Origin of the sequence: Bacteroides luti, assembly GCF_900128905.1 — a bacterium.
GTDB lineage: Bacteria > Bacteroidota > Bacteroidia > Bacteroidales > Bacteroidaceae > Bacteroides > Bacteroides luti.
In genome coordinates this window covers 1-57,671 of record NZ_FQTV01000021.1, presented here as the reverse complement: position 1 = coordinate 57,671, position 57,671 = coordinate 1, and the positions used below count along the sequence as shown (strand labels likewise).

The following is a 57,671-nucleotide window of genomic DNA, read 5'->3' as shown; positions in this document are numbered from 1 at the left end:
TATCTGAACGCGATTTTTTTTAAAAGGATCGACAAATAATATTAAAATCAAAACTATTTATACCTTTTGTTTGTATATATGTTGCGCAAAACATAATTTCGTATAACGATAATAAGTTCAAAAAGCAGTTATGAAAAAAGTAACATTTCTCTTATCACTCTTGTTTTATATCTTTTTCGTGCAATTTAGTATTGCACAGAGTAATAACGCTAAAAAGAATAAGGTTATGGAAAAAGTAATTTTTGATTTTACAGCAAAAAGTAATAAAGGTCAAGATATCGATTTTGCTAAGTATAAAGGTAAAGTATTATTAATTGTAAACACAGCAAGTAAGTGTGGATTCACACCTCAGTATAAAGAACTTGAAGAACTAAACAAAAAGTATGCAGATAAAGGATTAGTAGTTATAGGATTCCCTTGTGATCAGTTTGGACATCAAGAGCCTGGAACCGATAGCGAGATTGAAAATTTCTGCCAGGTAAACTTTGGGGTTACATTCCAGCTTATGTCTAAAATTAACGTGAATGGAGATGATGCTCATCCTATTTATAAATTCCTTAAAAAGAAAGCATCGGGATTTATAGTTTCTGCTATAAAGTGGAATTTTACCAAATTCCTTGTTGCTAAAGACGGATATACAATAAAACGATATGCACCCACAACCACTCCTAAATCGTTAGAAAAGGATATTGAAGAATTTTTAAAAAAGAATTAAAACAATTATACTCTAAGAGAAAATTATTCAGTAAAAACAAAAAGTTACTGCCATCTGCCACTAAAATGCCTAAAAGTGCCTACCAATAAGCTTTGTGGTGGTGGCAGATAAAATATTTACACATTTTCATCTACTACTAATTACCATCATCTGCCACTAAAAATACAAATTTAAGACACTATCTCAACGTAAAAACAGCTACTGCAAGATTACATTATATAGTTGCTTACTACAAATTTCAAATCATAGCAAGGCTACTATATATATTTATTATCATTTTTAAAAGACATACATTATCTAATTCATTTAAAACAATAAGTAAGTTCGCAACTGAAGACTTATGGGTTCACGATAAAAGACCCATGGGTTCTCGGCCAAAGACTTACGGGTTCACGGCCGTGAACTTACCAAGTATAAAAAATAAAATCGGGTAAACAATTAATATTCAAATCTTTATACACAATGAAGAAAATCTTAGCATTATAAGAATAATGCTTTCTAAAAAAGTAGAGCATGCAAAGGTGAAGAAAAAAGAAATATATTGAGGAAAGTGAAGCGCTTTAAGAATGGAAATAAAGTTTGTAGCAGATGAATGAATTTAGTGGCAGATAAATTGTAAAACAAAAATATCAACCACCAAACTATACAATTATATATCAGTTAATTACGTTTGTTTTAGTAGCAGGTGGCAGATCAATCTGCATTTTTTAATAACCATGCAAGATTAAAACGATAATGCAGCCTGCTGCTCACCAGATGAATCACATTATCCGGTGTTTGTGTAGCTGCCAGATAACCACGCGGCTCAGCATGAGTTGCATCCATCTCAAAGAACTGAGTCCAGGCACCACCATTCAGGAACCGAGATTTTCCATCAGTGAGTAATTTCTTCACCGGCCAGGTTTTTCCTTCATCAAAAGACAAAGCAGCATACATTCCGTAACCTTTGAACTCTTTACCATTTTTATCTTTAAAAATCATTCCACGTTCCGATGGATTTGTACGCAAAGGATGATCTGTAAACGAAATGAGTAAAATAGGTCCTTCATTGAGTCGTCTTAAAACCAGTCGCTGATGACCTTCAAGAGGAGGAAATTCGGAAGCTGAATAAGTCCACGTTTTACCCATATCACTTGAAATGCTCATCGGCATACGCATTTTGCCAGATGAGTCGGCAATATTATTACTCCGTCCAAAAGCCATCAGTCTTCCATCCTTAAGTTGCACTACACCCGCATGAATTCCGGCAATAGTACCTCCAGTATCAGCCCATGTTTGTCCGCCATCCTTACTGATATGTACAGCCGTACTATCCTTTCCGCCTGGTCCGGCATCGCAAAGCTGAATAAACCAACCCTCTTTTGTCTTTATAGTTCCGGCAATAACCTGATGGCGTTTTGCATGTTCCGGTTCAATTATTCGCGGAGAACTCCATGTTTTACCATTATCGTAACTTGTTCTCTGCACCATCATTAAATTCTGCCAATCGCCCGCAGCCTCTACACCATTGATATGATAAAGCGTTCCTTTCCCATCGTTCATCAAAGCCGAACCGGTCATATTTCTGTCGGGCACCTTAAAGAAAAGTGATGCCGGATCCCATTTCTGAGCACCTGCACGCAATCGGGAAGCAAGCACTGTCATCTCACGTCCGTTCTCATGATCGGCAGAGAACCAGATAGCCAGTAAGTCACCATTGTCACACCAGGTTATAGCCGGTTGGTGATTATGCTGGTAAAAAGGAGTTTTAGAAGAACAATCCGGTTTTATAACAAAAGGAATTGGAGCCATAAACAAAGGAACTTTATCTTGTTTCTTCCATACAGCTTTAACCTGAGATACATGTTCACTATTTAAATTCGTTTCAAAAGTAGTTATTGGTTTGCTTGCTGGGTATTCTGCTTGTACAATACGGAAACCGGTTAATGCATGCTTATCATCGGGCAACATTGCCATGCGGTTCGAACTACGCAGAAAAGTTTCGGGTGTACTATGGCTGCCACCTCTCGTTACCCTGAACTCTCCCCTGCTCTGTCCTACAGGATTAGTTTGTGTATCTGAAAGATAAGGGCCATACCAATCCATACACCACTCTTCTACATTTCCATGCATATCGTAAATACCGAATGTATTAGGTGGCGTTTGTCCCACTTTTAGTGAAACAGACTGATAATCTCTCACAATTCTCTGATCTTTCTGAAAAACAGAAGGTAGTCCATCCCCCATGCTGAATGGATAATAGCTTCCTGCACGGCAGGCATACTCCCACTCCGCTTCGGTTGGCAACCTGTAAGTTTTACCTTCTTTCTTACTCAGCCATTTGCAGAAAGCCACAGCATCGTTGTAGCTTACAAATATCACAGCCTCGTCGTCGCCTTTAGAGAGACCTCTTTTTCCTCGTAAAACTTTATGTTCTGGACAAAACTCTTCATACTGTGCATTAGTAATTTCTGTTTTTCCAATCCGAAAGGGATTAGAAATAATAACTTTGTGTATCGGCGCTTCGTCGAAGTTTTCTCCAAGAGCAGATCCTCCCATATAAAAACTTCCTGCAGGAATGTTTGCCATCGGGATAAACTCTTTTTCCTGTGCATTTACAGAAGTTGATAGTAGAGAAAGTCCTATTCCCAGAAAAATTATCTTTTGTAAGTTTTTCATTGATTATTTTTTTGTACTTACAAAGATAGTCAATGCTTAAAAAATATACAATCTAAAAAGGTTATAAGAACAAAGATAGCGATTCAAGACAATTAAGTATAGCAGACAAAGGACCTTCATATAAATACCTAAAAAGATAAATTATTTACCAAATTCACTAGTTCAATGGTATATTTTTCCCTCTTTAAAGGCTCAATTTCTTTATTAGTCTCTCTATATATCTTTATAATATCCAGCTCTTTTAAAGGTGAGCAAGTGGGCATAGATAGTTCTAAATCAGTTGTTTTACATGGCCAAGCTACTAGATGATATTTAGCATCTTCAAAATTGTTTATGTTTGTTTTGTCAAAAGAAAAAAAGCCTTTACGAGCAAACTTTATGAATGAATAGCAATATATCCGCTTTATATAAGTATCAATAGGATTGTTCTCATAGGATATATTACATGAGTCTAAAATAAAGGATAATTCTTTTTGCTGTTCTTCTAAATGTAATATTTGACGTAAAAATGGGTTAATTCCTATTTCCTCTTCCTTAAAAAGAAAAGGTAAACGTTTGATCGTCTGAGTTAATAACTTGTTTTTTTTATCATTCTCATAAATAACTGTAGGAACCATTCCACCAGCCGAAGCTGCATGAATATAATATGGGCTGATTTTGACAAACCAATCCATATCCTTATTTAATAATTCATTTTCTGAATATGCCATTAATTACTAATATTAAATGTATCTAAACAATTTTGGCAATAATTTATTTTTTGTAATGTTCGTGGACGATACGCATTAGAAAAAGTTAATTGATTTATTGCTATTGTATCGTTTTGTTTCAATACTTTATTGGCAGCATGGACTTCACCACAATTCCCAAGATAATTTTTATATCTTTTCTCTGCTAAATTGCCTAATATTTCCAATTTACCTTTTAAGCGAGTAGTAAGCAGCTTTTCTAACTCTTTTTTAGTCATTCGACTTTTATTACAACTCCACCCTCTATATTGCTGATATTCAGCACCAACAAAAACTTCAGGGTCTTTTTGTAAACGTCTAAAAATATAGGCCTTTTTAATCACTAAACATTCTAAAGATATAGAGCAATTCATAATACTTGTCTTTTTTATACAAAAATAGACAATAATTCTGAAATATAAGTGTCTAAAAATTAATATTCTTATATTAAAAAAAAAATCTACATTAACTTTATCTCGTATAATAATACATAAAAAGCCCTTGCCTAACTCTCTTCGAGTAAACAAACTTATTTAAATCAAAATAAAAGATAGACAAAAAAATAGTTTAATCAATTTTGTAATTTATAGTAAGAAATAAATAATATAAAAAAGAGAAGCCCAAAAACTAAGTTTTCAGAGCTTCTCTTGCGGTGCGTACGAGAGATAAACCTTAGTTCTAATCTTCACATAAACAATAATTTAAGAAGGAGAACCACGTATTACGAATATAAAACAGAATCAGTCGAAACAATGTTACAAATAATATTTGTCAAATCATGCTTAAAAAACCTTTTTAAATAAATTCAAAACAGTTTCTTAGACAAACTCTCTAAAGATGAACGAAATATATCAATGCTCAACTGTTTTCCTTGCAAGCTGTACTTCATAAAATCACCTTTTAACACTCAAGGATAAACATTTTTAGCTAAATGAGGAATATATGCACTTATATTTTAATGAAAATCAATGGATTGTTATTGTTCAGGGGGCTCTATTTAGGCGATAACTTCCAATTCTAAAAAATCAAGAACTATTTTATATCATTAGTGTCCCATTAAAAATGGGACGTTATTAAAAATCAAATAAACTTGGCTCATTAAGCCTAAAACGTTCTTTGTCATATTGAAATTTAGTTTTGTTGAAGAGGTATCAGAGATGAGTTTTGTCGGTCAATGATATACTTAAGATCTGCAAGACTTCGTATGTGTTTCTATTCAGTTTCATGTCTTTTTGAACGAGAACGACCAAGCATCAGCGCAAGTAGTTGATTCCAACAAGTGAAATGCTTAACATACTTATTGCCTTCGTATTTGCGAACAATATAGTAGAACCAGTTTCTATCTAAGAACGATACGAGTTGAGCGAAAACGAATTTGTCTCTATTCATTTACAATCCTATTTAAGACTGTAAAGATGAAAATTCAAATCCGTTTAATCGAAAATCCTTTACAACTAACTAATTTTCAAATATTTCAAAGAGTCATTTTAGATTTTAATGGGACAGCAATGATTTTATATCTTAAAATATTTCTTCTGCAATGGCAATCTTTCTTACAGTCTATTTGCATGTGTAGATTATTTTTACGAATATTGCATATAAATTATAAAGGCAATGATTGAATATTATAAACTTGAGTATCCTTAATATATCAAGAAGAAGTAATACATACAACCTTTAGATATTAGTCTTTTAATTCTACCAACAGATTATATATAAAACATGAATGAATATAATGATGTCTCAATTGTCAAAGAAGCAAGGCAAGAAAACATTCTGAAACTTTGGGCGTTACCTGAGCTTTGCAACAAGAACTTCTTTATCCCTGATTATCAACGTGGATACCGTTGGGGAACACGTCAAGTAGAGCAATTGCTTGATGATCTTTGTGCATTTTTTGATAAGGGTAAAGGACAGTTTTATTGTCTTCAGCCCATAGTAATCAAGGAAATAACTAAGGATGAAGATAAGAACAAATACGGTCTAAACTCAAAAAACAACAACAATAAATGGTATGAGGTTATCGATGGTCAACAGCGTTTAACAACCATTCGTGTCATTTTTGCCTTGGCTCACTTGATGGATCGCGATAACAAAGAGCGATTTACATTGAGGTACAAAACACGTCCTGAACTGGGCAACTTTTTTGAAAAACTTCGGCGTAATAACGAAGATGACTATCGCATTGATGCAGAGAATCAAGAAGATTTGGATATTGACTCCTGGCATATTCTTGAAGCAGCCAACTGCATGATGCGCTGGTTTAAGAAAGGAGAAGCAAGGGGTAATGGATTACGGTACTTCAAAGGTTCTTTTTACGAGAACTTCACTCACCCCAAAGACATTGAAGATAAAAAGTCAGTACAGGTTATATGGTATGAACTATGCGACGGTAGTGATCCTAATGAAACCTTCAAGCGTCTGAATGACAAAAAGGTTTCACTCAATAATGCTGAGCTTATTCGTGCCATGTTTCTATCCGATTCAGCTGTTTACGAATATGAAGAGGCATTGATAAACGGTTATCCTGAAGAAGTTCAGAATATCGTTATCGAACGCGAGCAAGCCCGTAAACAAGCTCATATCATTGAGCAGTGGGATATCATTGAAAAGCAACTGCGTCAACCCAAATTTTGGGCTTTTGTAAAGAAAGACGCTTCTGATAAAGGCTACAGTAGCCGTATTGAGTATCTCTTTGACTTAATCTCAAAGAAGAAGCCTAACGATAAAGACGAGCTTACTACTTTCCTGCGTTTCGAAGAGATGATGCGAGAAAAAAATGATGTAGAAGGTCTGTGGCATTTATGGCTGAAAGTAGAGAATTACTTTGCTACACTTTTCTCTTGGTATACAGATCGTAACTATTACCATAAGATTGGCTACTTAATTGCCGAAACAGATAATAATGCGTTGGTAGATTTACTCGACAAATCAGCTAAGATGACAAAAACAAAGTTCAGCAAGAGCCTTGATTGGCTCATCAAGCTTCATTTAACCAACAATAATACGGATGCCGATGTGTATAGCTACAGCTATGATGAAAACCGAACCGAACTCAACCGTTTGCTCTTCTTCTTCAATGTGGAGTCTACACGTATAGCCACCACACAGGATAAGTTTCCATTTGAACTCTATAAAGCTACAAATTGGACTCTGGAGCATATCCATGCCCAGAACTCAGAGCGCATTGACCGAACCGACAAGCAAAAGTGGATAGAGTGGATAGATGAAAATATTAAGGCTCTGAAGCACTTGCAGAAACGCTTCAAGGATAATGAATCATTCGAGCCAACAAAATTGATTGAGATGTTGGAAGAAAAGAGAAATATTGTAAAAGTCAATACCTTCGTATTCAATGATTTTACCAAATGCTTTGATAGCGTAAATGCATACTTCGATAATATGGCTAAAGCTGAAGGTGGATCGCCAGAAGTTCATAATATTTCCAATATGGCTTTACTCAGTGGTAGTGTGAATACATCAATTGGGAACTCTGTATTTGAGGTTAAACGGCAGCTAATTATGAAAAAGGATGCAGAAGGTGAATACATTCCATACTGTACCCGGCTTGTTTTCTTGAAGTACTACAACAAAAACAAGGAAGATTTCAGCGTACAACAATCATTTTATTGGAGCGAAGAGGACAGAAAGAATTATCTCAATGCAATAAAGAACATACTGGAGAAAGTCCTTAATACTACTAACCCTGATAAGGAAGAAACAACAGAAAATATAGAATCAAAGGAAGAAAATAAGTATGAATAATATAGGTAAACTTACAACTTTTCATCAACTGTTAATTGATGAAAATACCATTATCATCCCCAAAGTTCAGCGCGACTACGCTTATGGAAGACAAGAAGACAAAGTAGCTGAAGTGCTGAATGATATTCTTGAAGGAATCTTGCAGGCTGTCAAAAGCAAGAACACTAACATCCTTGACTTTATATACGGCGGATCATACGTTCGTAAAAATAAAATTATCGGCGGCTTGATTCCACTTGATGGCCAACAACGTTTGACCACGCTATTCCTCCTCCATTTCTATGCATCCCTACTTAGAGACGAACAAGGAAATATAGTCTCTCAAGAGGAAGTAGACATCTTGACTAAGTTCAGATATGAGACTCGCCAATCTGCAACCGAGTTCTGCCTACATTTAGTGAAGGAAATCCGTAAAAATTTACTCAAGAGCTATAAACCTGGGATTAATAATATCAAGGAGCTTATCGAAGATGATGCCCTCTACCTGAGCACATATAACAGTGATCCAACTATCTTATCCATGCTTAATGTTCTTCATAAAATCGAGAGTAAGTGTGCAGAAATAGATGTAAACAATCTTACTCCTTGCCTCTGGAAACGTCTAATAGATGGCGATTACATCAAATTTTATACACTCTCGCTGGAAGATTTCGGTTTGACTGATGATCTCTTCATTAAAATGAATGCACGTGGAAAGAAGCTCACACAGTTTGAAATATTCAAGTCGAACATGATGGCAGACATTGATATGGTTGACAAAGACTTAAAAGATGTCTTCTCAAAAAAAATGGATACAGAGTGGATAGACATTGTATGGGACTATACCAATAAGACACTTGACAACAAACGTGTTTCCCTCGATATAACTCAGGAAGCGGACAAAAAGTATTCTACACTTTTCAATAATATATTCCGTCTAGAATTCTATCGTAGAAACCTTCCGTCCTTAGATCAGAAAGAACCGACTATTAGGAATATTTTCTCTGATAAAGGAGGCATTGAGGATGTAATTGATATATTCAACACACTATACAAAATTCATAAGAATGAAGGGTTCGATAAATTGTGGTTTAAATATTTCTACTTTTCTGATTCGATAGTTGGTCGAGATGACAGTATCCGTCTGTTCTGGAGCCGTAAACGTAATTCTGTATTTGAGTTAGCGATGCTTGGCGATCTGACAGTTCCAGAAATTATTTATTTCTATGCTTTATATCTGCTTTATAAAAGGGAAGCAAGTGAAAAAGTAAGCAAGAAGTGTTTGAGAATAATACACAACCTAATGACATCCAACGTCCGCGTTGTAGATGCACGTACCGATAAGCTCCCCAGCTTCTTGACTGAAGTTAAATATATTATAGACCACGAAGGAATTGACGTTTACTATGATAAAGATGAAGCTATAACCATTGATGGTAAAATTCATAAACTAGCATTTACACAGAATGCATGGAATGAAGAGTACAAGAAACAGAGGTATCTGGATACTATGGACTATGAACTTCTTATAAAGTATGAGAATCACAATATACTCCAATGTTCATTGTCTCTCTTCATGGATTTCTGCCTTGATGAAACAACTGTAGAGGATTACAAAGTTACAGAGCCTCTTGATGCAGCAAAACTACTAAGACTTCTTGTTAAGTTTGAAACTGTATTTTCGGATGAGTATTCTGAATATTTTGAGAGAATCCGTATTGCTCAACTCGATTCTGAGATTGAATACATGCAGTATGATCCTTATATGCAAAAAGATGGAGGAAGTAGTGTACGCCGCTACTTTCTTACTACACAATGGAATCTCAGTAACTTCTATATCAGGTATGGTCAGCGCAGAAATCAAGAAAGCATCTTACAAATACTTGACAAGATGCCAGTACCAGCCGAACTGAAGTCACCTGAAAAAAAGTGCATGGAGTTCTCCATCCGTGATTGGAAATACTATTTAGCCAAGTATCCATCCGAATCAAACAGGGATTATACCCGGTATGGCATGGGTGTATGGGATAATCGTGACGAAAATCCTCTTGACTTAATTATTCTTAATAGTTCGCAACATAGTGAAAACAATCTTGAGTGGATGATGATGACCAATATTCTTTGGAATCGTTTAGGTAACAGCCAAATCTACCAACTTGACGATCATGGATGCAGCCCAATTCTGATTACAAGTTGTGGAGCTGCTATTAGTTTTAAAAATGGAGTCTGGTTTATAGAGTCACTCGTAGATATAGTTTCAACAATCACATATAAGCATCCTGAACTTATAGTTAAAGCTCAGGAAGAAAGAAATGTGACAATAGATCTTCCAAAGAATGAAAACACAATGGACTATATTGATTTAGGTATACTACTAGTTAGACTTATTGAAAATAAAGACTAATACATAACCTGAAATCATTGCTGTTCCATTAAAAATAAAAATAGTTCTTTGAAAGAATTGAAAAACAGTTAGTTGCAAGGGTTATTCAAGTAAACTGACTTGAATTTGTGGCTTTAATCAGAATAATCTGATAACATACATTTAAGACAAACTCCATCTTCTATGGCTCTGTAGCTAACTCTATTTCAAAACACAAAGAACAGTTTGGAGCAAATGGGCCAAATTTAATCACGTCCAAATTTTAATTTATACTTAAGCTTTAAATCCCTCAGGATCCCCAATTTATTGACTGATCCCTGATTTCCAAGTTATACACCATGCACGGCGCACAAAAAAAAGCCTCAAAAACTTAGTTTTTGAGGCTTCTCTTGCGGTGCGTACGAGACTCGAACTCGTGACCCCATGCGTGACAGGCATGTATTCTAACCAACTGAACTAACGCACCAATATTTCAATAAAAAACACTATCATTTATGATTGCAAATACAAATTTAACTTTGGCGGTGCGTACGAGACTCGAACTCGTGACCCCATGCGTGACAGGCATGTATTCTAACCAACTGAACTAACGCACCAATATTTTGTATTGCTATCATTTCTGATTGCGGATGCAAAGGTAGACATTTTTTTCATTCCTGCAAGTACTAAAAGAAAAAAAACTCATTTTTTATTCATTTTAGTCTCATAAAAGCATGTTTTATTCAGTTCGAAGTGACAAACAATAACATTTAATACAAACTTCTTGCTTTAATAATTCATTCTTTGGCAATAATTCGCTATTTTTGCGAACTCATAATGATAACTAATGATAAATAAGATGCAAGCAAACAAAAATACCGCAAAGTTGTTACTTCACTGTCCCGATAAACCAGGGATTATATCCGCGGTAACAGATTTTATTACGATTAATAAAGGAAATATTGTTTATCTTGATCAGTACGTTGATCATATTGAAAACATTTTCTTTATGAGAATTGAGTGGGAACTAAGCGACTTTCTTATCCCAAGAGAAAAAATAGAAGATTACTTTGATACTTTGTACGCTCAGAAGTATGAGATGAACTTCCGTCTATATTTCTCGGATGTTAAACCACGCATGGCGATATTTGTTTCTAAAATGTCTCACTGCTTGTTTGACATGCTTGCACGTTATGCTAACGGTGAATGGAATGTGGAAATTCCTCTTATTATAAGTAATCACCCTAACTTGCAGCATGTAGCAGATAAATTTGGTATTCCGTTCTACCTTTTCCCTATAACTAAGGAAACAAAAGCCGAACAGGAAGCTAAAGAAATGGAGCTTCTTGCTAAACATAAAGTGAACTTTATTGTTTTAGCCAGATATATGCAGGTTATATCAGAGAACATGATCAATTCTTATCCTAACAGAATTATCAATATACACCACTCTTTCCTTCCGGCATTCGTAGGTGCTAAGCCTTATCATGCAGCTTTTGAAAGAGGTGTAAAAATTATTGGTGCAACCAGTCACTATGTTACTACTGAGCTTGATGCCGGTCCTATTCTTGAACAGGATGTGGTTCGTATCACTCACAAGGATACTGTGGAAGATTTGGTTAATAAAGGAAAGGATCTTGAAAAGATTGTTCTTTCACGTGCAGTACAAAAACATATTGAACGTAAAGTTCTGGCTTACAAGAATAAAACTGTAATCTTTAGTTAAAGATAAATGAATATAGCTATTGTAAAATATAATGCAGGAAACATCTATTCGGTAGATCATGCTTTACGTCGTTTGGGTATAAATGCAGTAGTAACTGCCGATAAGGAGATTCTGGCTAAAGCTGATAAAGTAATTTTTCCGGGAGTTGGTGAAGCTGCTACAACTATGCAACATTTAAAAACCAACGGTCTGGATAAACTGATTGTTGATTTAAAGCAACCGGTTTTAGGTATTTGTCTGGGTATGCAGCTTATGTGTAGCCATTCAGAAGAGGGCAATGCTGATTGCCTGAATATCTTCCCAACTGAAGTAAAGCTTTTCCATCCTGAAAAACATGAAGATAAAGTTCCCCACATGGGATGGAACACTATCTGTGATGTAAAGGGAGATCTTTATAACGGATTTACCAAAGAGGAATTTGTTTACTTTGTGCATAGCTTTTATGTTCCTTTCAACGAATTTACTATAGCTACAACAGATTACATACATCCGTTTAGCGCGTCATTACAAAAAGATAACTTTTATGCTACACAGTTCCACCCGGAAAAAAGCGGAAAAGTAGGAGAACGCATATTAGAAAACTTCATCAACTTACCATTATAAATTATAGAATATGATTGAAATCATTCCTGCTATTGATATTATTGAAGGAAAATGCGTCCGCCTTTCCAAAGGTGATTATGATAGCAAAAAAGTATATAATGAGAGTCCTGTTGAGGTAGCAAAGGAATTTGAAGCAAACGGCATCCGCCGACTTCATGTTGTTGACCTTGACGGAGCTAAATCTCATCATATTGTCAATTATCATATCCTGGAAAAGATCGCAACTCAAACATCTTTAATCATAGACTTTGGGGGAGGTATTAAGAGTGATGAAGATCTGAATATTGCTTTCAACAGCGGAGCACAAATGATTACCGGCGGAAGCATTGCCGTAAAAGAGCCTGAACTGTTTTCTGAATGGATCAGTAAATATGGAAGTGACAAAATTATACTTGGAGCAGACGTCAAAGATAAGAAAATTGCAGTAAGTGGATGGAAAGAAGGTACAGATGTTGAACTGATGCCTTTCCTTGATCAATATATAAAAAAGGGGATTAAAAAAGTAATTTGTACGGATATAGAATGTGATGGTATGTTACAAGGACCATCTACTGATCTTTATAAAGAAATACTAGAAGAATATCCTTCACTCTACTTAATTGCAAGTGGAGGAGTTAGCTGTATTGATGATATTATAAAACTTGAAGAAGCTAAAGTTCCCGCTGTAATTTTTGGGAAAGCGCTTTATGAAGGTAAAATTCAACTTAAGGATTTAAAGATATTTATATAGTATGTTAGCGAAAAGAATTATACCTTGCCTGGACATCAAGAACGGAACAACCGTAAAAGGTACAAATTTCGTCAATCTGCGCGAAGCCGGAGATCCGGTAGAACTAGGGCGTGCTTATAGCGAACAGGGTGCAGATGAACTGGTTTTTCTGGACATCACTGCTAGCCATGAAGGACGGAAAACTTTTACCGATCTTGTAAAACGGGTTGCCGCAAACATCAGCATCCCATTTACTGTTGGTGGAGGAATTAATGAAATAAAGGATGTAGACCGTTTGCTAAATGCAGGTGCCGACAAAGTATCGATTAACTCTTCTGCAATCCGAAATCCTCAATTAATAAACGATATCGCTAAAAATTTCGGATCTCAGGTATGCGTTGTTGCTATTGACGCTAAACAACAAAATGATATTTGGAAATGTTACTTGAACGGAGGAAGAATAGAAACGGATAAAGAACTAATTTCGTGGGCTAAAGAAGCTGCCGATCGTGGAGCCGGAGAAATACTATTTACCAGCATGAATCATGATGGAGTAAAAAATGGATATGCAAACGAAACATTGGCTCTTTTATCAGAATCGTTGCCTATTCCGATCATCGCTTCCGGAGGAGCTGGTGCAATGGAACATTTTAAAGATACTTTTACCCTAGGAAAAGCTGATGCTGCTTTGGCTGCCAGTGTATTTCATTTCGGAGAAATTAAAATTTCCGAATTAAAAGATTATCTTTGTGCACAAGGAATAACTGTTAGACGATAACAAGTCGAATAATGAATTTTAATATATTACATCATGGATTTAGATTTTAATAAAATGGATGGATTAATTCCGGCAATTATACAAGATAATTTCACTTCTAAAGTACTGATGCTAGGTTTTATGAATAAGGAAGCTTATGAAAAAACTGTTGCAACAGGAAAAGTAACCTTCTTCAGCCGCACAAAGAACAGACTTTGGACAAAAGGAGAAGAAAGTGGGAATTTTCTTAATGTTGTTTCCATTAAAGAAGATTGTGATAAAGACACCTTATTGATTAAGGTAAAGCCAGTAGGTCCGGTTTGCCATACAGGTGCTGATACTTGCTGGAACGAAGATAATACAGAAGATATTATGTTTCTTAAGTATTTGCAAGACTTTATCTATAAACGCCATGAAGAAATGCCTGAAAAATCATATACTACATCTTTATTCAACTCTGGCGTGAACCGCATGGCTCAGAAAGTAGGTGAAGAAGCTGTAGAAACTGTAATTGAAGCAACAAACGGCACTGACGACCGCTTAATATATGAAGCTTCAGATTTGGTTTATCACCTGATTGTTCTTCTTACTTCAAAAGGTTATCGCATTGAAGATTTAGCTCGTGAGCTTAAGAAAAGACATAAAGAATAAAAAGATATGAGCGAATTACTCATTAACTATCAGAATGTAGAAATTGCCCAGCAAGATGCATGCTTACTTAAAGATGTAAACATGCAGCTGAATGCTGGTGATTTTTTATACATAATAGGCAAGGTGGGCACTGGAAAAACGAGCTTACTAAAAACTATTTATGGAGAACTGGGTATCGCTTCCGGAGAAGCAGAAGTTTTAGGAAATAACCTACGAACAATTAAGCGTAAGCATATTCCTCAACTTAGAAAGAAGTTAGGCATCATTTTTCAGGACTTTCAATTGCTTACAGATCGCACAGTATATAGTAATCTGGAATTCGTATTGCGTGCTACCGGCTGGAAAAACAAGCAGGAAATTAAAGAGCGCATACAAGAAGTTTTAGAGCAGGTAGGAATGACATCCAAAGGTGATAAGTTACCTAATGAGCTTTCTGGAGGAGAACAACAGCGTATTGTTATTGCCAGAGCTATATTGAACTCTCCTTCTGTTATCCTCGCAGATGAGCCAACTGGAAATCTGGATGCAGAAACAGGAAGAAGAATCGTAGAGTTACTTCATAGTATCAGCCACAAAGGGTCGTCTGTGATTATGACTACGCATAATATTCAACTAATCAAAGATTTCCCCGGACTGGTTCTGAAATGTGATAATCATCAATTACAAGATGCCACTCACGATTTTCATAAAAAAGAGAACGTTCAGGATTTTAATGAACCGATATTAGAAACGACTTATTCACAAGCCGAATTTATAAGTGAAGAAGAGACGGATAAAGAATAAATTAACAATTTAATAGTGTAAAGAAGATGAAAGTTTTAAAGTTTGGAGGTACTTCCGTTGGTTCTGCCGAACGGATGAAAGAGGTAGCCAAATTAATAACCGATGGTGAGAAGAAAATAGTAGTGCTTTCAGCAATGTCCGGCACAACAAATACTTTAGTTGAAATCTCGGATTACTTATATAAAAAGAATCCGGATGGCGCAAACGAGATCATCAACAACCTGGAAAGAAAGTATAAACAACACGTTGATGAACTTTATTCTACTGCTGAATATAAACAGAAAGGATTGGAAATTATTAAATCCCATTTTGATTATATCCGTTCTTACACCAAAGATCTGTTTACACTTTTTGAAGAAAAAGTTGTCCTTGCTCAAGGTGAATTAATTTCCACTGCTATGGTTAATAATTTCCTATGCGAATGTGGAGTGAAATCTGTATTGCTTCCAGCATTGGAATATATGCGTACAGACAAGAACGCTGAGCCAGATCCTTTATACATTAAAGAAAAACTTCAGATTCAGTTAGAACTTTATCCTGATGCAGATATTTATATCACACAAGGTTTCATCTGCAGAAATGCATACGGTGAAATTGATAACTTGCAACGTGGAGGTAGTGATTACACCGCTTCATTAATCGGTGCAGCTATTGATGCTACTGAAATTCAAATCTGGACTGATATTGATGGTCTTCACAATAATGACCCTCGTGTAGTTGATAAAACTGCTCCTGTTCGTCAACTGCACTTTGAAGAAGCTGCCGAACTAGCTTATTTCGGTGCAAAGATTCTTCACCCTACTTGTGTGCAACCTGCTAAATATGCTAATATTCCAGTTCGTTTGTTGAATACTATGGAACCATCAGCTCCTGGTACTTTGATTTCTAACGAAACTGAAAAGAATAAAATCAAAGCTGTTGCAGCTAAAGACAATATCACAGCTATCAAAATCAAATCAAGCCGCATGTTGCTTGCACACGGATTCCTTCGCAAGGTATTCGAGATATTTGAAAGCTACCAGACTTCTATTGATATGGTTTGTACATCGGAAGTTGGAGTTTCGGTATCGATAGACAATACAAAACACTTGCCGGAAATTCTTGATGATTTGAAGAAATATGGTACAGTTACAGTAGATAAAGATATGTGTATTGTATGTGTTGTTGGTGACCTGCAATGGGAAAATGTTGGATTTGAAGCTACTGCACTTGACGCAATGCGCAACATACCGGTTAGAATGATTTCATTTGGTGGTAGTAATCACAATATCTCATTCCTTATTCGTGAATCTGATAAGAAAGAAGCATTACAATCATTAAGTAATGTACTTTTCAATAATAAATAATAGCAAATTTGTATGAAAGGGACCTTCCCAATAGATAAATTTCGTGAGATGGAAACTCCTTTCTATTTCTACGATACAAAGGTATTAAGGGACACACTTAATTGTGTAAATAATGAAGCAAAGAAGTATGGCAATTATATTGTTCACTATGCCGTAAAAGCAAATGCAAACCCTAAAGTTCTCTCAATTATTCGTGAGAACTATTTAGGCGCAGATTGCGTTAGCGGTGGTGAGATTCGTGCAGCTATTAAGGCTGGATTTCCTGCTTCTAAAATTGTTTTTGCAGGTGTTGGTAAAGCCGACTGGGAAATTAATCTAGGATTAGATTATGGAATATTCTGCTTTAACGTGGAATCTATACCAGAGCTTGAAGTTATCAACGAACTTGCTGGTGCTAAAGGTAAAATCGCTTCAATAGCTTTGCGTGTTAATCCAAATGTAGGAGCACATACGCATGCTAATATTACTACCGGACTAAAGGAGAATAAGTTTGGTATTAATCTGGAAGATCTTGATAATGTATTAGATGCTGTTAATTCACTTCCTAATGTTAAGTTGTTAGGATTACATTTCCATATTGGTTCACAGATTCTTGATATGGGCGACTTTGTGGGACTTTGTAATCGTGTAAACGAAATACAGGAACGCATGTATCAACGCCGCATTATTGTTGAACATATTAATGTTGGAGGTGGACTGGGTATTGATTACCAACATCCAAACAGACAATCTATTCCTGATTTTGCTGCATATTTTGCAACATTCCATAAACACTTGAAATTACGCCCTTCACAAACATTGCATTTTGAATTAGGACGTTCAATTGTTGGACAATGTGGAAGTTTAATAAGCAAAGTGTTATATGTAAAACAAGGAGCAAATAAGCAATTCGCCATTTTAGATGGTGGTATGACAGATCTTATTCGTCCAGCTTTATATCAGGCTTACCACAAAATTGAAAACATAACATCTGAAGAACCAATGGAGAAATATGATGTTGTAGGTCCAATTTGTGAATCGTCTGATGTATTTGGCAAGGCACTGGATATCAACAAAGTGAAAAGAGGTGATCTTTTTGCTCTTCGTTCGGCCGGCGCTTACGGTGAAATTATGGCTTCTGGTTATAATTGCAGAGCGCTTCCTCAAGGGTATACTTCTGATGAGCTAATTTAACTTCGATAAATAAATGAATAAGGGATGTCCAAAAGGCATCCCTTTTTTTTAGCAAAAAAAATGATTTTAAAAGATATACTTTATGTTTAAAAAGAAAAATTCTATATCTATTAATTCCAATATTTAATGTAATTTTGCAGCAATAAATAAACAGAAAATACGCAATGGACTTATTTACCTTTAATATAGTCGAGATTATATTATTAGCCTCTATAGGAATATTACTAATTATACAAATAATCTACTATTTCAGTCTATACAACCAATTACATGTTCACAACAAAGCCGCAAGTGAAGGAGATTTAATATACGAAACAGACCTTCCTCCTATCTCTGTAATTATCAGCGCACGTAATGAATCTGAGAATCTCAGGAAATATCTGCCTTCCATCCTGGAACAAGATTATCCTAATTTTGAAGTTATCGTTATTAATGATGGTTCAACAGATGAAAGTGAAGATGTACTTACAATCCTTGAGGAACAATATACCAATTTGTATCATACATTTACACCTGATGGTGCCCGTTACATCAGCAGAAAAAAACTGGCACTCACTGTCGGAATTAAAGCTAGTAAGTATGACTGGTTAGTATTTACCGATGCCGATTGCCGTCCTGCTAGCAAGGAGTGGTTAAGATTAATGGCCAGAAATTTCACACCACGCACAGAAATAGTTTTAGGATATAGCGGATACGAGCAAAATAAGGGATGGTTCTATAGAAAGGTTTCATTCACTAACCTGTTTATGTCAATGCGTTTTCTAGGATTCGCACTTATAGATAAACCATATATGGGTATTGGACGAAATATGGCTTACCGAAAAGAGTTATTCTTCAAGAATAAAGGATTCTCTTCACACCTTAACTTACAACGGGGTGATGATGACTTGTTTATAAACGAAGTGGCAACTCCTTATAATACAAAAGTTGAAACTTCTCCGGGTGCTATTATTAGAATGGAACCAGCATATGGATATAAAAGCTGGAAAGAAGAGAAGGTTAGCTATCTGGCAACTTCACACTTTTTCCATGGCGCTCAACGCTACTTATTAGGTTTTGAAACAACTTCTCGCCTACTATTTATCGCAACTATTATCGGAACAATTGCAATTGGCATTATTAACAAACAATGGGTTGTGCTAGGCTTAGCTATCCTGGCATACATACTTCGGTTTGTAATGCAGATTGTTATAATCAATAAAACAGCCACTGATTTAGAAGAAAGAAAATATTATCTTACTTTACCAATATTTGATATAGTACTGCCTCTTGATGTATTAAAGTTCAAATTATTCAGAACAATCCGAGGAAAAGGTGACTATATGAGAAGATAAAAAAGAGCCCTCTATTTTAAACGAAAAGCATTGAGGTTTGCCTCTTAAATTATTGGTGAATGGATTTAAATTATTGGCGAATGGTTGCTCAACCATTCGCCAATAATTTTATAATAGAATCTCTATTATTCAAATTGGATGGATTTTGCCGGATTAATCTTTGATATCAGATAAGAAGGTCCAACTAACATCAAGACTGAAGCAATAAATGTTCCTGCATTTATTAAAAGGAATAGCCAGATATTAAACTCCACTGGCACATGGTCAATATAATATGTTTCCGGATTAAGCTTGAATAGATGGAATTTAGACTGAACAAAACAGAATAGTAATCCTACTATATTTCCCCAAAGCATACCTTTGCCTATTAAAAAGACTGAGAAATAAAGGAAAATTTCACGAATACTGAAATTTTTGGCACCAAGTGCTTTCAGAATCCCAATCATGTTTGTTCTTTCCAGAATAATAATCAGCAAACCCGAAATCATTGTAAATCCGGCTACACCAACCATTAAAATCAGGATAACCCATACATTCATATCAAGCAAACTAAGCCATGCAAAAACAGATGGATTAAGTTGCTCAATGGTCTGCGTATAATAAACGCCACCATATTTATCAACTTCTTTATCTACATGTTGATATACATCATAAGCCACTTTATCCAGCTGATCATAGTCGGTAATCTGAAGCTCCATTCCGGTAGCTTGTTCGGGTTCCCACTGATTTAAATGGTTTACAGTTCTGATATCCGTCAGCAGAAACAGGTTATCATATTCAGAGAAATTGGTTTGATATATCCCCTTAATAGTGAATCTGCGAGCGCGAACCTCGCTTTGAATATAATAAGTATAGATCTTGTCGCCTAACTTTAAGTTCAGCTTATTTGCCAAAGACTTTGAAATAAGAACCTCATTTGTTGAAGTAGAATCTGAAAAAGCAGGAACTTCTCCTTCAACCAGATTTTTGCGAAAGAACGTAGGATCGAACTCCTGCCCCACTCCTTTCAGAACCATTCCCTGAAAAGCATTATCGGTCTTTATCATTCCCGGTTTTGTAGAATACCTCTGCACATGTTTTATACCAGGTATTGAAGAGAGAACTTTTATTATGCTATCGTTCGTAACAACCGGACGCGTTTCGTAAGAAAGAGATGAATCGAAGTTGCTAACCTGAATATGTGAACCAAAACCTACTACTTTACTTTTTATTTCATTTTTAAAGCCTATAACTACTCCTACGGAAATAATCATAACAGCCAGTCCAATAGCAATACCAATCATAGCAATGCGTACGGCCGGCTTTGAGACTTGCTTCTGAACCTCTTTACCTGAATATATTCTTCGAGCTATAAAAAGTGAAAGATTCATTTCTTAGTTTCCTCCCATTAAAAATGTTAATGACTTATTTTTATTAATTACATACTTTGTTAGAATCACAGGAAGTACAAGACCTGCTATTACTGCCAGAGCCAAAGCTATAGAATATGTAAAGGGGGTAAATAAACCCATTTTTTCATATACCATTCTTACTGAATAAACTCCGGCCATATGAAGTAAATAGATATAAGCGCTATATTTACCTAAGGACATTAACCAGTTGTTACTTGATTTTTGAATTTCGTGAGCAATACAGATAACCATATAGCTACCAGATAGACCACAAATAAGATTCAAAAACTGTTTAAGATTCTCAGTCTCAACAAAATCTTTTCTTCCATAAGCCAAAGTCAATATTATAATTGCAAAAATTGAGTGGGCTAATGAAGGACGGAGCTTTTGCTTGTCAGTTAGTAGGAATAGAATCATTCCTGCCCAGAAATAGACAATGAATGAATGGACAAATGATAAATAGAATATTTGTGGAAGTGGAGTAAAATAGAGAATTACAGAAAGGATTCCTAAAATTGCTATACCACCTTTTAATTTCATGCAGAGAGCCGAAATCAAGAACACCACAAACAAAGTATACATGAACCAAAGGAATACTGCCGATCCACCAACATTTGTGTAAAAAATCTCAAGAAGATAATGCCAGTCTACCGTCCGTTTTACCGGCATAAAGAGTCCCAAACCAAAATTCAGTAGAGCTATTGCTGCAGAAATAAAGAAATAAGGAACCATCAGACGTAGAAACTTCTTCTTAATGAACGGAAGTAATGGAATATCGCCTGGTTTTCTGTTCATAGACATTTGGAACAGAAAGCCAGACAATATCATAAATAGAGGCATATGAAATGAAAAAATAAGATTTTTTATTTCGCTGTAATATGCCGGCATATATACTGTAGAAGTAAAATGACCAACAACAACCAATATTATGCCAATAGCTTTAGAAAGCGTTATGTAATCATACTGCTTCATAAAGATCTTTAATCAACTCTCCCCGGATAGGCTTCTAATGCTTTACTTAAAACAAAGAGTGCTCTAGTCAGATCCTTTTTCTTTAACACATAAGCAATACGAACTTCATTATATCCGGCACCGGGAGTAGTATAGAAACCTGAAGCCGGAGCCATAAACACGGTTTCGCCTTCGTATTCAAAATCAGAAAGACACCACGCACAGAATTTATCAGAATCGTCAACCGGCAACTTTGCCACTGTATAGAAAGCTCCCATTGGTATTGGAGAATAAACTCCCGGTATTTTATTCAATCCATCAATCAGGCACTTACGGCGTTCAACATATTCGTCATACGTTTCTCTTGAATATTCTTCCGGAGCATCTAAAGAAGCCTCAGCTGCAATCTGTCCAATCAATGGAGGACTAAGACGTGCCTGGCAGAACTTCATAACTGCGTTACGAACTTCTTTATTCTTTGTAATTAATGCACCAATACGGATACCGCATTCTGAATATCTTTTAGAGACAGAGTCAATCAAAACAACATTGTTCTCGATACCTTCCAAGTGGCATGCTGATATATAAGGCGAACCGGTATAAATGAATTCACGATATACTTCATCAGAGAATAAGAACAAATCATACTTCTTAACCATATCTCTGATTTGATTCATCTCTTTGCGAGTATATAAATAGCCGGTAGGGTTATTAGGATTACAAATCAAAATACCTTTTGTACGCTCGTTAATCAGTTCTTCAAACTTCTCCACCTTTGGAAGGGAGAACCCTTCTTCTATAGTAGTTGCCACAGTACGAATCACAGCTCCGGCCGAAATAGCAAATGCCATATAGTTGGCATAAGCCGGTTCAGGAACAATAATTTCATCACCCGGATTCAAGCATGACATGAAAGCAAAAAGTACAGCTTCCGATCCACCGGTAGTAATGATAATATCATCTGCAGTGAGATTAATATTATATTTCGCATAATAATGGGTAAGCTTTTCCCGATAACTTCTGTAACCATCACTCGGACTATATTCTAAAATCTTACGATCAATATTACGAATGGCTTCAAGTGCCGCCTTAGGAGTAGGAAGGTCGGGCTGACCAATATTCAGGTGATACACATGAGTTCCTCTTTGTTTGGCAGCTTCAGCTAACGGAGCAAGTTTCCTAATTGGTGAAGCAGGCATTTCTGTTCCACGAATGGATATAGTTGGCATACTTTCTAGTATTAAAATATATTTTCAATTGAGCTGCAAAGATAGGACTTCGAGAGTAACCAAGCAAACAAATAGTAAACAAAAATGAGGCTTAGTTTTCTTTAAGACAAGTTTTTGCAATAAAACTGTATTAAATCAAATTAAATATGTAGATTTGTTTAATCTTTAAATTGAATGTTCTATGATTACAGTCCACCTCATAACATTCGCTTCGGCTCTGCAAAACCAGATGTCCATCTATAAGATGCACGAAGTTCTTCTCAGTGAACTTGAGAAATTTTACATTATAAAAATTATTGATTACAAAGACTTGTATACCCTTACCGAAAATGATTTCAAAATTGTTTTCATTGCTACAGGAGGGATAGAAAAGTTCGTTATCCGATGCTTCGAATTCCTGCCTCAGCCTATGATTTTACTTACTGATGGTGTGCAGAATTCCTTTTCTGCCTCATTGGAAATTTCATATTGGCTGCAATGTAAAGGACTAAAATCTGAAATACTTCATGGAGATATAAGAAATACAGTTGAAAGGATTCATATTCATTACAACAATTTCGAAGCTCAAAAAGCTCTTAAAGGTAAAAGAATTGGAGTTATTGGAACTCCTTCTTCATGGCTTATTGCAAGCGGAGTAGATTATTTGCTTTCCAAACAACGCTGGGGAGTAGAGTATATTAACATTCCTATTGAGAATGTTACAAAGAGATATGCACTTATCGGTGAAGATGAGGTTGGGGAACAAGCTGCACAGATTGCTGGAAAAGCTTTAGCCTGCAGAGAAGCCGACCCTGAAGATATGATAAATGCAATGCGCATTTATAAGGCTATAAAAGAGATTTGTGAAAAAGAAAAGCTTAATGCCATTACATTAAACTGCTACAAAATAATAACACTTTTAGGAACTACTGGTTGTTTGGCTATGTCATTGCTTAACGACGAAGGAATACTTGCCGGATGCGAAGGCGACTTGCAATCTATTTTTACTTTTATGGCTATAAAAGCTGTAACTGGCCGCTCTGCATTTATGGCAAACCCTATCAGGATTGATATTAAAAGCAACGAGATTGTAATGGCACATTGCAGTGTTAGCACAAAACTTACGGAAAGATACATCATCCGAAATCATTTTGAAAGTAGCAAAGGAGTATCGATTCAGGGAATTCTGCCAACAGGAGATGTTACAATAGTAAAATGTGGCGGGGAATGCCTGGACGAATATTATGTTACTTCGGGCAGTTTAATTGAGAATACTAATTATCTGAATGTTTGCCGTACACAAATCCGAATCAAACTGGATAGTCCGGTAGACTATTTCCTGCGCAACCCAATAGGAAATCATCATATGGTTGTTATTGGTAATTATGAAAAGAAATTGGATGCGTTTTTTGCTTCCAACAATTGTAAAAGAGCAGAATAGAAACAAGTTGAGTGCTTGTTTCTATTCTATATAACATATTAAATATTTAAATCGAAATAGGCTTTTCCTGCCATTTGCCAGCAATAAGCTCCATCACGCAATTTATTCCGGCAACTTTTAACGCCTGAAAAGCTTCCATCCTACCATGATTTACCAGTTCCGGATAATGAGAATCCGAATTTACCACTACAGGAATACGCATATCTTTGATAAGAGAAAATGTTGTTTCATCGGGATAAAAGACTCCAAGTTTATGATAGGCCTTAGTATTTATCTCCATTATATATCCCTTCTCATAAATAAACGCAAACAAATCTTTTAATGCATTCTTATACCATTCTTCTTCTGTAACACCTGGCTGACAATAAGAGACGTTATATGCGATTTTATCAGCATGTCCCACAATATCAAAACCTCCAAGCTCTACCATAGACATCAATCTACTGAAATAAGCAAGAGAAGTAGACTTTACATCATTATGAAAATGCTTCTCCAGCTTTTCTTTAAAGTTCTCTTTGCTGCAGTCAATGTCTACAACTTCTCCCTGATCGTCTTTCAAAAGATGTACCGAGCCAATACGATAATCCAGAGGAAGGTTACGGAAATAATCTATTGAAGGGTTACTTTTCTCATCTAAATAATCAATTTCCAGTCCGATATATAGCTCTATTTTATCCTGGAATTCATTCTTCAAAGCATAAAACTCATCCAGATAAGGCACTACATCTTCCTTTTCCATAGTCCAATGGGTAGGGAAAGGAAGCGGAGCATGAGATGAAATCCCATACGAAGTAAATCCTTGGCGCACGGCTTCAACTACAAATTCTTTCATAGGAGCACGTCCATCACAGAAAGATGTATGACTATGATAATTTGTCAGATTCATTTTTATTCTTCTATTTCACTTAGTTCAAGCCATCTCATTGTTTTTTCATCAATAAGATCGATAAGTTCCGCAATTCTTTTCGATTTTTCAGTCAACGAAGCTGCTGATAAAGAACCACTGCAAAGATCAGCTTCCAAATCTGCTTTTTCCTGTTCCAGATCTTCTAATTCCTTCTCTATCTGAGCATATTCCATCTTTTCTTTGTAAGACATCTTGCGTTTATCGTTGGTACGAACTCTTGCAGTTTTATCTTCTTTTGGTTTCTCTGCTTCTTTTTCTTTTTGTTTCTTAGCCTCATTCCAATCACGATAATCAGAATAATTGCCAGGAAAATCACGAATATCTCCCTGACCATTGAATACAAGCAAGTGATCAACAACTTTATCCATAAAGTAGCGGTCGTGAGAAACCACAATCACACATCCTTTAAAGTTTACCAAATAATCTTCAAGGACATTAAGCGTAATAATATCAAGATCATTAGTAGGCTCATCGAGTACTAGGAAATTAGGATTTCGCATTAATACCGTACAAAGATAAAGCCTTCTTCTCTCTCCTCCGCTTAATTTATAAACATAGCTATGCTGTGTCTCGGGAGTGAAAAGGAAATGTTGCAGAAACTGAGATGCGGTAAGCTTTTTGCCATCGCCCAGTTCAATGACTTCGGCAATTTCTTGTACCACATCAATCACCTTCATCTGATCGTCGAACTGCAATCCATCCTGCGAATAGTAACCAAAGCGGACTGTCTCTCCAATATCAATAGTTCCTTTATCCGGTTGTGCTTGCCCCATCAGAATTTTGATAAAAGTAGACTTCCCTGTTCCGTTATTACCTACTATACCCATTTTCTCATATCGGGCAAAAATATAAGAGAAGTCCTCCAATATCTTCAGGTCTCCAAAACTTTTATAAAGATGATCGGCCTCAAATATTTTAGAACCAATATAACTAGCTTTTACGTCGAGCTTTACATTGTCGTTATTAAAACGCTGCTTTGCAACTTTCTCTATTTCATAAAACGCATCCTGTCTGTATTTTGCTTTATGTGCACGTGCTTGCGGCATACGGCGCATCCAATCAAGTTCTGTACGATAAAGATTATTCGCACGTTCTATTTCAGAATTCGTTGCATCAATTCGCTCTTGTCTTTTTTCCAGATAGTAACTATAATTCCCTTTATATTGATAAACCTGCTTGTTATCAATCTCAATAATCTCTGAGCAAACTCTATCAAGGAAGTATCGGTCGTGAGTTACCATCAGCAAACTAACATTTGTACGTCTGAGATATTCTTCCAACCATTCAGTCATATCCAAATCCAAGTGGTTGGTAGGCTCATCGAGAATTAACAAGTCTGGTTCGGTAATCAATGTATTTGCAAGTGCCACTCGTTTCAATTGCCCACCAGAAAGATGTTTTACCAGTTGATCGAAGTTACGAATCTTTAATTGTGAAAGAATTTGTTTTGCTTTTCGTTCATAATCCCATGCTTTCTCATGATCCATTCGGATTAATAATTCCTGCAATCCGGGATTACCTTTTGTTTCCATGCAAGCTTCATACTCTTTAATCAGCTGCACAGTTTCATTATTAGAATGGAAACAAGCTTCCAGAACAGTCAGATCCTCGGGATATTGAGGATCTTGTTCAAGATAAGCCACGCGTAAATCTCGTCTGAAGACAATATTTCCGGCATCATATCCTTCTTTTCCTGCAATAATATTTAATAAGGTTGTCTTTCCGCTACCATTTTTAGCAATAAGACCAATCCTCTGTCCTTCTGCAATACCAAATGAAATCTCATTAAATAGAACAAGGTCACCAAACGATTTGGTTAACCCATCAACCTGCATATAACTCGCCATCTTTTTCTTCTAATTTTAATTCAATTCATTTTCCACCTTCAACTTAACATCTTGAAAAATGGCATTCAAATCACACGGTTGACCAGCACGTACTAAGTTCCAGATTATTTCTGAAGGATATATAATCAGTTTGCTTTCATTAAAACGTAATCCTGGAATTTCCTTATTGCCGTTAATTACCGTAACCCATTCCATACCATCAATCTGGTTTTCAATAATTGTGCCAAAAGCAATTCCAAAAGATTCCCATACTTCTCTTTGCTGAGGTTTGAAGCTGCTGCTATCAAGCATTTGCTGAATCTTAGCAATATCTTCTTCAGACGAAGTAAAATCCTTCTTAATTTGTTTTTTAATTGTACTTGAAGCCCAATCGAAAGCCTCATTTACAACATTAATTTCCAATACTCGTATTGGTATAATTTCATTTATTTGTTTGCCTTTTGGATAAGCTTTCAAGGAAGATATTATTTCTTCAGCTTCGATAATATCATTTCCGCGGGGAACGGTAAATGTACATTCGAATGCCACATTACCTATCCCGATTATCCAGACATGAGTTACATAATAGGATCCTTCTTCCTGAAACATTTCTTTGCTATAAGCACAAACCAGCTCACCAAGTTTAACCTGCGAAGAATTTTTATTTTGCTTCAGCTCATAATCTACCGATTCTTTTCCATATCCATTATTTCTATCGTCACGGTATGCTGAAATTCTAAAATTACCAGTCCACTTATTGGGATTGTAAAATAGGAAACTATCTTCTGCATCCTCAAATTCATTCCAGGATGAAGGGTAAATTAAGGAGAACCAAGCTCCGGGAGAAATAAACTTTTTTCCTTTTTCGATCATATATATTTATCTTATTCTTTATCTATTGTTGTTTACTATTTGCCTATAGGCTGAATATAGCGTCTTACCTCTCTCGATATTTCCAGATACATATAAAAACGCTGATGAGTTCTAATCCCATTCAAATTCTTTTCAAACAAGTTATTTGCATATTGCTTAGACTTCTCAAAAGTTATACGAGACATTTCATTTTGAGATTTGCCCACAATTGTAGAATCCAGCTTTTCGTCGGGAAAGAAATCATCCAGATTCACATCACCAATCATCGTCGTTTCAAGAAAATCTTTCTTTTTATGATACTTATCCAAATAATATCCCACGAACATGTGGCCGGGCATTCTTACTAATATTGGATCAAGATTAATTGCTCTCAACAAAGAAGCAAACAACACACTTCCATCAACACAATTAATTTGAGAAGATTCCAATGCATCATCCAACGTTCTGACACGTTGGGAAAAAGCAACATTTGATGAAAGGCTTGATGTTGATACAGAGCTATACTTAAAGTTTCGCTTCTGCAATACGTTCCATAAAACATATACTTGTTTGTCTACCGAGCCAGGTTTATCGGACTGATAACCAACGAAACGATTAACAATACGTGTATTCAAAGCTTCACGAAGAAGTTTATCAATCATTGGATGCTCTTCATTTACATATGCGGCAAAGAATATCCCGGTATCGTGAAACTGTTGTTTGCTATCCAAATAAGCAAGCAGGCATTCGTTAATACTTCTCACCGAAAATGTGCGAACCTTCTGTCCCAGACTAGTTCCATTAACCTCCACTTCAACGGAAACACTAACGGGGGCAGCCTGAATATTATTTTTCAATGCATTATAATTCCATATTACATCTGGAAATATCTGATATACCGTACCCGATTCCTCGAGTACAAATTCAGAAACAGATTTTTCAAAATAAGGTGTTTTGCCGAGCGTAATTCGAACTTTGCTATTAGCCCTCCCCGATTTCATGCGAATAATAAAGCCCGATTTTGGATTACCTAAATAATGATTTCCTGCCGGCTTAATTACGACTGTATCAGTTGTTGCAATAGAGAGAATTGCTGAAGGGAATATATTACCGCCTAGTTCATCATTTAGTTCATAATCGCGTCTAAAAAGTCCATCATTGTATAGGTAGATCCCGCCAATAGTCACAATTATTACTAACGAAACAATTGCAACAGTCTTCCATATATTAATCTTTTTCATCTGATATACATAATAATGAAACAAATATAACTATAAGTTTTGGTACACAAAAGCATCGTAACAACTTTGTAACATCTATTTCACTTATACGTAATATAAAAGCTACATCTTTGCAATTAATTAATAAGAATGTATATATTTGTACAACATCATAAACAAAAGAAATTATGAACACCAATAGAATTTTAGTTGTTGACGACGAAGAAGATCTTTGTGAAATTTTAAAATTTAATTTAGAGAATGAAGGTTATGAAGTAGATACTGCAAATTCCGCAGAAGAAGCACTTAAATTAAATATTAGCGACTATAGCTTATTATTATTGGACGTTATGATGGGAGAAATTTCCGGATTCAGAATGGCCAGCATACTCAAAAAAGAAAAGAAGACAGCCAGTATTCCTATAATCTTCATAACAGCAAAAGATACAGAAAATGATACCATTACAGGTTTCAACCTTGGAGCTGACGACTATATTTCGAAGCCATTTTCTTTGCGTGAAGTAATATCACGAGTAAAAGCTGTGATTCGTCGTACTACAAACAACACCGAAAAGAGCTCTACAGAACAAATTTATTTCGAAACGCTGGTTATTGATATAACAAAAAAGAAAGTCACCATTGATGGAGAAGAAATATCTCTAACAAAAAAAGAATTTGAAATACTACTCCTTTTACTGCAAAACCGAGGAAGAGTTTTCTCCAGAGAAGACATTCTTTCCAAGATATGGAGTGATGAAGTGTGTGTATTAGACCGCACCATTGACGTAAATATCACTCGTTTACGAAAGAAAATAGGTAGCTACGGGAAACATGTTGTTACCCGACTTGGTTATGGATACTGTTTTGAGTGTTAACGAGCTATTATAATTATTCAATATGACAATTGCCCAAAAACCAATATTATCCCTAAACCAGAAATTATTACTCTCTGTCATTCTTTTATTTGCAGCGTTTTCCTTATGTTTTATTGGTTTTCAATATAACAGAGAAAAAGAGTTTAAAGTAGAACTACTTAATACTAAACTACAAGATTACAATGCACGCTTATATGAGGAAATCTGTGACTCGGGAAATATTGAAAAAACACTAAACAAATACACAAAAAGGCATACCATAAAAGGCCTCCGTGTTACCATTATAACTCTTGATGGTAAAGTTATCTATGATAATTTAAAAAAGGACTATAATAAGATTGAGAATCATTCAAACAGACCAGAAGTTAAACAGGCTTTAAGTAAAGGCAATGGATATGATTTGAGAAGAACATCCGAAACAACCGGATATCCATCTTTCTATTCAGCTTCTTTGTATGATAAATACATTGTTCGTAGTGCGCTGCCTTACAATATGGATTTAGTTTCCAGTTTAAAAGCCGACTACAAGTTTGTTTGGTTTACGGCAATAGTCACATTAATTCTGACCATAATTTTCTCCAGATTTACTAAAAAGATAGGAACTTCTATTGCTCAGCTAAGAGAATTTACCAGACGGGCAGATCGCAACGAGGCTTTGGATATGGATATGGCAAATGCTTTTCCAAACAACGAATTAGGTGATATTTCTCAGCATATCATCAAAATTTATAATCGATTGCATGATACTAAAGAAGCTTTATATATAGAAAGAGAAAAGCTTATTACCCACTTACAGATTTCACACGAAGGACTGGGTATTTTTACTGCTGACAAGAAAGAGATTCTCGTTAATAACCTTTTCACCCAATATAGTAATCTTATATCGGATGTAAATCTTCAGAATGCAGAGGAAGTTTTTTCTTTACCCGAGATTCAAAAAATTACTGAATACATAAGTAAGGCACAAAAAAGACCTGCAGGCAACGAAGAACGCCGGATGTCTATCAATTTAGATAAAAACGGACGAATATTTGTTGTAGAGTGTATTATCTTCCAGGATCAGAGCTTCGAGATTTCTATTAATGACATTACACAAGAGGAAGAGCAAGTACGGATGAAAAGGCAATTGACTCAGAACATTGCACACGAACTTAAAACTCCCGTAAGCAGTATTCAGGGATATCTGGAAACTATTGTTAATAATGAATCTCTTCCAAAAGATAAACTGAAAACGTTTCTGGAACGTTGCTATGCTCAAAGTAACAGACTGACCCGACTTTTAAGAGACATATCTGTGCTTACACGAATGGACGAAGCGAGCAACATGATTGATATGGAAAAAGTAGAAATCAGTTCTCTTGTGCAAAGTATCATTAAAGATGTGGCTTTAGAATTAGAAGAAAAGAATATCAAAGTAAACAATGCTTTGAATAAGGAATTGCCAATACGTGGAAATGCTTCGCTGATATATTCTATATTCCGGAACTTAATGGATAATGCCATTGCATATGCAGGAAACGATATTTCCATTAATATAAAATGCTTCAGAGAAGATGAATCATCCTACTATTTCAGTTTCTCTGATACCGGAGTAGGTGTAGCACCTGAGCATTTAAACAGATTGTTTGAACGTTTTTATCGGGTAGATAAAGGTCGCTCACGAAAAATTGGCGGTACAGGTCTGGGACTGGCTATCGTAAAGAACTCCGTAATTATTCACGGAGGAAATATATCGGCCAAAAACAATCAGGGCGGTGGACTGGAATTTATATTCACCCTAGCTAAAAGCTAAAATCAATATTGAAAATAAAAAAGATATCTTCTATATTGGTTCTCCTAAATTAATTATTAACTTTGCGGTGCATCGGTTCTCTGTTTTTACTTAAAACCAGAGATTAAAAGGGAATCAGGTGAAAATCCTGAACAGTCCCGCTGCTGTAAGTTTCTATAAAACGTTATAAGCAAACACTCAATACCACTGAACTATAGTTGTTCGGGAAGGAGCTTAATAACGGAAACGAGTCAGAAGACCTGCCATGCTTGTATTTCAACAGCTTTCGAGGACAGAGCCATTGAATCTTATAACCGTTTTGCAATATTCCGGTTATTCGCTATCATTTTTTATACTTAATACAATAAAAGCAATAGGATTATTATATCCTTTTGAAAGAGTGAAAACTTAATGACAATAGTATATTATCAATTAAACTCTGCCAAGTTTATTGAAAACACACCCGGTCGAAGTGATTCGCCCGGGCGTATTTTTTTCTATCTGTTTTGATGGATATTATCGTTATAACGTTCAAATCCTGCTGCATTGATTCTCTTTTTTGCCTGACGGGTAGCATTAAAAACCACATTCTTCAATTCTACAGATTCCGCACGAAAATCATCCTCCTCTTTTCCCGATTTAATTTGTGCAGTAAGCTGAAAAGTTCCGTAACCGTCAATAGTAACACTATGACCATCTTTCAGCTTTTCCTCAATACAAGCGAAAATTCGTGTAAATGCACTCAAAAGTTCTCCTTTCTTTGCCGACGAACCTCCACTGAGCTCTTCGGCCAAATCTTCTGTACGATAGTTATTTTTACTTTTTACGCTTACCCAATTAGATTTCTTCAACTCACCTGTTTTACTACTCTTAATAGCATAGGTGTGAACACTGTAACGAATTGCCATTTTTTCCTTTTTAGATTAAGTGATTACTCTTATCATATTAATTATTTAATCCCGAAAAACTATTTTTAGAGTCCCGACCCTAACAAAACAAGGTCGTGAGGCTAAATAATCAGGGTCGCGATCTCAATAAAGTAGGGTCTTGACCTTAATATTAATATATATAGACAAAGATAATAATTCTCTGAGAATAAACTGCTAATTGCCCGCCTTTACTTTTATAAGAGAAAAAAGATTAAATAAAGGAAAATGAAAGAAATAATTGTGAATATGGAATTTCTTTCTAACTTTGCGGTGCTTTGGTTCACTATATCTCCTTATCGGAGAAGTGATTAAAAGGGAATCAGGTGAAAATCCTGAACAGTCCCGCTGCTGTAAGTTTCTACAAAACGTTGTAAGCAAGCACTCAATACCACTGAACAATGAAGTTCGGGAAGGCGCTTACCAACGGAAACAAAGTCAGAAGACCTGCCAGACATTTTTAAGTATAAAGCTTGCGAGGAACGAGCTTATCACTAAGAAATTCAATTTTTTTATTACTTAATTTATAAAGACATAGACAAGATGAAAAAGATCTATTCTCTATTACTGCTTACTGTGGTAATACTTTGCAGTTGTGACAATAACGACGACAATTCTAATGTTATTGACAGTACAACCGTTACCTTAAATCTACAAGGAAAACTTAGTTCACCCGAATCTGAATTTACAGGAGTATTTAAGGACGAACCTGTTGGTTCATACAGCTACAAGAATACATTTGTAGATCAAACCGGATATTTTGTTTTTGATAGTTATGTAACAAGCTATTCATCTTTTGGTGGCGGATTTACTTATACTAATAAAACAGATAAAACAACTACAGGATATACCAACAACAGTGCAATTACTGGTACAGGAAAACTAAGTGCAACTTATATGACTGTGAATCCAAGTGCATACTCAACAGATAAATTTCATTTTGCAGGCAATTTAAGTCACACTATAAAAGGTATGTATGTAACAAACAGCACTTATGCTTACCTTTCTATGAAGAATGGAGACAATATTGCCAAGAAGTTTGTTGATGGCGACTGGTTAAAACTTACTGTTACAGGCTTGGATGCACAAGGAAACACTACTGGTACTGTAGATTTTTACCTTGCAGATTATCGCGATGGGAAAAAGATTTTGATAGATCAGTGGACTTGGGTTGATCTTTCAGCTCTTGGTCAGGCTGCAGAGGTTAAATTTAGCATGACTTCTACCGACAATGGAAATTGGGGAATGAATACTCCAGCATATTTCTGTATGGACGGATTTACAATCGAACTTTAATTACTTTACTTATAGATGTCTAACACTCGAAACATTATTCTCTCTTTAGTAATCTCTTTCTGCGCCTGTCTGCTTGTTAGGGCGCAGAAAGCAGATTCTGTTCGTGTTCACAAATTGGGCGAAGTAGTTATAAAAGAGAATAAAAAGGAAAAGGAGTTTCGTTCTACGACTCCTCTTCAGGTGTTGGATGCCAACCAATTAAAACAGTCCGGTTCACTTTTAGTATCGGATGCCGTAAAATTTTTCAGCGGAGTAGTTGTGAAGGATTATGGAGGCATTGGCGGATTAAAAACTATCTCGGTTCGTAGCCTGGGAGCAAACCACACAGCAGTGGTTTACGACGGAATTACGATTAACGATTCTCAAACCGGTCAGATTGATTTAGGGAAACTCACTCTCGACAATGTTGAGGAAATAAGCCTACTTAGCGGACAAGATGATAATATCTTTCAGGCGGCACGACTTTTCTCAGCAGCAAGTGTTCTGAATATTAAGAGTCCGGCTCCCGTATTCAACAAAAAAAAGACAAATGCCAGTGCTACTTTTAAAGGGGGAAGCTTTGACTTGCTTAATCCCGGTTTTCATCTGAACCATCAATGGAACAAAATATTTTCTTCTTCTGTAAACGTAGACTATATGCGGGCAGATGGAGACTATCCTTACACTCAGCTTAACGGAACTGCAACCGAAAGACTGAAACGCTTAAACTCTGATATAGAAACTGTAAAGACAGAGGCTAATTTGTTTGCACGTTTCAGCAATCACGAAAAAGCAAGTATGAAGGCTTACTATTATTTCTCAGACAGAGGACTTCCTTCTAATAAACTATATAATTCGCGGGCAACAGAACGATTAAAGGACAATAACTTCTTTGCTCAGGCAAATTATGAAAATAAGTTTTCCGATAGATGGAGTCTTTTAACGAACGGAAAATTTAACTGGGGATATAATAAGTACAGCAATCCCGATAATGCAACTTACAACGCCGCAACAGAAAACAACTATTACCAAAACGAATACTACCTCTCGGGCACTATTATGTACCGCCCTAGCCCGCTTCTGTCTTTTTCTTTGGCAAATGATGGTAGCATAAATACCATGAGGGCAGATATGGCAAACTTTGCCTACCCTACCCGCTTTACTTTACTAAATGCTTTTGCCGCCAAGTATGTAAATAATCGCTTTACAGCAACGGCACACATTCTATCTACTTTAACCCGCGAATCAGTTAGAACAGGAACAGCTGCCGATAATCGCAACCGCTTCTCTCCTTCTGTCAGCGTCTCTTATCAGCCAATAAAAAAAGAGAATCTTCGATTAAGATTACTCTATAAAGATATTTTCCGTCTGCCTACGTTCAATGATTTATATTACGGAACAATAGGTACACGGACTCTCAAGCCAGAACAGGCCAGCGAATACAGTGCCGGAGTAAACTGGATAAAGAACATCAATCACATAATTCCATTTATCTCTTTATCTGTAGACGGTTTCTATAACAGAGTAAGTAACAAGATAGTAGCCGTGCCTTCCAAGAATCTTTTTGTATGGAGTATGCAAAACATTGGAAGGGTTGATATTCGAGGAATGGAGGCTAATCTTGAAACTGCATTCAGCCTTAACAGCAAAATGAAGCTCACAGCTACCGGGAATTATACCTACCAAAGGGCAATGGATAAAACAGATAAGTACAATATGCCCGATAAGGTAACATATAATCACCAGATTCCTTATACGCCGCGCCATTCCGGATCTGCCCGACTTGGCTTTGAAACTCCGTGGATTAACCTGTCATACACGGTAATGACCTCGGGAGAACGTTTCTCAAACCAGTATAACGCACCGGAATATCGGTTAGATGGTTACACAGAACACAGTGCATCTGTATGGAGAACTTTTAAACTTAAAAGATTCAGCATTTCAGCTCAGGCAGAAGTCCTTAATCTTTTTGATAAAGAATATGAGATAGTACAAAATTATCCAATGCCCGGCAGACAGTTCAGAGGTAGCATTCGAATTATTTATTGATATGAAAAACAAAATATTATATATTATCCTGGTTCTCACTTTAATGGTCAGTGCATGCGACGATACTATCGTGCTGCAAGACACCGGAGATCATCCCACAGAAACCGAAACAGCAGGAATGTATATTCTTTGTGAAGGACTGTTTAACATGAATAACAGTACACTTTCTTACTACGATTTCAATAAAAGCGAAATGCTCTCTTTTCAGGATTCGGATAAGAAAGGAACTGATAAAACCAGCTATGATTACTTCAAAATGGCAAATGGCAGAAAGCTTGGTGATACGGCAAATGATTTGCAACGCTATGGATCCAAACTTTACTGTGCAGTTAATGTTTCCAGCCAAATAGAGGTATTAAATATATCAACGGGAGTTTCTCAGAAACAAATTCCTTTATTCAACGAAAATGGAGTGTCTCGTCAGCCCCGCTACTTTGCTTTTTATAAAGACAAAGCATATATCTGTAACTTCGACGGAACAGTAGCACGTATTGATACAACAACACTCGAAGTTGACGGAATTGTAAAAGTGGGACGTAATCCCGATGGTATCTGTGTGGCCAATGGAAAACTTTATGTTGCCAATTCCGGCGGACTGAATGAAACGAATCTGGATAACACAGTATCTGTAATTGATACGAAAACCTTTACCGAAACAAAGAAAATCACTGTCCGCAATAACTTAGGAACCATTCTTTCCGACGAAGCCGGAAATGTTTATGTGGTATCCCGCGAATCTTACAATTACACTATCGGAGACTATGATTGTAAACTGCACCGCATTGACAGCGAAACAGACAAGCTGATTAAAACCTACGACTTATCAGTCGTAAGCTTTACTATATACGGACATCTGGCATATCTGTACAGTTACAACTCAAACGTAGAAACCATTAAAGTTATGGATACTCGTACCGGAGAAATTATTGATGATAATTTTATTAAAGACGGAACCAAAATAACCCGTACATATAACATAGAGGTGAATCCTGTGAACGGAGATGTTTATATCTGCGATGCTCAGAACTATGTAATCAATGGTAGTATTGTTTGCTTCACTAAAGACGGAGTGCATAAGTTTACCATTGATGCAAAAGGTATTAACCCTAACTCTATTGTATTTACAAGTAGTAAAAGCACCAGTCAGCCATCAGATCCTTCAGATGACAGTAAGAGTTCATACGTTACAAAAGTACTTGAATACATTCCTGCACCGGGACAATTCGTGAATGTACTTCCCGAATATACTAACGGCGACAATGCAGCTTCAATGTGCGCTAAGTGTCTGGACTATTTCAATAAAGATTATGCAGTTTCACTCGGAGCATTTGGTGGATACATAACCGTGGGCTTTGACCATACCATTGCCAATGTTTCGGGAGAATATGATATTAAAGTGCTGGGAAATGCATTCGATGGCAGTGCCGAACCGGGTATTGTTCTAGTTTCTGCCGACACCAACAAGGATGGATTACCTAACGATGAATGGTACGAATTGAAAGGTTCGGAATACAGCAATGCATCCACCATTCACAATTACGAAATTACCTATTATAAGCCTGGCGGCTCAACAGATAATGTACGCTGGACAGATAATCAGAATAAGAATGGATATGTTTTGCATAACTCCTATCACGCACAAGCTTATTATCCGCAATGGATTAGCGAAGAAACAATGACCTTCAACGGTTGCCGTCTTCCCGACAATGGAGTATATAGTTCCACACAAGGGAAATGGATTATGGCATCTTACAGCTATGGATATGCCGACAACCAATCAAACACTTCAGATGGTTGCAAGCTAAAGTTCGATTGGGCTGTAGACAAGAATGGCAATAGTGTAACCGTAAAAGGAGTCGATTTTATAAGAATATACAGTGCGGTCAATCAATACTTAGACACGGTTGTAGGAGAAATCTCGACAGAAGTCTCCGGAGTAGAAGATCTTCATCCTACACAAAGTGGTGAATCTTCCATCCTGACTAAAAGCCGTTAAACAGATCTGTTTTCAGATTAAATAAAAATTCAATTCGGTAAAGCATTAACCATTTACCGAATTCATTATCAAACTAATTAGATAACCAACAACTTATAGAATTCCAGTAAAACACCATTTTATAATTTAGGCAAGAGCAGAAAGAACAGATAGATCAGAAAGATCAGCACCAGGTAATCACAAAATCAGGATGAGTTTGATAATAGACAAGGAAACATTGTTGAGCATCTGTCTTTAACTCTTTTGCATTAAACGCACCTTTCTCTTCCGGAACAAACGGTTCTATCAGCAAATACTTTTTAAAGTCGGCCACTTGTTCTCCAAGCACCTTGAAAACCGTTTCTTTACCCGACCAGTACAATAGCAAGTGATATACTTCTTTATCAGGATTAACAGCCTTCATTTCCTCTTCACTCAGGAACTTTGCGCCAAGTTTAAGAATCCTTTCTCCATATTGCTCAATATCTATTCCAACTTTCTTTTGAGCACTCAGGATAACCGCTACATATCCACGAGTATGAGAAATACTGATATAAAAAGATTGATCCGACAAATAAGGCATACCTGAAGGATAATATTCAATTTGCTTCTCTTCTCCGCAAAGACTTTTCAAAAGAGCACGAACTGAAAGCCATTCCAATCGTCTGCCTTTGGCAGATAGATGCAGCATTTGCTCTTTTATCTGAGATGGATCGGAAAAAAGCGAAAGCAAATCATCTTCCGTTTCTTCCATTTTCCAGATACCCCATCTGCAATCAGCTTCAATATGTGTTTCAAAAACTGCCATGCTTAATGAGATTTTACTTTAAACGATTCCATAATACGAATAATGTCTTTACGAATATAGTTCAATGCCGGTGCAATAGAATCAGCATCCGGTGTCATATTAAAGTAGAGAGAAGCATTGAAAAAATAGTGATTGCTATCCGTTAAAGCTATCTGAACAGGAGTTGCAACATTACCTTGAATATCATATAATATTCCATGTACATGAGACAAGTCGTTATCATATCTCTTTTCATTTATTCCCGTAGCCACAGTTGAATGCTGATAAGCCATTTTCCGGCTTTCTTCTGCAAAATCCCGGAATTTATCAGAGGTTATGGCATGATAAGTACAGTATAGCTGCGCATTCAGAGTAGGATAAATCACATTACAGAAGTACTCTCCCGGCTTATTCTTCTGCCAGGTAAACTTTGCCTGATTAGACAAATCGAAAGTAAATGGCAAAGAATCCGTAGTGGAAGCATAAACAGCTTTTGGAAAATTCAATTTAGAATTCGCCTTCTCCTTCTTTCCGGATACAGGAAACGAACAAGCCACCATTACCAAAAGCAATAATAGCATGAGATAGATACCCATAAAAACTTTATATGTCCGCTGTCTCTTCATGGATAGTTAATTTAACCTTTAAAATACGACGTTCATCCATCTTCAACACTTCAAAGTCATAACCTTTATAACTTAGAACTTCATGCAAAGCCGGAAATTCACCTTTTATTTCCAACAGTAAACCAGCAAGAGTATCAGCATCTCCAGCTATTTGTTCAAATGTAGCATTATTTATATTGGCTATCTTGTAGAAATCAGTGAGCAAGGTTTTCGCTTCAAAAATATAATTATTATCATTCAACTTAACGAATGTATTTTCTTCTTCGTCATATTCATCGCGTATCTCTCCAACTATTTCTTCTATAATATCTTCCATGGTGACAATTCCGGAAGTTCCGCCAAACTCATCCACAACAATAGCAATGTGAATTTTATTTGCCTGAAAGTCTCTCAGCAAATCATCAATCATTTTTGTTTCCGGCACAAAATAAGCCGGACGGATAAGCGACTGCCAACGAAAATTATCAGCTTTATTCAAATGAGGAAGTAAGTCTTTTATATAAAGAATCCCTTTAATGTTATCTCTCGATCCTGAATATACAGGAATACGTGAATAAACGTTTTCAATAATGCACTGCAGTACCTCTTTATAAGACGCCTTAATACTCAAATCAACTACATCTAAACGTGAAGTCATAATCTCTTTTGCCGTTTCACCACCAAAACGAATAATCCCTTCCAATATCTGCTTTTCGTCAGACAAATCTTCCTTGTCAGTCAGTTCAAGCGCATGAGATAATTCATCAACCGACAAACCATAGCTTTTTCTTGCCTGATATTTATTAGTATAAGTATTAGAGCGAATCAAAATCAATACAATTGGCAAGAACAGATATTCAAGAACTGTTATAATTGGAGCCGCAAACCTACAAAAGGAAAGCGTATGTTGCGCTGAATAAATTTTAGATATAATCTCACCAAAAAGCAACAAGACTATAGTTAATGCAAAAGTAAAGATTAAAACTCCCATCAAGGTTGCACTTTCATTACTAAAAACTTCCAAAAAGAATGCATTACATAGCATTATTATTGCTACGTTGACAAACATCTTAGCTACATGAATAGTAGCCAATAAACGATTGGATTTCGCAAGAAGAGAACTGAGAGTCCTATCTGAAAGGTTATTACCCAATCCGATGCTATTCAAGTCGGAGGTTGATAGAGAAAAAAAGGCTTTCTCTGAAGCAGAAGTAAAGCCCGAAACAAACAATAGCAGAATAGCTGAAAGTAATGCTATTTCTGCAAAAAAAGAGGAAGAGTTTACGGTTACACCGCTAAAAACAGTTGCCAATTGGCATAAAAACGTATCCGGGTCCAAAGAATTTAATTTTAGTTAGACATCTTGTTCGAATTATGAATATAATTTATGCAATATGAAGCAGATAGCATGCACTATCTGATTCATATTACACAATTCATAATTCCTCAATTAAAAGGGTAAATCATCTGTTGAATTATCCTGGGAAACAGGCTGAGATTGCACCGGTGCACTCTGAGGCTGTGCCTGCTGAGGTGCATAAGGCTGATTGCCTCCCTTTGGAGTAAGCATTTCCATAGCATCTGCAAAAATCTCGGTAATATAACGTTTTGCTCCACTTGGATCGTCATAAGAACGAGTTCTTATTTTCCCTTCAATATATAATTTATCACCTTTATGAACATATTTTTCGGCTACTTCAGCCAATCCTCTCCATAAAACAATATTATGCCATTCAGTTCTTTCAGGAACTTGTGTGCCATTGGCCAAAGTATATCCTTTATCTGAAGTTGCCAATGTAAAGTTTGCTACTGCTACGCCACTATCCAGGTATCTAACATCAGGATCTTTCCCAACATTTCCAATCAATATCACTTTATTTACAGACATAAAAATTAGTTGTTTTATTTATATATTAATTATTTTGCCTTCAAAAATAATCAGAAATACAACATTAAGCAAGTATTAAGTAATTAATTTATAAATATTTCTCTAAGAAGCTGTGTATCAAACGAGAGACTGCATACTTGTCAATATCTGCTATTAAAACCTTTAGATATGAAGAAAAAGAAGTTGAATTATCTGGTAAAATAACTTCATAAAAATTAGTGTAAATTACTCTGTGAGAAAGTACATGTTTTACATTCTTGCTTAAACAACGAATAACCGGTTTCTCATTCGGAGCGAATAACTGCTGAAATTCCGGTAAGGCAAACAACTCTTCCTCACCGAGTGACTTGTTTGATTCAACTAATGGAAATTCAAACAAATTCTTCCAAATATCATTTTCACTTCGCTTATTTAAAAAGGTATACGCGCCCATGCGTACATATAAATAATTAAAATACCTGTTGGTTGTCTTCGTTTTGTTTTGTTTCACTGGCAAGATGTTTACCAGATTATCCTTTAAAGCCAAACAAGAGTCGGCTAGCGGACAAGATAAACATCCCGGAGAAGCCGGAGTACATTGCAATGCACCGAAATCCATTATAGCCTGATTATAAATTCCAGGTTTTGATTTATCAAGAAGCTCACCCGCCAAAGAAGCAAACAACTTTTTCCCTTCAGTTGAATCTATAGGAGTCTGAATACCCAGATAACGAGACAATACCCGGTATACATTTCCATCCACAACAGCATAAGGTAAATTGTAAGCAAAAGAGCAGATTGCTGCAGCCGTGTACTCTCCTACACCCTTAAGAGCCAAAATATCAGAATAAGTATCAGGAAAATCTCCTTTGATACTTTTTGCAGCTGCATGTAAGTTGCGTGCACGAGAATAATATCCCAAACCTTGCCAGTATTTCAAGACTTCATCTTCATCAGCTTCAGCCAATGATTTTACTGTTGGAAATCTTTCCACAAACCTCAGAAAATAATCATACCCCTGAGCAACACGAGTCTGTTGCAGTATAATTTCTGAAATCCAAATCAGATAAGGATCCGATGTTTCCCGCCAAGGTAATATTCGCTTATTAGCTTCGTACCAATCTATAATTTTATCGCTAAATTTGTCCATTTTTAAATCGAAATAACGCCATTTTCGCAAAAGTAAAGCAATAAACGGTAAACAACCTACTTTTTTATAAAAATCTTAAGCATATATTTTTTTGAGAACCTAAAAAGCTATATATTTGCATTCCAAAAAATTAGAAGTACGTATAACATAGATTTTTTTAAAAATGACAAAAGCAGATATTGTAAACGAGATTGCTAAAAACACAGGAATTGATAAAACTACAGTGCTTACAACAGTAGAAGCATTCATGGATACAGTAAAAGATTCCTTATCAAATGAGGATAACGTTTATTTGCGTGGTTTTGGTAGTTTTGTAGTTAAGAAAAGAGCACAAAAAACAGCTCGTAATATTTCAAAGAATACAACTATCATTATTCCGGAGCACAACATTCCGTCGTTTAAACCTGCAAAGACATTTACTATTGCAGTAAAGAAATAATTAACAAGAGTATTAACCATAAAATTTTGAAGCTATGCCAAGCGGAAAGAAGAAAAAAAGACATAAAATGTCTACTCACAAGCGTAAAAAAAGACTAAGAAAGAACAGACATAAAAGCAAGAAATAATTTTTAGTCTGAATGACAGAAAATAAAGAACAAACTTGTAAAGACAAATGTCTTGAAGTTTGTTCTTTGTGTAAAGAGGAACTTCAATGAACAATAAACTATGTTTTACTGTTCATCACTTAAATTAATAAAGAAACATATTGTGACAAGCGAACTGGTAGTAGACGTACAACCCAAAGAAATTTCCATTGCACTTCTTGAGAACAAGAGTTTAGTGGAACTTCAAAGTGAAGGAAGAAATCTTTCTTTCTCCGTGGGAAATATGTATTTAGGCCGCGTAAAGAAATTAATGCCCGGTTTAAATGCTTGCTTCGTGGATGTAGGTTACGAAAAAGATGCTTTTCTTCATTATTTAGATTTAGGTCCTCAATTTAATTCTCTACAAAAGTACGTTAAACAAACGTTAAGCGACAGAAAGAAGCTTAATCCCATTACAAAGGCAACTATCCTTCCTGATATTGAAAAAGAGGGAACAATCTCTAATACACTAAAAGTAGGACAGGAAATTGTTGTTCAAATTGTAAAGGAACCAATTTCTACTAAAGGGCCAAGATTGACAGCCGAGATTTCCTTTGCAGGAAGATATTTAGTGCTTATCCCCTTTAATGATAAGGTTTCTGTATCACAAAAAATTAAATCAAGCGAAGAACGTGCCCGCCTGAAACAGCTTTTACAGAGCATAAAGCCAAAAAACTTTGGTGTAATTGTTCGTACGGTAGCTGAAGGTAAAAGAGTGGCAGAGCTTGATGGAGAACTTAAAGTTCTTTTAAAACATTGGGAAGAAAGCATAACTAAAGTTCAGAAGGCTACCAAGTTTCCAACTCTCGTTTACGAGGAAACCAGCCGAACTGTTGCATTGTTGCGTGATTTGTTTAACCCTTCTTACGAAAACATTTATATCAATGACAAAGATGTTTTTGAAGAAGTAAAGGATTATGTTACCCTCATTGCCCCAGAGAGAACCGAAATTGTAAAGTTGTACAAAGGACAACTTCCTATTTATGACAATTTCGGCATTACCAAACAGATTAAATCATCATTTGGGAAAACCATATCTTATAAAAGTGGCGCATACCTTATTATCGAACATACTGAAGCCCTTCATGTGGTTGATGTTAATAGTGGTAACCGTGCTAAAGGCACAAATAGCCAGGAAGGAAATGCTTTAGAAGTAAACCTGGGTGCAGCCGATGAGATAGCAAGACAACTCCGTCTCCGTGATATGGGAGGAATTATTGTTATCGACTTTATAGATATGAATGAGGCAGAAAACAGACAGAAACTTTACGAAAGGATGTGTGCAAATATGCAGCTCGACAGAGCCAAGCATAACATTTTACCACTTAGTAAGTTCGGGCTGATGCAAATAACCCGTCAACGAGTTCGTCCGGCCATGGATGTAAATACAAGTGAAATTTGCCCAGCCTGTTTTGGGAAGGGAACTATTAAGCCTTCCATTCTGTTTACAGATTCTTTAGAGAATAAAATTGATTACCTGGTAAATAAATTAAAGGTAAAGAAATTCACACTTCACATCCACCCGTATATTACAGCCTATGTAAATCAAGGATTTATCTCCTTAAAACATAAATGGCAAATAAAATACGGATTTGGAATTAAGATTATCCCTAATCAGAAACTGGCCTTTCTGGAATACAAATTCTATGATTCAAATGGCGAGGAGATTGATATGCAGGAAGAAATCGAAATTAAATAAAAAGAAAGAGGCTACCTTATTAGTGTTAGCCTCTTTTTTTGCTTATCTACGATAACGGATTTACTCAAATAAAATACGGAAACGGGTTAATCCGTCATCATAAGTTCGTAATGAAAAAGTGCAACCATGTTTAAGGAGCACCTCACGAATAAATATCAAGCCTATTCCCTGCCCTTCAGGCTTGGTTGAAAAGAAAGGGCTAAATAGTTTTGCAGCAGTTTCTTTGTTAATGCCTTTCCCGTTATCAGCTACTTCCAGGCATATCGGGTTATTGGTTGTAGTTATTATAATTTCACCCTGACTTTCAATGCTCTCAGCCGAGTTTTTAATGATGTTGACCATCACTTGTTCAAACAGACTAGCATCCACCATAACCTCATTCAGGTTCTCTGAAAGACGAAGAGTGATAGAGATATCACGATCATGGCAAATGTTTTCCATGAACATCTTGCAGGAATTAACCAGCGTATTCAAATCCTGTCTGCGTAAATCGGGTTCGGGTATCTTTACTACATCAGCAAAGTTTGTTATAAAACGGCTCATGCTAAAGCATCTGTCAATACATACCCGCATCACTTCACGAATATCTTCTGTATTCTCAACTTCGGTCAAGGTAGATTCTACAGTGTCTAATGTAGAAGTAATACCGGCGGTTGTGTTATTCACTTCATGAGCAATCATACGAATAACTTTCTCATAAGCCTTCTTCTCGGCCTTCATCACCTCGTCGGTCAGACTTTCAATCAATATAAAAGGATGCTGAAATCCCTGATCAATAAAAGAAGAGTAAGTACATTTGTATATATTCGAGTCATTCAGCTGCACAGTGCGTATATCATTAAAAGATAATGTAGCCAGTTCTTCAGCCAATAGTGAATCAATATCCTGAAGCTTTTTATTAGCGACCTCTTCCACTGAATGGATACCAAGAACTTTTATAGCTGCCGGATTCAGAGATGTTATTTTTTCATCAAAATTGAGGATTATCACTCCCATCGGAGAAGCTTTAATAAGCAAATCCAGAAAATTATTTTGCTCTCTAAGACGAATACGTTCATTCTTCAACTGCTCCATCATACGGTTAAAGATATTCACTACCCTGTCCGCTTCATATTGCCCCACCGGACTAAGGCGTGAACTAAAGTCCTGCTCTCTAAGCAAATCCATACCATTGCCAATAGTATTGAGAGGCTTTACTATTTTTTTATAGAAAACAATCAGTAGAAATATAGCAACCACAATAAGACCTTCTACCAGATAGAACATCCACGATTCTTTCTGAACAACAATACTTGTCAGCAAAGAAAGAATAACCAGCAGTAAAAATGCAAATATCCAGAAGAGGCTTTTAACTTTCATACCCAGCTAATAATTTATTCCATATTTTTCCAGTCGGCGATAAAGAGCCGCCCTGCTTATTCCTAACGACAAAGCTACCTGAGAAATATTACCGTTCTGTAAATCGAGAGCCTGAAGAATAGTATGTTTTTCTATTTCATCCAATGTCATTCAGGGCTTAATTACAGATTTCAGATCATCTCGCCGCTGATACTGACCTTCAAAGTCGGACGCTTCGAGCACTTCCTTTCCGCTAACAAGAATAGTGCGTTCTACCAGATTCTTCAACTCACGGATATTTCCCGGATATGGAAGCGATTGTAAAAAAGAAAGAGCTTCCGAGGAAAATTTAACCGGAGCCATAAAATTCTGTTTTGCTTGCTGATCGGCAAAATGTCGGGCAAGCAAAGGTATATCATCCTTCCTTTCTCTCAAAGAAGGCAGGTGCACAGTAATGAGATTTATACGATAGAAAAGGTCTTCCCGGAAAGTGCGTTCGCCAACCATACTACGCAGATCGCAATTCGTGGCACTAACCACACGCACATCTACTTTGCGCGGACGGCTATCGCCAAGCACCTCAAACGTTTGGTCCTGCAAAACACGCAAAAGCTTTACCTGACATGACATATCCAGATCTCCTATTTCGTCTAAGAAGATAGTTCCCTTATTTGCCATTTCAAAGCGTCCGGTTCTATCCGATGAAGCATCTGTAAATGCCCCCTTCTTGTGGCCAAACATCTCACTTTCGAACAAGCTTTGAGATATCCCTCCCAGATTGACCTTGACAAACGGTTCCTTTGCACGGGTACTATTCATGTGAATAGCCTCAGCAATAAGTTCCTTTCCCGTGCCACTCTCGCCGGTTATAAGTACAGATGCATTTGTGCGGGCTATACGGCTCACGGTATTAAGCACCCCCATTAATGCAGGCGATTTACCAATGATTTTATCAAAGCGGAATTTGCCATCCATCTCCGTACGGTTCATTACCTGAGGCACTTCTTGTTTCTGGGCGTATAGATCGAGAGCAGTGCGGATGGACTTCAGCAGCATTTCATTGTTCCATGGCTTGGTTATGAAATCGAAAGCCCCAGTCTGCATTCCCTGAACAGCCAGAGCAATAGAGCCCCAGGCGGTCATCAGTATTACGGGAACATCCGGACAGAATATCTTTACTTGTTTAAGTAAAATCAATCCTTCTTCTCCGGTGGTTGTCAGAGAAAAATTCATATCCATAAGTATCAGTTCCGGAGCAACAGAACGTACTATTTCTATTGCAGCCTTCGGATTAGAAACAGCTTCAGCTTCATAGCCTACCCTTTTCAGAAGGAAAGTCAGCGAAGAACGAACGGCCTGATCATCGTCTATTATTAAAATCATGTTTCAATGAGTTTTTGCAAATATAATCATTATTTTTTCACAATCTCAGCAAATTCTGCATCAAGAGTTTTATTCTTTTGAAAATCGAATAAGGTCAGACTACGAATCTGATAGTAGTAATACCAGTACTTATAAAGTTCGGAAATGTGCTTTTGCTTGGCATCATCCTTACTTGTCTGCGCATCATTAAGGTCGAGTGTATTAATTTTGCCAATAAGGAAGGTTTCTATTGACGTTTTGTATCTTTGTTGCGCTATGTCATCGGCCTCAGCAGCAATATTGAGCTGCATGGCCTGATTATTGAAATGCTCAACCAGCAAGAAGATATCCTGATTAAAATCCATCTGTTCCTGTTTAATCTTCGATTCAATTACCTCTCTGTTACTTTCGGCCACCTTAACCTTGCCGCGACGCTTCCCCCAATCGAGAATAGGAATCTTAACACCAACCGACACAATCTGATTATTCATCAAATCCTGATAAGAAGAGTTGAAACTATTATTCAACCCCGTATATCCTACCGAAGCGTAAAGGTCAATGCTCCGCAAAGCACCTTTAGCCGATGCCACATTATAATCAGCTTCCAATTGTCGTCTTCTTATGTTTTTCGCAAATGAATTATTTTCATGCGCCTTCTCAAGCACAGACTGATAGTCGACATGCATAACCGGAACAATAGAAGGAATTTCGGGTTCTATATTATCCTGTTCGCTCAAACCAAGAAACGAACGAAGCTGAAACATTTTCGCATTCAGGTTACTTTCCATATCGGTAACAGTTCCTTTAGATTTTAGTGCTGCAAGCTTAAGTTGCAACAGCTCATTCTCCGATATCTGTCCCATTGTTCTTTTTGCTTTGGCAATCTCATAAAGCTTGTCGGCATTCTGAAGATTCTGGCGGGCTATTTTCAGATTTTCCTGAGCCAGAATAAGCTCAAAGAAATCTGTAATTGTCTTCATTGTTACCTTCTCGGTGCTCTCTATATAAGCAGCCTTAGCTTCAGCATATCTTACCGGTTCTATTTTTCTCTTCCATTTAAGGTTGTTCACATTAAATATAGGCTGGGTAAGTGTGAGGCCTACAGGCACACTCATGTATTGATGTGTACCTCCGGAACTCAATTGCTTCAGATAATCGAGAGAGGAAGTAAGCGAAAGTTTACCGCCAGTAACCCATATATTCTGATCTACGGAGAATTTCCCGGAAAGTCCCAGATAATTGTTGGGCACAAAAGTGTACGACCCATCACTTTCCTGATAAGAACTGTAGCTCTTGTTGTAAGCTGGAAGCGTTCCGGAAAAGTTAACCTCAGGAAGCATATCCGCTTTATGCGTACGATATTCCCAATAAGCAGTTTTCAGCTCGTTGAGTGATACCGCAGCATCCACACTTTGCACTCTTGCCAGAGATATTGCATCATCAAGCGATAACTGTTTCTGCGCATTTGCCTCACAGGAAATTGCAGAAAGAATAATGATTAATATTACTACTAAAACCATACATTTAAATTATTAAACCGAACTTCATTTTATTCTTGTACAAAAGATTGATTTCTTCTGTACAAAAGAATTAATTGTTTTGTACAGAAGATTGTATTCTTTTGTACAAGAGTGCAAACACCTTCCGTTATATTCTAAAAACCTTCCTGCAGCAATTTACTGTTCGTGAAGAACTTCCGCCGGTTGTATCTTCATAGCCTGACGAGCCGGATACCAGATACCAAGTATTATCATAAATGCCATTAACAAATAAGTTATGAGCATTCCGCAGATGAACCGCACAAACGTAAAATCCATTCTGTCTACATCAACCAAATCGGCTTTACCAATATTAAAAGATATAATGCCTGCAGGAATAATGGCAAGTGTAAGCAATATCACTCCTTCGGCAATAAGTAGTCTGAATAAACTGGTACGTGTAGATCCAACAGCCAATCGCAAGCCCATTTCTGCTTTTCTGTAATCCGTACGAAACCAAAATGTTCCAATAATGCCGAGGAAGATATTAACCAATAGGAAAGCAATAACTGCCATACGGGTTTTTAGTTCATTAAAATCTCCTGTCATTTTAAAATAAGAATCGCGTATATCTGCAAACGATTTTACATCAAGCAGAAAAAAGTTACCTACTCTTGATAGGCTAATCATGTCTTTCCTAAATTTGGAAATAAAATTGTGATCGGCTTCCGGAGAAACACGGATACAAAGATCTAATCCGGAAAAATAGTCTGAGGAATTTACTTTAGTCATTTCAGATTCTTCATTTCCCAAAAACGCACATGGATATTTTTTCGCAAACTCACTATAACGGATGTAAGAACAAATACCGGTAACCTTCTTACTTACAGAATCTACTTCAGACTGGCTCAATGTCTTCCCAAGAGCAGAACGTCCCTCTCCCATTAATTTCAAATCAGCATCCTTAGATATCACAATTGAATTCTTTTGCTTAAAGTTAGAAACCAACGATTCTATTTTGCCATCGGGAGTAGTTACACGAAAAACACGAAAGAAATCGGGAGTAATAAAACGGAGTTGTAAATTCACTTGCGCTGTGTCAAGCTGATAATTATTAAATGAGTTTGCTCCGCAATAAGGATATGCACAAGACGAAATGCTTACTGCCTCCACTCCCGGATAATTACGAATGCGGTTCACGATGGTTAAATAATCTTCACCAACGGTTGTTTTCTTTTTATCTGTAGGTATATAATCCTCACTCTCCAATGACATTTGATCCAAGTCTACTTTGTAAGTATGTTCAATATCGAAGCCTGTAGGAGTATAATATGTATTTACAGTAACATATAGAAAATCTATGATAAACCAAAGAAATATAGAAACCAAAAACAACTCCATCCATAACCAGGAGTTAGTAATACGTTGTACCCAAATCTGTTTTAGAATATGTTTAATCATCTTATCTATCATTTAAAGCATTAACAATATTGGTTCGAGAAGCCTTCCATGCAGGGATTCCAGCACTCAGCATATTCAACAACATACAAAATAGCAGTGCATAAAGAAATACGGAAGATTTAAACAGCATTTCTATGCTAAGAGAAGAACTTCCGGCTAGATAACCGTCCATTGAACTGCTTAATAGCCATTCTTTCATAAAATACACTGAAACAAAAGAAAAGAAAAGCCCCACTATTCCTCCTAAAATGGTAAGCACAAAGTTCTCATATAAAATTTGTCCCAACAACTCCTTTCTATTAGCGCCAAACGCTTTTCTTACCCCTATTTCTGCCATTCGTTTTCTCATACGAGATAGAGTCATTCCCGATAGATTAATGGCAGGGACAAGTAACAGAATTACAAGAACTATGCTATATTTAATGACGGTTTCTTTCACCTTTGCATCCTCATTTGCCCATCTACGAGTCATTTGTACAAACTGTGTATCTGGTTGTCCACGTAAAATAAGATTTTGACTTTTTTGTCCAGCATTCAGTGCAATTACGTTCCGATTAACTTCGTTACGGATTTTATCAAAATCAGAACTATTCCGAGCCAAAATATAACATCGGAAAGACCCTAACAAGCCTTCACTCCAATCTTCATAAAATGGCCTTTTAATTACCGTATATGGAACCCATGCCTGAGCATAAGCAGCTTCGGCTAAGGTAGATACATCTTTTACCACACCAGATATTGTATAATCTATATAACTAAAACGAATAGGTTTGCCAATAACATCAATATTACCATATAGGTGGCGAGCCAGACTTTCAGTAATCACTGCTTTTTTTATGCCACTTTCAAACTCTTCTTGCACAAATGGTTTACCTTTCAGGAAAGAGAATTCAAATACCTTCCAAAATGCAGCATCAGTAAAACTTACATCGCATTTTAAATCGGTTGTTCCCCCCGGAATATTAGCCAACTTCGGTTGGTAAGGAAGTATGCCGGTCACAGCCTCTGCACTTTTCAACGTATAAAAACACTCTTTTACTACTCTGGAGGAAAGCATCGAATTTGAATTCCAGTCAGGATGTTTCTTATCAACAATCCCCGCCCACTTTACAGTCAGCATTCTGTCACGGTGAGTTTCCGGTTCATAGTTAGCCGTCTTTACTTCATAGACAATGACAATGACCATTATCATAGATATGGCAAGGGCTGTTCCTATAATAGAGATTGCACTCAGCAGTTTATTCTCCTTCAGCAAGTGCAATGTCTGATTTAAATATTGTTTATACATTCTATTATCTGTTATTGATTAATTATATTCATTAAGCTCTTCAGAAAACCAGCTGATTATTGTATTTGTCGTCCGTCAAAGAAGCGAACAGTACGTGCAGTTTGTTTTGCCTGACGTTCATCGTGTGTAACCATTACAATGGTGCGTCCGTCTTCTTTATTAAGTTTGTGTAGAATATCCATAACCTCTGCTCCCATTTTAGAATCCAGATTACCGGTAGGCTCATCGGCAAGAATAATATCCGGATTACCAATAATGGCACGGGCAATAGCAACACGCTGGCACTGACCACCCGATAGCTGAGTTGGGAAATGGCGCATACGGTGACTTAAACCTACTTTCTCCAAGACTTCCTGTGCTCTTTTTTTTCTTTCGGAAGAAGAAACTTTGCGATAAAGTAATGGAAGCTCAACATTATCAATTACGTTTAATGAATTGATTAAGTGAAAACTCTGGAAAACAAAGCCTAATTTCTGATTACGAAACTGAGCCAGTTCTTTATCTTTCATATTTATGGTTTGAATACCGTTTATCTCTATTTTACCGGATGTTGGCGCATCAAGCAATCCCATAATATTCAACAAGGTAGACTTCCCACATCCGGAAGGCCCCATAATACTTAAGAACTCACCTTTTTGTACTTCCAGGTTTACATTCTCCAAAGCTATTGTTTCAATCTCGTCTGTACGATAAATCTTGTTTAATTCTGTAAGCTTAATCATAATTATAAGTATTTTAATTTCTTATTTAATCTTCAGTTTAGATCTATTCTTGTAATTTGTCATATCGCTAACCACTACCTGATCGCCCGGTTGTAATCCGGATATAACCTCTACATATTGAAAATTGCTATCCCCCAGGCGAACTTTACGCTTCATAAGGTTGTTTCCGTTTTGTACAAACAAGTCGTACTCACCGGCCCCGGCATAATAAGAACCATTGGCAATGCGCAATACGTTTTCTTTTACAGCATTCATTATATATACATCTGTCTTTAGTCCGGAACGCAGGCGTGGGCTATGATCGTTCTTCAACTGTACGGTAAAAGAAATAACACCATTTTTGGAAAGTGGAGTAACACTGCTAACGGTTCCTTCAAGCTGTTCGCTTCCAATCTTTACAATAACTTTTCCTCCGGCGCTAACCCGGTCACTGTAAGTATCGGCAATCTCACCTTCTACTTTGAAATGAGAAAGATCTGATATTATAGCCACCTGTCCGCCTTGAGAAATCTGAGCCCCAATTTGATTATTGATAAAAGTAAGAATGGCTTTTCGTGGAGAACGTATCCGTGCATCATCAAGAACACGTTTTGTTTCGGCCAGTGATTTACGGAAGATATTGAAATCGAGTTGCTGAACTTTCAATTCGGCTGCTGCAATCTGACATTCATTATTATATTGTTGTTTCAGTTGTTCAAGTTCCAACTTAGCAACATTATAGCTAAGTTCGGCTTGTTTTACTTTATCGGTTGTGCCGGCACCCAGACTATCCAGATAATGCTCATTACGAAGTTCCACCTTCATGCGGCTCAGTTTCATGGCAGATACTTTTATCTGCATGTTCATATCACTAAGCTTGGTCTTATTATTAACCTTCAGTTGTTCCAGCTTATACTTACGCATCTGTTCTTCATCCAGAAGTTTATTATAATCTGTCTCTGCACTTTGAAGATCGAGCTTCAGGATTGGCGTACCTACATCTACTGAATCGCCCCCCTTTTTGTATACTTCAAGAATTCTGGAGTTGATAGGAGAATTAATAATCTCTTCGAATGCCGGAGCCACTTTACCCGATGCACTCACAGACACCTCTATAGTACCCTTTTCTACATTAGAAAAGACCAAATCTTTTCTGTCGACTCCTGCACGCATAAAAGAGATTAAAGCAACAACTAGAATTACTGAAACTGTCCCGATTAAGGAAAACTTGATTATTTTCTTTCTACGTTCTTTAAGCTGAACATCTTTTGGAATTTCTCTGTCCATAAAATACGAATGTTTACATTTTATATGAACATAGTAGTCAAAGTACGTGCCAAAGTACTAACTATCTAATAATGAGATGATATATATAAAACAGAGTGTTCGATAATGAACACTCTGTTCGTTTTATAAATTGAAGATAGTACAGATAGCCTTATCTTTATGAACACAAATACTCCGGCCTTTTATGCATATTAAATCAATATTATGCTAAAACAGAATTGTATCAACACTGATTATCAATATTTTATCTTTAAATAGGTGGCACAGGTGGCAGTAAAAAAGAGCTTTTTTGGTTTCCAGAAATAAAATTTTAAAAATTATGCAAATTGCGGAATTTTCAAAAAATAATTTTCAGAACCGGAAAAAGTATTATTTCTCTGCCACCTGTGCCACCTAGTATTTTTGTATAGTAAAGAAATCAGTTACAAAAGATAACTATGAAATAACTATTAATGATTGTAATTGGTTGTTTGTTACAAGAATTTTGTATATTTGTATTACAACTTAAATCTAAATATAAAAGACTATATGATAGACTATAAACATTTATCTAACTTTAAACATGATGGAAGCTGGTGCATTCCCAACTCACGTTCCTATTTTGACGCTTATTCTCATCAATTTAACAAATTAAGCTGGAATGAAATATTAGAAAATTTAGCATTCTTGGCTTTCAATGGGATGGACTTGATAGAGATAATCAGGACATATAAAGAATCTCATTCTGAAACCACTCTTAAATCATTGAAAGATTCGTTACTCCACCTTTTACATAAACAAACTAATTAATTATATATATCCAATGACTAAAAACTTCTGGTTCATCCGACAAATGCGTAGTTCTTCTCATGCATTGCCAAAATTTTAAGTTCAAAGAACCTTTGATCTCTATATCCATATGCTTGTCTTTTCATTGTTTTGATTTTGTTATTAATACCTTCCAATCTTCCTGTTGATATATGATAATCATACCATGCTAACACTCCCCACTTATGAGCTTTTAGTGTATTTGCAAAGGTTGTAAGTTTGGGGATTTTGGCTTGATATGCCTGTTCTATCCAAGCGTCCAATTCTTTGATAGCCTGCTCTTTATTTACTTGTGTCCATATTTCTTTCAAACTTTCTTTCAGATAGTATGCTTTCATCAAGGGCTCATTCAGCTTCAAGGCATTATCAAGTCTGGACTTGAATTGGTTATCAAAGATGTCTTTGCCATTGCATAGTAATAACCATCTAGTTCCTTTAAACACTTTTCGTTTATTCAGATCCTTTTCCTCTCTGTAAACACTTCTACGTATTTCATCCAAAGCATCATTCATGAGTTTGACTACATGAAAGTGATCAAATACCAGAGTTGCTTCAGGTATATTCGTCATGACAGCTGAAACAAAAGCTGGAGATAAATCTGTAGCAACGGCCTTGATGACAGCATCGGATTTCTTTAGTTTCTTCCAAAAAACATCCAGAGAATCAGCACCTTTTCCATCGCCTATATATACAACTTGTCCTGTAAGAAGGTTTACTACGATTGTTTTGTAGACATGACCTTTTGCAACTGCGAACTCATCAATGCCAATATATTCAAGTTCGCTCAGATCAGGGCACCCATAATGTCGCTGTAGATAACGTTTTTGGATATCCTTTACCGTATCCCAAGAAAGATGAAGGAAATGAGCAACATCCTTTATAGTACCTAAACGGGAGAGTTCAACTACCAGGCGAGCCAGGCGATTCGTATAAGAACGCTTGCCTGTAATAAAATGAATATTCTCCTGACGAATGCAATGACAATCTTTGCATTCTAGACGCTGAACTTTCATTTCTAAAAATACAGGTTTATGCCCTATGGGTACTCCGCGAAAACGACGAATAGTACTACCGGAGCGAATAAAGTGCCGACTCTTACAACAAGGACAACGAAGTTTTTCGGAACGGGTTTGGACTTCAAAGATAATACTCTTATCTTCGTAGCGTACGCGGGAGCATTCTTGCTCACAAACGCCAAAGGCGTGGTACAGAAAGCTGGTATTCATAATATTGTTTGATTGGACTCTACAATATAATGATTTACCAGCTTATTTTTATATAGCAACTACGCATTTGTCGGATGAACCAAACTTCTTCTATTTACGATTTATTATTATAACCGGAATATATAACTTACTATTTTCAAATGTAGCAGTAGGTAATAACAAACTGCCCGATCCTGTAATTAAAGTCAGAACAGCCCAAATATATGGCAATATAAGTAATCTGAAACTTTCAGAAGGAGAAGAGGATGTTACCATTGGAGTCAGTGTTTACAATCCTATTACCGGTCAAAATAACTATAAAACAAATCTGGATAAAAATAATAGGTTTTCTCTTAACGTCCCGCTTGAATGCAGCACAGCTATAGTTGGTTTTAATGTTCAGACAAAAACAAAAGGCTATGTTTCTTGCGTTGTTGGTTTAGACCAAGACAAAGAGTTGCAAATGAATATTGTTTTTGATGATAAAGGCGATATGAAAATCGATGCTAAAGGCGGGCTTAATTTAACCTCTGATGACATGAAGAATATCGGTCAGGCAATAATACTCTTTGATACACACTATACATGGGGTGATTATTATAAAATGACACCTGAAGAATTTGCAGAACATGAATTAAATATAAGCCTTAAAGAAAGAACAAATATTGCATTAGATTCTCTGGCTTTATCTGAAAAAATTAGAGAGTATCTGGTTAAATCATTCAACCTAGGTTATTTCAAAGGACGGCTTTTCTACTATAAAGATGCTGCAGAAAATAGTTTTAAAGGAGCAGGAATTAAAATCCCTGCTGATTATAAAGCAGCAGAACCAGAAAAATCATATTATTCATTTCTCAGCAAATTCAATCTGAATGATCCACAATATTTATATAGTTATTCTTATTCTGGTTTTATAAAAGCGTTTTTGTCTATTAAAGCATTTAATATTCCTCAAATTAATGATATGCCAGTTGATGAATGGCTTAAGGTGGTAAAAAATAAGGTTAAGGATGTTGTTGGCTTTGATTCGGGTTTGTTCTATGACATGCTTGCAGCAAATGCATATGCCATCCAGTTAAATTACAGGAATAAACCATTGACAAATAAACAACTGGAAAATATTAAATATTACTACAAAGATAGGAATTGCGGAATTGAAGATATTCTAATCAAAAATAATAAAGAAATAATAAAAACTCTTGAAAGCAACAAGGATCTAAAAATAAATAAAACCCCTGCTATAGCAAAAGAAAAACTAATGGATGCCATCATTGCCAAATACAAAGGGAAAGTTGTTTTAGCCGATTTCTGGGCTACGTGGTGCGGTCCATGTAAGAGCGCTTTTACAGATATTATACCATTAAAAAAAGAACTCAAAGGTGAAGACGTAGTTTTTGTTTATGTATCGAATGTTACTTCTCCTAAAGAATCATGGGAAGCACAAATTAAGGTAATTGGGGGCGAACAATATTACCTTACAGCTGATGAATGGGAATATATACTGAATAACCTTGGATTTGATTCAATACCGACTTATCTATTATATGATAGAAGTGGTGTATTGAAAAATAAAGTCACCGGTTTTCCCGGCAAAGATAAAATGCATGAAATGATAAATAAAATATTACCATAAAACTTCAATTTGTCTTTAATAAGTCATTAAATAATATTATAATGAAGAGAAAACTAATATTGTCTATTGAATTTACACCCTCTCCACCTAAAAACATATCCAACTGATAATCAAACATCTTTATTACTCTAAAAAGTGCTTAGCTGGAAATTGCTGTATAAAACGATATGAATTACTGCCATTCAGCCCTAAAAGTACTTAATAAGAAAAGGGTTATTAGTAATTTATTGGCGGGAGGTTGAGATAAACATGTACATGTTCGGAATCAATCATGTACATGTTTGTTCCCAATCTTGTACATGTTTGGATTAAGCAAACCTGAATAAATCATTAGTTTGTACTAAACTGTGTACTAAACTGATTCCAGTGGTTCTTTTGCAATTTAGTTGAAAGGACGTATCGTTATAGTTCCTAAAGAACTCTGATAAAACAAAACTTCTTCAAGTTTTTTGTATAATATAAT

General features: G+C 36.2%; 47 protein-coding genes, 2 tRNA genes, 1 pseudogene and 2 riboswitches. Of the genes and pseudogenes, 21 read left to right on the top strand and 29 right to left on the bottom strand.

From position 1 onward, the window contains the following. Positions 1-226: 226 nt before the first annotated feature. The gene (locus BUC21_RS15050) at positions 227-715 is read left to right on the top strand and encodes a glutathione peroxidase (protein ID WP_073403920.1); all 489 of its coding nucleotides are present in this window, start codon (positions 227-229) and stop codon (positions 713-715) included. Positions 716-1,408: 693 nt separating this feature from the next. On the opposite strand, the gene BUC21_RS15045 is transcribed toward BUC21_RS15050, so the two are convergent. The 5 genes and pseudogenes from BUC21_RS15045 to BUC21_RS15025 form a co-directional block, all read right to left on the bottom strand. Then, positions 1,409-3,373, bottom strand: a complete 1,965-nt coding sequence (locus BUC21_RS15045; protein ID WP_073403918.1) for an SUMF1/EgtB/PvdO family nonheme iron enzyme — start codon at positions 3,371-3,373, stop codon at positions 1,409-1,411. 128 nt (positions 3,374-3,501) lie between these two features. Beyond that, entirely contained in the window at positions 3,502-4,083 is a 582-nt protein-coding gene (locus BUC21_RS15040) for a hypothetical protein (protein ID WP_073403916.1), read from the bottom strand. Further along, positions 4,083-4,475, bottom strand: a complete 393-nt coding sequence (locus tag BUC21_RS15035; RefSeq protein ID WP_073403914.1) for a hypothetical protein — start codon at positions 4,473-4,475, stop codon at positions 4,083-4,085. Before BUC21_RS15035 ends, BUC21_RS15040 begins: the two co-directional genes overlap by 1 nt. Before the next feature lie 699 nt (positions 4,476-5,174). Continuing rightward, a pseudogene (locus BUC21_RS16530) lies at positions 5,175-5,354 on the bottom strand (IS4 family transposase); the annotation flags it as partial. Further along, on the bottom strand, positions 5,314-5,490 hold the full coding sequence (locus tag BUC21_RS15025; protein ID WP_245797137.1) for a DUF4372 domain-containing protein: 177 nt from the start codon (positions 5,488-5,490) through the stop codon (positions 5,314-5,316). The gene BUC21_RS15025 and the pseudogene BUC21_RS16530, both read right to left, overlap by 41 nt. A gap of 333 nt (positions 5,491-5,823) precedes the next feature. Between BUC21_RS15025 and BUC21_RS15015 the strand changes: the two genes are divergently transcribed. Next, a complete protein-coding gene (locus BUC21_RS15015) occupies positions 5,824-7,866 on the top strand; it encodes a DUF262 domain-containing protein (RefSeq protein WP_073403910.1) in 2,043 nt (680 codons plus the stop codon). After that, positions 7,859-10,249, top strand: coding sequence for a DUF262 domain-containing protein (locus BUC21_RS15010; protein ID WP_073403908.1), 2,391 nt, complete (start codon positions 7,859-7,861; stop codon positions 10,247-10,249). Before BUC21_RS15015 ends, BUC21_RS15010 begins: the two co-directional genes overlap by 8 nt. A 371-nt stretch (positions 10,250-10,620) precedes the next feature. Here BUC21_RS15010 and BUC21_RS15005 read toward each other — a convergent pair. Beyond that, a tRNA-Asp gene (locus BUC21_RS15005) sits at positions 10,621-10,694 on the bottom strand. Positions 10,695-10,747: 53 nt separating this feature from the next. Continuing rightward, positions 10,748-10,824, bottom strand: a tRNA-Asp gene (locus BUC21_RS15000). A gap of 242 nt (positions 10,825-11,066) precedes the next feature. Between BUC21_RS15000 and purU the strand changes: the two genes are divergently transcribed. The 9 genes from purU to BUC21_RS14955 all read left to right on the top strand — a co-directional run bounded on the left by purU (position 11,067) and on the right by BUC21_RS14955 (position 19,289). Then, positions 11,067-11,933, top strand: a complete 867-nt coding sequence (gene purU / locus BUC21_RS14995) for a formyltetrahydrofolate deformylase (RefSeq protein ID WP_073403948.1) — start codon at positions 11,067-11,069, stop codon at positions 11,931-11,933. Positions 11,934-11,939: 6 nt separating this feature from the next. Continuing rightward, positions 11,940-12,536, top strand: coding sequence for an imidazole glycerol phosphate synthase subunit HisH (gene hisH, locus BUC21_RS14990; RefSeq protein WP_073403906.1), 597 nt, complete (start codon positions 11,940-11,942; stop codon positions 12,534-12,536). Between the two features lie 10 nt (positions 12,537-12,546). After that, a complete protein-coding gene (hisA, locus tag BUC21_RS14985) occupies positions 12,547-13,266 on the top strand; it encodes a 1-(5-phosphoribosyl)-5-[(5-phosphoribosylamino)methylideneamino]imidazole-4-carboxamide isomerase (RefSeq protein ID WP_073403904.1) in 720 nt (239 codons plus the stop codon). A gap of 1 nt (position 13,267) precedes the next feature. After that, a complete protein-coding gene (hisF, locus tag BUC21_RS14980) occupies positions 13,268-14,023 on the top strand; it encodes an imidazole glycerol phosphate synthase subunit HisF (protein ID WP_073403902.1) in 756 nt (251 codons plus the stop codon). Between the two features lie 33 nt (positions 14,024-14,056). Further along, a complete protein-coding gene (gene hisIE / locus BUC21_RS14975) occupies positions 14,057-14,653 on the top strand; it encodes a bifunctional phosphoribosyl-AMP cyclohydrolase/phosphoribosyl-ATP diphosphatase HisIE (protein ID WP_073403900.1) in 597 nt (198 codons plus the stop codon). Between the two features lie 6 nt (positions 14,654-14,659). Next, positions 14,660-15,436 carry a cell division ATP-binding protein FtsE gene (locus BUC21_RS14970; protein ID WP_073403898.1) on the top strand — a complete coding sequence of 259 codons (777 nt, stop codon included), beginning with the start codon at positions 14,660-14,662 and terminating at the stop codon, positions 15,434-15,436. A gap of 26 nt (positions 15,437-15,462) precedes the next feature. Then, positions 15,463-16,782, top strand: coding sequence for an aspartate kinase (locus tag BUC21_RS14965; RefSeq protein ID WP_073403896.1), 1,320 nt, complete (start codon positions 15,463-15,465; stop codon positions 16,780-16,782). Positions 16,783-16,794: 12 nt separating this feature from the next. Next, positions 16,795-17,955, top strand: coding sequence for a diaminopimelate decarboxylase (gene lysA, locus BUC21_RS14960; RefSeq protein WP_073403894.1), 1,161 nt, complete (start codon positions 16,795-16,797; stop codon positions 17,953-17,955). Positions 17,956-18,119: 164 nt separating this feature from the next. Continuing rightward, on the top strand, positions 18,120-19,289 hold the full coding sequence (locus BUC21_RS14955; protein ID WP_073403892.1) for a glycosyltransferase: 1,170 nt from the start codon (positions 18,120-18,122) through the stop codon (positions 19,287-19,289). Positions 19,290-19,414: 125 nt separating this feature from the next. Here BUC21_RS14955 and BUC21_RS14950 read toward each other — a convergent pair whose 3' ends face one another. Genes BUC21_RS14950 through BUC21_RS14940 form a run of 3 tightly spaced genes read right to left on the bottom strand, consistent with a single transcriptional unit; the run spans position 19,415 to position 22,860 of the window. Beyond that, on the bottom strand, positions 19,415-20,659 hold the full coding sequence (locus BUC21_RS14950; RefSeq protein ID WP_073403890.1) for an ABC transporter permease: 1,245 nt from the start codon (positions 20,657-20,659) through the stop codon (positions 19,415-19,417). A gap of 3 nt (positions 20,660-20,662) precedes the next feature. Continuing rightward, entirely contained in the window at positions 20,663-21,652 is a 990-nt protein-coding gene (locus tag BUC21_RS14945; protein WP_073403888.1) for an acyltransferase family protein, read from the bottom strand. Positions 21,653-21,660: 8 nt separating this feature from the next. Next, on the bottom strand, positions 21,661-22,860 hold the full coding sequence (locus tag BUC21_RS14940; RefSeq protein ID WP_073403886.1) for a pyridoxal phosphate-dependent aminotransferase: 1,200 nt from the start codon (positions 22,858-22,860) through the stop codon (positions 21,661-21,663). A 184-nt stretch (positions 22,861-23,044) separates the two neighbouring features. Between BUC21_RS14940 and BUC21_RS14935 the strand changes: the two genes are divergently transcribed. Continuing rightward, positions 23,045-24,280, top strand: a complete 1,236-nt coding sequence (locus BUC21_RS14935) for a fucose isomerase (protein WP_073403946.1) — start codon at positions 23,045-23,047, stop codon at positions 24,278-24,280. A 46-nt stretch (positions 24,281-24,326) separates the two neighbouring features. Here the strand turns inward: BUC21_RS14935 and BUC21_RS14930 are convergent, their stop codons facing one another. From BUC21_RS14930 to BUC21_RS14915, 4 genes are read right to left on the bottom strand one after another with little or no spacing between them, the layout of a single operon-like run. Beyond that, positions 24,327-25,166, bottom strand: a complete 840-nt coding sequence (locus BUC21_RS14930; protein WP_073403884.1) for a histidinol-phosphatase — start codon at positions 25,164-25,166, stop codon at positions 24,327-24,329. 2 nt (positions 25,167-25,168) lie between these two features. Beyond that, a complete protein-coding gene (locus tag BUC21_RS14925; protein WP_073403882.1) occupies positions 25,169-27,034 on the bottom strand; it encodes an ABC-F family ATP-binding cassette domain-containing protein in 1,866 nt (621 codons plus the stop codon). A gap of 15 nt (positions 27,035-27,049) precedes the next feature. Then, positions 27,050-27,886, bottom strand: a complete 837-nt coding sequence (locus BUC21_RS14920; RefSeq protein WP_073403880.1) for a DUF3805 domain-containing protein — start codon at positions 27,884-27,886, stop codon at positions 27,050-27,052. Positions 27,887-27,921: 35 nt separating this feature from the next. Then, complete coding sequence (locus tag BUC21_RS14915; protein WP_073403879.1) at positions 27,922-29,106, bottom strand: hypothetical protein; 1,185 nt, start codon at positions 29,104-29,106, stop codon at positions 27,922-27,924. A 167-nt stretch (positions 29,107-29,273) separates the two neighbouring features. On the opposite strand from BUC21_RS14915, the gene BUC21_RS14910 reads away from it, so the two are divergent. Both BUC21_RS14910 and BUC21_RS14905 read left to right on the top strand, forming a co-directional pair. After that, complete coding sequence (locus tag BUC21_RS14910) at positions 29,274-29,960, top strand: response regulator transcription factor (RefSeq protein ID WP_073403877.1); 687 nt, start codon at positions 29,274-29,276, stop codon at positions 29,958-29,960. A 22-nt stretch (positions 29,961-29,982) separates the two neighbouring features. Further along, entirely contained in the window at positions 29,983-31,752 is a 1,770-nt protein-coding gene (locus tag BUC21_RS14905) for a sensor histidine kinase (protein WP_073403875.1), read from the top strand. Positions 31,753-31,807: 55 nt separating this feature from the next. Beyond that, a riboswitch (cobalamin riboswitch) is annotated at positions 31,808-32,012 on the top strand. A gap of 216 nt (positions 32,013-32,228) precedes the next feature. Here the strand turns inward: BUC21_RS14905 and BUC21_RS14900 are convergent. Beyond that, entirely contained in the window at positions 32,229-32,639 is a 411-nt protein-coding gene (locus tag BUC21_RS14900) for an HU family DNA-binding protein (protein WP_073403873.1), read from the bottom strand. Positions 32,640-32,919: 280 nt separating this feature from the next. Then, positions 32,920-33,126: riboswitch (cobalamin riboswitch) on the top strand. A 74-nt stretch (positions 33,127-33,200) separates the two neighbouring features. On the opposite strand from BUC21_RS14900, the gene BUC21_RS14895 reads away from it, so the two are divergent. The 3 genes from BUC21_RS14895 to BUC21_RS14885 are packed head-to-tail and all read left to right on the top strand — an operon-like array spanning position 33,201 to position 37,977. Continuing rightward, a complete protein-coding gene (locus BUC21_RS14895; RefSeq protein ID WP_073403871.1) occupies positions 33,201-33,953 on the top strand; it encodes a DUF4465 domain-containing protein in 753 nt (250 codons plus the stop codon). Positions 33,954-33,968: 15 nt separating this feature from the next. Further along, on the top strand, positions 33,969-35,981 hold the full coding sequence (locus BUC21_RS14890) for a TonB-dependent receptor plug domain-containing protein (protein WP_073403869.1): 2,013 nt from the start codon (positions 33,969-33,971) through the stop codon (positions 35,979-35,981). A 1-nt stretch (position 35,982) separates the two neighbouring features. Next, entirely contained in the window at positions 35,983-37,977 is a 1,995-nt protein-coding gene (locus tag BUC21_RS14885; protein WP_073403867.1) for a YncE family protein, read from the top strand. A 163-nt stretch (positions 37,978-38,140) separates the two neighbouring features. Here the strand turns inward: BUC21_RS14885 and BUC21_RS14880 are convergent, their stop codons facing one another. From BUC21_RS14880 to mutY, 5 genes are all read right to left on the bottom strand, one after another. Next, on the bottom strand, positions 38,141-38,764 hold the full coding sequence (locus BUC21_RS14880; protein WP_073403865.1) for a 4'-phosphopantetheinyl transferase family protein: 624 nt from the start codon (positions 38,762-38,764) through the stop codon (positions 38,141-38,143). A gap of 2 nt (positions 38,765-38,766) precedes the next feature. After that, on the bottom strand, positions 38,767-39,369 hold the full coding sequence (gene gldD, locus BUC21_RS14875; RefSeq protein WP_073403863.1) for a gliding motility lipoprotein GldD: 603 nt from the start codon (positions 39,367-39,369) through the stop codon (positions 38,767-38,769). Further along, on the bottom strand, positions 39,347-40,687 hold the full coding sequence (gldE, locus tag BUC21_RS14870) for a gliding motility-associated protein GldE (RefSeq protein ID WP_073403861.1): 1,341 nt from the start codon (positions 40,685-40,687) through the stop codon (positions 39,347-39,349). The genes gldD and gldE overlap by 23 nt, the downstream gene beginning before the upstream one ends. A 111-nt stretch (positions 40,688-40,798) precedes the next feature. Further along, positions 40,799-41,236, bottom strand: a complete 438-nt coding sequence (locus BUC21_RS14865) for a single-stranded DNA-binding protein (RefSeq protein WP_073403859.1) — start codon at positions 41,234-41,236, stop codon at positions 40,799-40,801. Between the two features lie 88 nt (positions 41,237-41,324). Next, positions 41,325-42,365: an A/G-specific adenine glycosylase gene (mutY, locus tag BUC21_RS14860; protein WP_073403857.1), complete on the bottom strand. Its 1,041-nt coding sequence runs from the start codon at positions 42,363-42,365 to the stop codon at positions 41,325-41,327. A gap of 163 nt (positions 42,366-42,528) precedes the next feature. Between mutY and BUC21_RS14855 the strand changes: the two genes are divergently transcribed. Together BUC21_RS14855 and BUC21_RS14850 are read left to right on the top strand one after the other, a co-directional pair. Then, positions 42,529-42,804: an HU family DNA-binding protein gene (locus BUC21_RS14855; RefSeq protein WP_073403855.1), complete on the top strand. Its 276-nt coding sequence runs from the start codon at positions 42,529-42,531 to the stop codon at positions 42,802-42,804. Positions 42,805-43,073: 269 nt separating this feature from the next. Further along, positions 43,074-44,648, top strand: coding sequence for an Rne/Rng family ribonuclease (locus tag BUC21_RS14850; RefSeq protein WP_073403944.1), 1,575 nt, complete (start codon positions 43,074-43,076; stop codon positions 44,646-44,648). Positions 44,649-44,708: 60 nt separating this feature from the next. Here BUC21_RS14850 and BUC21_RS14845 read toward each other — a convergent pair whose 3' ends face one another. The 9 genes from BUC21_RS14845 to BUC21_RS14805 all read right to left on the bottom strand — a co-directional run bounded on the left by BUC21_RS14845 (position 44,709) and on the right by BUC21_RS14805 (position 55,596). Beyond that, entirely contained in the window at positions 44,709-46,007 is a 1,299-nt protein-coding gene (locus tag BUC21_RS14845) for a sensor histidine kinase (protein WP_073403853.1), read from the bottom strand. Between the two features lie 6 nt (positions 46,008-46,013). Further along, positions 46,014-46,157 carry a helix-turn-helix domain-containing protein gene (locus BUC21_RS16790; RefSeq protein WP_394332770.1) on the bottom strand — a complete coding sequence of 48 codons (144 nt, stop codon included), beginning with the start codon at positions 46,155-46,157 and terminating at the stop codon, positions 46,014-46,016. Then, positions 46,158-47,369, bottom strand: coding sequence for a sigma-54-dependent transcriptional regulator (locus BUC21_RS14840; protein WP_394332769.1), 1,212 nt, complete (start codon positions 47,367-47,369; stop codon positions 46,158-46,160). A 29-nt stretch (positions 47,370-47,398) separates the two neighbouring features. Continuing rightward, positions 47,399-48,868, bottom strand: coding sequence for a TolC family protein (locus BUC21_RS14835; protein ID WP_073403842.1), 1,470 nt, complete (start codon positions 48,866-48,868; stop codon positions 47,399-47,401). 156 nt (positions 48,869-49,024) lie between these two features. Next, positions 49,025-50,287 carry an ABC transporter permease gene (locus tag BUC21_RS14830; RefSeq protein WP_073403942.1) on the bottom strand — a complete coding sequence of 421 codons (1,263 nt, stop codon included), beginning with the start codon at positions 50,285-50,287 and terminating at the stop codon, positions 49,025-49,027. Between the two features lies 1 nt (position 50,288). Continuing rightward, positions 50,289-51,575 (bottom strand): ABC transporter permease, encoded by a 1,287-nt coding sequence (locus BUC21_RS14825; protein WP_073403840.1) that lies wholly within the window; start codon positions 51,573-51,575, stop codon positions 50,289-50,291. A gap of 56 nt (positions 51,576-51,631) precedes the next feature. Continuing rightward, positions 51,632-52,297 carry an ABC transporter ATP-binding protein gene (locus BUC21_RS14820; protein ID WP_073403838.1) on the bottom strand — a complete coding sequence of 222 codons (666 nt, stop codon included), beginning with the start codon at positions 52,295-52,297 and terminating at the stop codon, positions 51,632-51,634. Between the two features lie 21 nt (positions 52,298-52,318). Further along, positions 52,319-53,563 carry an efflux RND transporter periplasmic adaptor subunit gene (locus tag BUC21_RS14815; RefSeq protein WP_073403836.1) on the bottom strand — a complete coding sequence of 415 codons (1,245 nt, stop codon included), beginning with the start codon at positions 53,561-53,563 and terminating at the stop codon, positions 52,319-52,321. A gap of 821 nt (positions 53,564-54,384) precedes the next feature. Further along, positions 54,385-55,596, bottom strand: a complete 1,212-nt coding sequence (locus BUC21_RS14805; RefSeq protein WP_073403832.1) for an ISL3 family transposase — start codon at positions 55,594-55,596, stop codon at positions 54,385-54,387. Positions 55,597-55,663: 67 nt separating this feature from the next. On the opposite strand from BUC21_RS14805, the gene BUC21_RS14800 reads away from it, so the two are divergent. Beyond that, positions 55,664-57,208: a TlpA family protein disulfide reductase gene (locus BUC21_RS14800; protein ID WP_073403830.1), complete on the top strand. Its 1,545-nt coding sequence runs from the start codon at positions 55,664-55,666 to the stop codon at positions 57,206-57,208. Positions 57,209-57,671: the final 463 nt, after the last annotated feature.

Coding starts and splice junctions, on each gene's coding strand:
- BUC21_RS15050 (WP_073403920.1), top strand. CDS start 227: ATGGAAAAAGTAATTTTTGATTTTACAGCAAAAAGTAATAAAGGTCAA.
- BUC21_RS15045 (WP_073403918.1), bottom strand. CDS start 3,373: ATGAAAAACTTACAAAAGATAATTTTTCTGGGAATAGGACTTTCTCTA.
- BUC21_RS15040 (WP_073403916.1), bottom strand. CDS start 4,083: ATGGCATATTCAGAAAATGAATTATTAAATAAGGATATGGATTGGTTT.
- BUC21_RS15035 (WP_073403914.1), bottom strand. CDS start 4,475: ATGAATTGCTCTATATCTTTAGAATGTTTAGTGATTAAAAAGGCCTAT.
- BUC21_RS15025 (WP_245797137.1), bottom strand. CDS start 5,490: ATGAATAGAGACAAATTCGTTTTCGCTCAACTCGTATCGTTCTTAGAT.
- BUC21_RS15015 (WP_073403910.1), top strand. CDS start 5,824: ATGAATGAATATAATGATGTCTCAATTGTCAAAGAAGCAAGGCAAGAA.
- BUC21_RS15010 (WP_073403908.1), top strand. CDS start 7,859: ATGAATAATATAGGTAAACTTACAACTTTTCATCAACTGTTAATTGAT.
- purU (WP_073403948.1), top strand. CDS start 11,067: ATGCAAGCAAACAAAAATACCGCAAAGTTGTTACTTCACTGTCCCGAT.
- hisH (WP_073403906.1), top strand. CDS start 11,940: ATGAATATAGCTATTGTAAAATATAATGCAGGAAACATCTATTCGGTA.
- hisA (WP_073403904.1), top strand. CDS start 12,547: ATGATTGAAATCATTCCTGCTATTGATATTATTGAAGGAAAATGCGTC.
- hisF (WP_073403902.1), top strand. CDS start 13,268: ATGTTAGCGAAAAGAATTATACCTTGCCTGGACATCAAGAACGGAACA.
- hisIE (WP_073403900.1), top strand. CDS start 14,057: ATGGATTTAGATTTTAATAAAATGGATGGATTAATTCCGGCAATTATA.
- BUC21_RS14970 (WP_073403898.1), top strand. CDS start 14,660: ATGAGCGAATTACTCATTAACTATCAGAATGTAGAAATTGCCCAGCAA.
- BUC21_RS14965 (WP_073403896.1), top strand. CDS start 15,463: ATGAAAGTTTTAAAGTTTGGAGGTACTTCCGTTGGTTCTGCCGAACGG.
- lysA (WP_073403894.1), top strand. CDS start 16,795: ATGAAAGGGACCTTCCCAATAGATAAATTTCGTGAGATGGAAACTCCT.
- BUC21_RS14955 (WP_073403892.1), top strand. CDS start 18,120: ATGGACTTATTTACCTTTAATATAGTCGAGATTATATTATTAGCCTCT.
- BUC21_RS14950 (WP_073403890.1), bottom strand. CDS start 20,659: ATGAATCTTTCACTTTTTATAGCTCGAAGAATATATTCAGGTAAAGAG.
- BUC21_RS14945 (WP_073403888.1), bottom strand. CDS start 21,652: ATGAAGCAGTATGATTACATAACGCTTTCTAAAGCTATTGGCATAATA.
- BUC21_RS14940 (WP_073403886.1), bottom strand. CDS start 22,860: ATGCCAACTATATCCATTCGTGGAACAGAAATGCCTGCTTCACCAATT.
- BUC21_RS14930 (WP_073403884.1), bottom strand. CDS start 25,166: ATGAATCTGACAAATTATCATAGTCATACATCTTTCTGTGATGGACGT.
- BUC21_RS14925 (WP_073403882.1), bottom strand. CDS start 27,034: ATGGCGAGTTATATGCAGGTTGATGGGTTAACCAAATCGTTTGGTGAC.
- BUC21_RS14920 (WP_073403880.1), bottom strand. CDS start 27,886: ATGATCGAAAAAGGAAAAAAGTTTATTTCTCCCGGAGCTTGGTTCTCC.
- BUC21_RS14915 (WP_073403879.1), bottom strand. CDS start 29,106: ATGAAAAAGATTAATATATGGAAGACTGTTGCAATTGTTTCGTTAGTA.
- BUC21_RS14910 (WP_073403877.1), top strand. CDS start 29,274: ATGAACACCAATAGAATTTTAGTTGTTGACGACGAAGAAGATCTTTGT.
- BUC21_RS14905 (WP_073403875.1), top strand. CDS start 29,983: ATGACAATTGCCCAAAAACCAATATTATCCCTAAACCAGAAATTATTA.
- BUC21_RS14900 (WP_073403873.1), bottom strand. CDS start 32,639: ATGGCAATTCGTTACAGTGTTCACACCTATGCTATTAAGAGTAGTAAA.
- BUC21_RS14895 (WP_073403871.1), top strand. CDS start 33,201: ATGAAAAAGATCTATTCTCTATTACTGCTTACTGTGGTAATACTTTGC.
- BUC21_RS14890 (WP_073403869.1), top strand. CDS start 33,969: ATGTCTAACACTCGAAACATTATTCTCTCTTTAGTAATCTCTTTCTGC.
- BUC21_RS14885 (WP_073403867.1), top strand. CDS start 35,983: ATGAAAAACAAAATATTATATATTATCCTGGTTCTCACTTTAATGGTC.
- BUC21_RS14880 (WP_073403865.1), bottom strand. CDS start 38,764: ATGGCAGTTTTTGAAACACATATTGAAGCTGATTGCAGATGGGGTATC.
- gldD (WP_073403863.1), bottom strand. CDS start 39,369: ATGAAGAGACAGCGGACATATAAAGTTTTTATGGGTATCTATCTCATG.
- BUC21_RS14865 (WP_073403859.1), bottom strand. CDS start 41,236: ATGTCTGTAAATAAAGTGATATTGATTGGAAATGTTGGGAAAGATCCT.
- mutY (WP_073403857.1), bottom strand. CDS start 42,365: ATGGACAAATTTAGCGATAAAATTATAGATTGGTACGAAGCTAATAAG.
- BUC21_RS14855 (WP_073403855.1), top strand. CDS start 42,529: ATGACAAAAGCAGATATTGTAAACGAGATTGCTAAAAACACAGGAATT.
- BUC21_RS14845 (WP_073403853.1), bottom strand. CDS start 46,007: ATGAAAGTTAAAAGCCTCTTCTGGATATTTGCATTTTTACTGCTGGTT.
- BUC21_RS16790 (WP_394332770.1), bottom strand. CDS start 46,157: ATGACATTGGATGAAATAGAAAAACATACTATTCTTCAGGCTCTCGAT.
- BUC21_RS14840 (WP_394332769.1), bottom strand. CDS start 47,369: ATGATTTTAATAATAGACGATGATCAGGCCGTTCGTTCTTCGCTGACT.
- BUC21_RS14835 (WP_073403842.1), bottom strand. CDS start 48,868: ATGGTTTTAGTAGTAATATTAATCATTATTCTTTCTGCAATTTCCTGT.
- BUC21_RS14830 (WP_073403942.1), bottom strand. CDS start 50,287: ATGATTAAACATATTCTAAAACAGATTTGGGTACAACGTATTACTAAC.
- BUC21_RS14825 (WP_073403840.1), bottom strand. CDS start 51,575: ATGTATAAACAATATTTAAATCAGACATTGCACTTGCTGAAGGAGAAT.
- BUC21_RS14820 (WP_073403838.1), bottom strand. CDS start 52,297: ATGATTAAGCTTACAGAATTAAACAAGATTTATCGTACAGACGAGATT.
- BUC21_RS14815 (WP_073403836.1), bottom strand. CDS start 53,563: ATGGACAGAGAAATTCCAAAAGATGTTCAGCTTAAAGAACGTAGAAAG.
- BUC21_RS14805 (WP_073403832.1), bottom strand. CDS start 55,596: ATGAATACCAGCTTTCTGTACCACGCCTTTGGCGTTTGTGAGCAAGAA.